Here is a 56,404-nt window from a genome sequence, read left to right on the forward strand (position 1 = left end):
CGGCAACGGCAACGGCAACGGCAACGGCAACGGCAACGGCAACGGCAACGGCAGGAGCAGGGGCATAGGCAGAGTCGGCGTCGCTGCTCTTGGGTAGGAGCGGCGTCCTACTGGATTTCCTACGGTCACAAGCCGCGACCGCGCCACGCTGGTCTCGCGGCGTGTCGGCCAAAAAAAGCGATCGCGCCATCGAAACAAAGGCCGCTCCCCGGTCAAGAAAAAACAGACCTCGAAACGAAGAAGGCCGCCCTGCGGCGGCCTCCCGATCGATTGCGACGACTCACGCCGTCGCTACGACCTCACCACTTATATCCGACCTTGGCATAAGCGAACGCGCCATTGAACCCGAACGGAGAGTTGCCGCTATAAGGCAACTGGCCGCTTTCGCTGTTGGCGTAGATCGATTCGTCCGGGTACTCGTTGAGCACGTTGTCGCCGCCGACGGTGAACTCCCAGCCGTCGATGGCATAGGTCGCGGCGAGGTCCAGCGTCCACTTCGCGCGGTAGGTCTGGTCGCGTACGCCGCTGGGGTCGTCGTTGAAGGTGTGGAACTCGCCGTAGCGGGTGGTGGTGGCGTCGAAGCGCCAGGGGCCGGTGGTCCAACTGCCGCCGAGGAAGAACTTGTCGCGCGGGGCGCCCTGGGTGATGCGGCCTTGTTCGACGCGGCCGATGCGCTGCAGGTTGAGGCCGCCGGCGGTGAGCTCCGGCGGGTTCGCGGCGATGCGTTCCAGGGTGGTCTTGTTGCGGTTGTAGCCGGCGGTCAGGTCGATGGCGCCGGCGCCGAGCGACCAGCGGTAGCTGCCGACGATGTCGATGCCGCGGGTGCGGGTGTCGACGGCGTTGGTGAAGTAGCGGCCGCCGGTGATGCCGCGGTGGCCGCGCGCTTCGAGGAAGCTCGCCACCGCCGGGCCGCGCAGGTTCTCTGACAGGATGATGCGGTCGTCGATGTCGATCTGATAGGCGTCGACGGTGATGTACAGCGATTCGATCGGTTGCAGCACCAGGCCCAGGCCGATGTTGGTCGATTCTTCAGCCTTCAGCGGCTCGGCGCCGAGCGCGATCGCGGCCGGGTCGTCGACGGCGAAGGTGCGGACCTGGAACGGGGTCGGGTCGCCGAGCACGATCACGGTCTGGGTGGATTGGTAGAACTGCTGCTGCAACGACGGCGCGCGGAAGCCGGTCGACAGGGTGCCGCGCAGCGCGACTTTATCGGTGAAGGCGTAGCGCGCCGACAGCTTGCCCGAGGTGGTCTCGCCGAAATCGCTGTAGCGCTCGTAACGAGCGGCGGCGCCGAGCGACAGCTTGTCGGTCACGTCGGCTTCGAGGTCGGCGTAGAACGAGTGGCTGTTGCGGTTGCGACGGCTGGCATCGGACGGAGTGAAACCGGGGAACACCTGTGCACCGGGTGCGCCGGGTTCGGGGCCGGCGATATACGAGGCCAATTCGCCTGCGGACTGGTTGAATTTCTCGCCGCGCCACTCGCTGCCGAAGGCGACGGTGAGCGGGTACTTGAGCCAGCCGACGTCGAAGGACTTGTTGAAGTCGGCATTGAGCACGTTCTGGGTGACTTCGAGCGCGCCGATGTAGAAATCGTGCGGCGAGGCGGCGCCCAGGGTACGGTTGAGGCTGTTGCGCACGTCGAAGTCGAGCTGGTTCTGGCCGTAGTTGTAGCTCAGGTCGAGGTTCCAGCCGCCGGCGGTCTGGCCGCGCAGGCCGAGCACGAAGGCGCGGTCCTGGCTGACGTTGTCGATCTGCGGCAGGAAGCCGTCCGGATACACCGAGCGGATGTTGTTGGGGTTGCCCGGGGCGCGGAAGTAGCCGTTGGAGATGGCGCGGCGGCGGCTGGCGGTGCCGAAGGAATAGAACTCGACGCCTTCGCTCGGGCTCCACTTTGCGTTGTAGGCCAGCGCGGCCTGGTCGATCTCCGGGTCGCCGTAGCGGTGCACGACCTTGCCGGGCGGGTTGCTGGTCGGGGTGACCGTGCCGAGGTAGGGGCGGGCGCGGTCGGTGTTGTCGCTGTGGCCGCCCTGGGCCGACACATGCAGCGCGCCGTTTTCGCCGAGCTTGATGCCGGCGTCGCCGGACAACTGGTGCTGCTTGCCGTCGCCGGCGCTGTATTGGCCGTAGCGCGCGGCGAGGCTGCCGCCTTCGCCCGAGCCCTTCAGCACGACGTTGACCACGCCGGCGATGGCATCGGAGCCGTACTGCGCCGAGGCGCCGTCGCGCAGCACTTCGACGCGTTCGATCGCGGCGATCGGGATGGCGTTGAGGTCGACCGGCGAGGAGCCGCGGCCGATGCTGTCGTTGAGGTTGATCAGCGAGGTGGTGTGGCGGCGCTTGCCGTTGACCAGCACCAGCACCTGGTCGGGGGCGAGGCCGCGCAACTGCGCCGGACGCACCGCGTCGGTGGCGTCGGTGATCGCCGGACGCGGGAAGTTCAGCGAGGGCAGGGCGCGCGACAGGGCGGTGGCCAGCTCGACGGTGCCGGTGGCCTCCAGGGTCTGCGGGGTGATGATGTCGATCGGCGCGGTGGATTCGGCGACGGTGCGGTCGCTGACCCGGGTGCCGGTGACGATCAGGGTGTCGAGGTTGGTCGGGTTGGCGGTCGCGGCGTCCGGGGCGGCGGCGTCCTGGGCCCAGGCGGGGGCGGTGGCGAGAGCGATCGATACGGCGGTGCTGAGCAGGGACAGGCGGCGGGACATGGACACTCCGGGCGGTCGAACGGGGGACGTCAGGGCGAGCGCAGCCGCCACGGCCGGCGCGAGGGGCGCTTTGCCGCGGGAGGCGAGCTCGTTGACGCGTGGGGGCGGTCTGAGGCCGACGTCCCGATTATTCGATGCCCGCTGCCGGAGCGGCCGAACTTGTGTTCATGAGCAAATACCGATCAGTCATGCGACCATATCCGCATGATTTCTTTCCGTGATTTCGCCATGCGGCGTGGCGAACGCCTGCTGCTGTCCAACGTAGACCTGACCCTGCACGCCGGTTGGCGGGTGGGCGTGATCGGCCGCAACGGTACCGGCAAGTCCTCGCTGTTCGCGGCGATCCAGGGCGAGGTCGAGGCCGACCGCGGCGACATCGACGTGCCCAACCGCGTGCGCATCGCCAGCGTGGCCCAGGAAACCCCGGCCCTCGACGACCCGGCCCTGGACTTCGTCCTGTCCGGCGACGCCCAGGTCTACCAGGTGCTGGTCGCCGAACGCGAAGCGGTCGAGCGCGAGGACTGGGAAGCGGTCGCCGAGGCCCATCACCGGCTCGAAGAACTCGGCGGTTACGACGCCACCGCGCGCGCCGGCAAGCTGTTGCACGGCCTGGGCTTCTCGCCCGATACCCACGAACGCGCGGTCAAGGAATTCTCCGGCGGCTGGCGCGTGCGCCTGAACCTGGCGCGCGCGCTGATGACGCCGTCGGACCTGCTGCTGCTCGACGAACCGACCAACCACTTGGATCTGGACGCGGTGCTGTGGCTGGAGCAGTGGCTGCTGAAGTATCCGGGCACCTTGCTGCTGATCTCGCACGACCGCGAGTTCCTCGACGAGGTCACCACCCACACCCTGCATCTGCACGACGGCAAGGCCAAGCTGTACACCGGCGACTACACCTCGTTCGAGCGCCAACGCGCCGAGCACCTGCGCCTGCAGCAGATCACCCACGAAAAGCAGCAGGCCGAACGCGCCCACCTGCAGAGCTTCATCGACCGCTTCAGCGCCAGCGCGGCCAAGGCCAAGCAGGCACAGTCGCGGGTCAAGCGCCTGGCCAAGATGGTCGGCACCGAGGCGGTGCGGCTCGAGCGCGCGATGCGCATCGAATTCCCGGCACCGACCAAGCTGCCGCATGCGCTGCTGCGCCTGATCCATGCCGATTGCGGCTACGGCGATCACGTGGTGCTGGACGACGTCAGCTTCATCCTCGAAGCCGGCGACCGCATCGCCTTGCTCGGCCCCAACGGCGCGGGTAAGTCGACCCTGGTGAAATCGCTGGTCGGCGAGCTGGAACTGCTGACCGGCGAACGCGGCGGCCATCCGGACCTGCGCATCGGTTACTTCGCCCAGCACACGGTCGAATCGCTGCATGCCGGCGTCAGCCCGATCGATCACCTGGCCGAAATCGCCCCGGGCGTGCCGACCCAGCAGCTGCGCGATTTCCTCGGCAAGTGGAATTTCCCCGGCGACCGCGCCTTCGAATCGGTCGACGGGTTCTCCGGCGGCGAACGCGCGCGCCTGGCCCTGGCGATGATCGCCTGGCGCAAGCCGAACGTGCTGCTGCTCGACGAACCGACCAACCACTTGGACCTGGACGTGCGCGAGGCCCTGGCCGAAGCGCTGTCGGATTTCCCCGGCGCGATCGTGCTGGTCTCGCACGACCGCCACCTGATCGGCCTGGTCTGCGAAACCTTCTGGCGCGTGGCCGATGGCGTGGCGCAGCCGTTCGACGGCGACCTCGACGCCTACGCGGTGTGGTTGCGTACGCGCGACAACAGCAACGACGGCAAGGGTGCAGCGGTAGCCAAGGCCGCGGCTCAGGCCACGGCCGCCGCATCGGCCGCCAAGCAGGCCTCCGGCGGCGGCAAGGGCGGGCGCAAGGTCAACCCGGTCAAGCTGGCGGAAGCGGAAAAGCGCGTAGCCGAGCTGGAATCCAAGCTGCATACCCTGGACATGGATCTGGCCGATCCGACCAAGTACGCCGGCGGCGGCGACAACGCGGCCGAGTTGGCCAAGCAGCGCGAAAAGGTCGCGGCGGAACTGGCCAAGGCCGAGGCGGAGTGGATGGCGTTGTACGACGCGGCTTGAGGTCGTATGCCCCTTTGGGAGCGCTGTTTTTCTGTAGGAGCGGCGTGAGCCGCGACCACGGGACGCGCAGAGGTCGCAGCGCCTTCGTCAATGATCGCAGGCGTGAGCTGTCGCAAGGGTAGGAGCGGCGCAAGCCGCGACCACGGGACGCGCAGAGTTCGCAACGCCTTCGTCATTGATCGGAGGCGTGAGCTGTCGCGAGGGTAGGAGCGGCGCGAGCCGCGACCACGGGACGCGCAGAGTTCGCAACGCCTTCGTCATTGATCGGAGGCGTGAGCTGTCGCGATGGTAGGAGCGGCGTGAGCCGCGACCACGGGACGCGCAGAGGTCGCAGCGCCTTCGTCATTGATCGGAGGCGCGAGCCGTCGCGAGGGTAGGAGCGGCGCGAGCCGCGACCGCGTCGTTTCGGTCTTGCGGCGTATCGCTCGAACAAGATCAAGATCAAACGCCAAAAGCTTCCGCCACTAAAGCGGCGGGTTACTTTCTTTTGTCTAAAGCAACAAAAGAAAGGTAACCAAAGAAAAATGCTTTTCTTTGAATCACAGGCCCGCACGAGCGATGCCGACGCCGGGATTTTTCATACGGGACATCCCTGTCCCGATGAAAAACGGCCTGCATCCATGCAGGCCGCCCTCCGGGTCTTCTATTGCCTTCGCTAGTGCGAGGCGACGCACTGCAAAGGCAAAATCCTTACGGCAACGGCAACGGCAACGGCAACGGCAACGGCAACGGCAACGGCGCCTTGCGTCTTCAGCTGTGCGAATCCTTCTCCCGCGCGTGGGGGAAAGTGGCGCGTAGCGCCGGATTAGGGCGGGCGCGCTGCGACATCCGGTGCCTGACGTCCCGAGCAGACGACGCAGAACCCGGACTAGGCCTCGCTCGGGCCCGAACCGACCGCCTGCCGGCGGCCGTGGCTGTCGCTACGACCGTGCAGGCCGGGGCCGGAGCGAACCCGCCGGGGCCTGAAACGAGACCGATGCGGGTCCGATCAGAGGCCGCCGCGCCTTGCATCGCCGCGATCCGCCCCCACACTGCCCAGTCCGCCGTCCCGAACTACAGTCTCCGCCATGCCCATCTACGCCTTCCAGTGCAGCGCCTGCGGCCACGCCTTCGATCGTCTGCAGAAGCTGTCCGACGCCGACCCCACTGTCTGCCCCGAGTGCGGCGCCGAGAAAGTGGGGCGCCAGTTGACCGCGCCGCAGTTCCGCCTGGCCGGCGGCGGCTGGTACGAGACCGATTTCAAGAAGGACGGCGACAAGAAGCGCAATCTGGCCGGCGAGGGCAGCTCGGGCGGCTCGTCTTCGGGCTCCGCCGCATCCAGCGGCGACAGTAAGCCGGCCGAGAAGAAGGCCGAGGCCAAACCCGAGAAGACGGCCGATACCTCGGCGGCGAGCAAGCCGGCGAGCGGCGGCGGGGCGAGCTGAGCCCCGGTCCGGGTTTCGATTGGATTCCCCTGGGGCGCCGCGAGGCGCCCCAGTGCGTTTCCGGGACTGGTTCGTCCTTGCCGGATGCCGCTTCGCGCCGAACAACGAAGAAGCGCGGCGGATGGCTGCGTGACCCTGGGCCGGCCTTCTTCACTCTCGGTTTCCTGGACCGTCATCCCCGCGAAGGCGGGGGCAGGGTTCCAACGCGACATCGGGCCGGGTCTGTGGGCCGCCGTGGAGGCCTCATGCCGGACGCGCCCCGGAAAGAATGCGGACCGAGCTGGGGACGCTGCGACGGCCCGGCCGGGATCGAAGCCGGGCGTCAAAACCAATCGTGGCTGCGATACCAGGCGACGGTGTCGGCCACGGTTTGTTCGAGCGGCCTGAACTTCAGGGCCAGTTCGCGTTCGCTCTTGGCGTGATCGAAGTGGCTGCGCCCGGCTTCCTTGACCATCAACCGCACCGTGGCGAGGCTGAGCAGGATGGGCCGGCCGCTGATGCGCGCATAGATTTCCTGCACCGCCGCCAGTGTGTACAGCAGCGGCAGGGGCAAGTCGCGCGTCGGCGTTTTGACGTTGGCGATCCTGCCCAGCACGGGAACGAGTTCCCGCATCGTCATATGCCGGCCGGCGGCCAGATACCGTTCGGCGCGCCTGCCGCGCATCGCCGCTGCGATATGGGCCTGCGCCACGTCGCGCGCATCGACCACCGAAAAGCTGCCGGGCACCAGCCCGGGCAATTTGCCCAGCGCCACATCGTTGACGAACTGACCCGACGAGGTAGGGCCGATGTCGGCCGGCCCCCACATCCAGCCGGGCAGCACCAGGCTCGCATGCATGTCCAGGTGCAGCGCCAGAAAGCGCAGCACGGCCTGGTCGGCCAATATTTTGCTGCGGTAGTAGTCGTCGGCATCGTCCAACTCGCGCAGGCAGGTTTCGTCGATCGGCGTGCCCGGCGCGCCATTGAGCACGCCGATCGATGAGGTCTGGACGAACCGGCGCACGCCGGCGGCGTAAGCGCGTTCGATCAACGATTCGGTCCCCTCCACGTTGATGCGCTTGAGCTGCTTCCAGTGGCTGCCGCCCTTGTAGTTGTCGCGAAAGAAAGCCGCCGTATGGAACACGACATCGCAGCCGTGCAGTGCGGCGGCAAAGGCGGGTACATCGGCCATGTCGCCCAGGACGAGCTCGACCCCCGCCAACCCGGCGAATTGTTGCTCGCCCTTGGCCAGGGAGCGGACCAGCGCCTTGACCTGGACGCCCTGCCGGACCAGCTCGCGCACGAGGTTGTTGCCGAGCAGGCCGGTCGCGCCGGTGACGAACGCGGACTTCAGTGGGGGAGCATTTTGCATGGCAAGTGAAATTCAAAATTCAATTGAAATTTAATCTGCCTGGAGTGATTTTGGATGTCAAGCGATATCTGAGTTGCAGGTGATCGGCAGTTCGTGTGATCGTTGGCGCCATGAGCGAACCCACGCCCAAGAAGCGGCTGAGCCGCGAAGAAAGCCAGGCGCAGACCCGCGCGCGCCTGATCGAAACCGCGCAGCAGCTGTTCGTCGCGAACGGATACGCAGGCACCTCGATCCGCGACATCGCCGACCGGGCGGGTTATTCACAGGGCGCCTTCTACTCGAACTTCGCCAGCAAGGAGGAGGTCCTGCTGGAGTTGCTGCGAGGTCACATGGAGGCCGAAGCCGCGCAACTTTCCGAGCTCATGGACAGCGGCGGGCGCACGCCCGAGCGGATATTCGGCGAGCTCGAGTCCTGGGCCGCCACCCTCAACCGCGACGTCAGCTGGTGCGTGCTGTCGATCGAACTGCAGTTGCACGCCAAGCGCAGCCCGACCTTCGCCGATAAGTACCAGCGTGTCTGGGATGCGCACCGGGCCGGGCTCGGCGGCGTGATCGGCAAGTTGTTCGCCGCCCTAGGGCGCCGGCCGCCGGCCGAACCCGAGGAGCTGGCCGCGGCCTTCATGGCCTTGGCTCACGGCTTGGCGCTGCAAGGCGCGGAGGCCCGGCCCGATCCGTCGGGACGGTTGATCCTGCTGTTTCTGCGCGGGCTGATCGCGAACGCCGAACCGGTCGACAGCGCGTCGGCCGCCTAGCCCGAGCGCGATTGATCCGGCTGCGCCTGGCGTCGTGCGGCGTCGCATCCGCGGCCGTTGCCGGGCTCCCGGGCGAGCGCGAACCTGCGGCCCCGGCCTTTTCCGCCCCGCGCTCCGGCGAACGTATGCCGCTCCTCGCCGTGCACTAGAATGACCGGTTCCGGCCCCCGGCCGGCGAGGTGTTTCCGGCCCGGCGCCCGCGCCGCGGCCCGGCCCAGGCCCCTCCTGCGACAACCCCCCACGATCCAGCGTTCGACCAATCGGAGTTTTCATGCGTACCCATTTCTGCGGCCTCGTCGACGAGGCGCTGATCGGCCAGACCGTCACCCTGTGCGGCTGGGTCAACACCAATCGCGTCCAGAGCCACGTGGTGTTCACCGATCTGCGCGATCACGAGGGCGTGGTGCAGATCGTCGTCGACTCCGATACCGCCGAGCTGTTCAAGACCGCCGGCGATCTGAGCGTGGAGAGCTGCGTGCGGGTGACCGGCACGGTGCGCGCGCGCCAGGCCGCCAACGAAAAGATCCGCAGCGGCAAGGTCGAAGTGCTGGCCGCGACGATCGAAGTGCTGAACAAAGCCGAGCCGCTGCCGTTCCACGCGCACGAGAACGCCGGCGAGGAAACCCGCCTGACCTACCGCTATCTCGACCTGCGCCGTCCCGAGATGCAGAAGATGATGCGTACGCGCATCCGCCTGGTGCAGTCGCTGCGCCGCTGGCTCGACGCGCGCGGTTTCCAGGACATCGAGACCCCGATCCTGACCAAGGCCACGCCGGAAGGCGCGCGCGACTTCCTGGTGCCGGCGCGCATGCATCCGGGCGAGTTCTACGCCCTGCCGCAGTCGCCGCAGTTGTTCAAGCAGATCCTGATGGTGGCCGGCTTCGACCGTTACTACCAGATCGCGCGCTGCTTCCGCGACGAAGCGCTGCGCGCCGACCGCCAGCTCGAGTTCACCCAGCTCGACATGGAGTTCGCCTGGGTTTCCGAGCGCGACGTGCAGGACACCGTCGAGGACATGATCCGCGTGGTGTTCAAGGAAACCATCGAGGTCGAACTCGATGCGCAGTTCCCGCGCATGACCTATGCCGAAGCCATGCGCCGCTACGGTTCCGACAAGCCCGATCTGCGCATCGACCTGGAATTCGTCGACATCGCCGAACTGGTCAAGCAGTGCGAATTCAAGGTCTTCACCGACTGGGCCAACCACGCCGACGGCCGCGTCGTCGCCCTGCGCGCACCCGGCGCGGCCGGTTGGTCGCGCAAGCAGATCGACGAGTGCGGCGCGCACGCGGCCAAGTACGGCGCCAAGGGCCTGGCCTGGATGAAGATCGAAGACGCGTCGAAGGGCCGCGACGGCATCAACTCGCCGATCGCCAAGTTCCTCGACGACGCCACCCTGGCCAAGATCGTCGAAGTCAGCGGCGCCCAGAGCGGCGACGCGATCTTCTTCGGCGCGGCCGACTACAAGACCGCCAGCGATTTCATGGGCGCGCTGCGCCTCAAGCTCGGCAAGGACCTCGGCCTGGTCGCCGACGGCTGGAAGCCGCTGTGGGTCACCGACTTCCCGATGTTCGAGTGGGACGAGGAAGCGCAGCGCTACGTCGCCCTGCATCACCCCTTCACCGCGCCCGCGGTCGACGACATCGCCGACCTGCGCGCGAACGCGAAGACCGCGGTGTCGCGCGGCTACGACATGGTCCTCAACGGCAACGAGATCGGCGGCGGTTCGATCCGTATCCACCGCCCGCAGATGCAGTCGGCGGTGTTCGACCTGCTCGGCATCGGCGCGGAAGAGGCCGAAGCCAAGTTCGGCTTCCTGCTCGACGCGCTCAAGTACGGCGCGCCGCCGCACGGCGGCATCGCCTTCGGCATCGACCGCATCGCTGCGTTGATGGGCGGCACCGAATCCATCCGCGACGTCATCGCCTTCCCGAAGACCACCACCGCGCAATGCCTGATGACCGGCGCGCCGTCGCCGATCCCGGACGCGCAGCTGGCCGAAGTGCACGTAATGGTGCGTCCGAAGAAAGATCCGGCCTGACCGGGTCGCAGGGCCGGGCTCGTCGAGCCCGGCGGGTCGAGTCCAGCCCGGGCGGCGCGCGGAATCGCGCGTCGCCGTGGGCGGTGAGGCTGGGGGTCGTCCGCTCGCGGGAATATCGCCGCTGGGCGTAATTCAGTTCAGTTCGGCCCAGCCAGTACGCACGCGTTGCCGCTCCATCGTTACCGTCCGCTTACACCGCGAGGCCTTATGACGAACGCCGCACCGAAGTTTTCCATCCGCCGCGCTGGCGTCGACGATGCGCCCCTCGTCGCCGACATCGCCACCCGCACCTTCGTCGAGACCTTCGGCCATCTGTATCCGCCGGAGGATCTGCAGGGTTTCCTGCTCGACAGCTATTCGGTCGAGAAGCAGGCGGTGATCCTGTCGCACCCGGACTACGCGATCTTCCTGCTCGAACGCGACGGCGTCGCGGTCGGTCATGCCGCGGCCGGGCCCTGCGGCCTGCCGCATCCGGACGTGGCCCCGGGCGACGGCGAACTCAAGCGCCTGTACGTGCTGCGCGAAGCGCAGAACGGTGGCTGGGGCGCGCGCCTGTTCGACACCGTGCTCGAATGGCTGCAGCGCGAAGGCCCGCGGACCCTGTGGATCGGCGTGTGGTCGGAGAATCTGGGCGCGCAGCGTTTCTATGGCCGGTACGGTTTCGAGCATGTCGGCCATTACGATTTCATCGTCGGCAACACGCGCGATCACGAGTTCATTCTCAAGCGCGATGCGGTGGCGGTTTCGGGCTGATATGAGGCGGCATAGCCCGCTGCCGTTGCCGTTGCTGTTGCTGTTGCTGTTGCCTTTGCTGTGCGCGGCTTAGGCCTCGCGAAGGCCATCGAAGACCCGAAGGGCGGCGCGCAGGGATGCGCGCCGTTTTTCATCGGGACAAGGATGTCCCGTATGAAAAATCCCTGCGTATGCACCGAACGTGCGGGCCTGTGATTCAAAGAAAAGCATTTTTCTTTGGTTACCTTTCTTTTGTTGCTTTAGACAAAAGAAAGTAACCCGCCGCTTTAGTGGCGGAAGCTTTTGGCGTTTGATCTAGATATTGATCTTGCTTGAGCGAGGCGCCGCAAGATCGCCACAGCGTGGTCGCGGCTTGCGCCGCTCCTACCCTGACAGGCTGCGGCTCGTCTCGGCGTGAGATTGATGCATCGCAGTCGCGGCTCACGCCGCTCCTACAGGGAAGGATTCGCTGTGCTTCGTTCTTCAAGCAAGTGCAGAGCTTCCGTCCGCTGACGCGGCCGGGTTACTTTCTTTTGCTGGCCCAAAAGAAAGCTAACCAAAGAAAAGGCCTTCCTTGACGAAGCTCCCCTGCGAGTACGCAGCTCGCGCCGGGATTTTTCGATAGGACATCCTTGTCCTATCGAAAAACGCCGCACGTCCTGTGCGGCGCCCTCCGGGTCTCCAGGTGTTCTCGTGAATTCGGTGCTGCGCCAAGCTCATCACGGCCGGCAACGGCAACGGCAACGGCAAGCTGCGGCCTTTGCTTTGAGGGTAGGAGCGGCGCGAGCCGCGATCACGGGATGCGCAGAGACAGCAGCACCGACGTCATCCATCGAAGAAGCATGCCCTCACGAGGGGCTCTTGCCGCGCCAACGCCTTGTTCGAACCGGCATTCGCTCAGCGACGATCCCCACCAAAGAAAAACGGCCTCCCCCGCCATTGCGGGAAAGGCCGTATCGGTGCAGCGCAGGTTCTCAGCGCTGGTCGAGCAACACGTTCAACGTGGTCGCATCCAGCGCACCCTGTTTCTGGCCGAGCTTGAGCAGCATCGTTTCCAGGTCGCCGGCGGCGGCCGAATTGCGGGTGGTTGCGGTCGCGGCCTTCATCGCGGTGGCCGGGGCGGTGTCGATGCGTAGTTGCTGGCCCTTGATCAGCAGCGGCTGCGGTTTGGCCTTGGCCGACGAGCCGCCGACGTGTTCGAGCAGGATGCCGTTGTAGCCGAGCACCGGTTCGGCCGCGACGCCGGTTTTCGCCGGGGCGGCGAGGGCGTCGGCGAGACGGGTCTCGATCGCGCGCAAGGCGGCCGGGTCGGTGACCGTCACCACCGGGTTCGGCCGGCCCGAATACACCAGGTAGGTGATCTGCAGGCCCGGTGCTTCGGCGGCGAGAGCGAAGGCCGGCGCGGCCAGCAGGGTCAGGCCGGTCAGCAGGGATTTCAGCGAAAGCTTGGTCATGGCGGTTCCCCGGGTGGGCGCAGGCTTAGTTGACTTGTTCATGGCCGGTGCCCTCCACGCTGTCGGACCAGACCCGGAAGAAACCGCAGAAATCGGTGTAGGCGCCGCGGTTGGCGGTGCGCGGGTCGGTGATCTCGTTGCCGGAGTTGTCGCGGTTGGTGGCGGAGGTCTGGCCGGGCTTGTGGGTCCATTTGCCGTTGGCGTCGCGGCGGTACCAGTGATAGTCGTAATCGGTTCCGGCTACCAGGGCGACGATGTTCTTGTAGCTGGAGGCGTTGATGTCGGTGACCGGCTCCAGGCCGTCGCGCACGGCGGCCGCGTGCACGGCGGCGCAGCTGATCGAGCTGTACATCGAGCCGGCGGCGCGGCCGGGTTGGGCGAAGGTGTTGGTGGTCTTGTTGTTGGCGTAGTTGTAGCAGTTGTTGTATCGCTTGCGGGTGGCGTCGTCGTTCCAGTAGGTCGGCTGGAAGGTGGTCCGGCCCGGCGCCATCAGGTCGCCGAGGCCGCCGCTGGCGTCGGCCGGGATCGCGCGGTTGTAGACCAGCACTTCGTCGGCGCGGTCGCTGAAACGATAGGACGCGATGTCCTTGTGGCCGCCGATCAGGAACGGCCGGTCGCCGTTGTCGATGTTGGCCGCGATCGGGGTGGGCTGGGCGGTGGTGCGGCGGCCGTCGATGTAGAACGAAATCGTGTTCGGCGCGCTGCTGCGGTTGACGACCGCGGCGATGTGGTGCCAACGGTTCGCCGCCAACGCCAGGCTGCCGTCGGAAACGTAGTTCGCCCAGGTGCTGCCGTCGTTGAGTTGCAGCAGCACGTTGCGGCCCTGGTCGACGCCGAACGAATAGCCGCGGCCCACGCCGCTGGCGCGGTTCTCGATCAGGGTCTTGACGATCGACGAGCCCGGGTTGGCCATGCGCACCCAGGCGGCGAGGGTGAAGCTGCCGTTGCCGAAGTTGAGGTTCGACGAATTGGGCACTTCGACGTACTTGCCGGCGCTGAAGTCGGCGCCGGCGTTGAGCCAGCCGTAGCTCGACGCGGCGCCGCCCACGACCAGGCCGTTGCGGCCGAAACCGCTGCTGTCGTAGGCGGTGTTGCCGGACAACTCCAGATGCCATTCGCCGACCAGGCCTTGGGTGACCCGCGGCGGCGTCGCGTGCGCGGCGAGGCAGGGCGCGAGCGCGACGCTCAACGCCAGGAACCATGACGATCGTTTCATACCGACTCCCTGGTGATTGGCCCCGATGGGCGTCGGGGAATCTAGGGGCAGGCAGGGGCCGCGAACGTGACTGCGCCCGCGGATCGCGCGGGCGCAGGCGTATGGAGCGCGGGCGCTCGCGCGCTTATGTGAGCGGCGCCGGATCCGTTCCGGACTCCCGGCGTGAACGCCTTCGCGGCAGGTCGATGAAGGGCGGGCCGGCGCCCCGGGGAAGAACGCCGGCCCGCTCGTTCAAAGGTCGACCGCCGCCGCGGCGACGGTCACCGTCCCCAAGCTCAATCGGCCGGCGGCGTCGCGGCCGCTGTTCTGCGGCTTGATCGCCGGACGGCCGGGCCAGCTGTCGGCGATCGCCAGGCGCAGCGAATAGCTGCCCGGTGCGAGCGTGGCCGGCACCTGCGCGGTGGCGTCGACGAGCGCCGGTACGGCGTTCGGCATCAAGGCGTTCAAGGGATAGTCGAACGCGGCCTTGGCGCGGGTCGTGCCGCCGGCATCGACCCAGTGCAGTTCGGTCTGGTAGACCTGATACAGCGGTGCCGAGCCGGTGTTCTCGACGCTCAGCTTGAGCGGGATGGCGGCGCCGGCCTGCATGCTGTCGGGCCAGTTGACCTGGCGCACGGTGAACTCGTAGCCGAGCGCGCGCTTGACCTTGAGCATGTTGGCCTTGAACGTCGAGGGCTTGCCCGACGGATTGACCTCGTGCTGGCCGGCCGGGCCGAGCCAGGTGAAGTGATACTCGCGCAGCAGGGTCAGGATGTCGTTGGTGCGTCCGGTCCAGGTCGCCTTCTGGCCGCTGTTCGGGCTTTCGCCGCCGATCGGGTTTAACTTCCAGTTGCCGCGCGCGGCGGTGGCGTCGTTGCGGAAGCCCCATTCCAGGTTGTGCCAGCCGCTGTCGTCGCACTCGGGCAGCTTGGTCGCGAACTTGTTGCACATCGCGGTGAACGACGGGAAGTAGTCCTCGCTGAAACCGAAGTTCGTGCCGCCGACATCGGACTGGCGCGCGTAGCGGCTGTGCACCGGCGTTTGCTGGAACGCCGCGGCGTAGGCATCGCGCACCGCGCTGCGGGTGGTCGCATCGGGCTCCCAACTGTCGCAGCCGGCGGTGTGCCACTCGCCCCAGAAACCGAGCAGGCCGACGTGCACCGCGGTGATGCGCGGGTCGCCGTCGTAGCGGCGTCCGAACGCCTGCACGAACTGCACCAGTTGCTGGCGCATCGCCGGGGTGTTGTAGATCGGCGCGCGGCCGGGGCCGACGTCGTCGCACTGGGTCTGGCTGTAGTTGTGGAACTGGATGCTGACTGGCGCCAGTTCGAGGAACTTCGGGTACGCGCGCAACGGCTCGGCTTCGTTCCGATAGAAGTGGCCGATGTTGTTGGCCACGCTGTCGGGATAATCGGCGACCGGACGCAACACGAAGGTGGCGTTGGGGTTTTCGTCGAGGATCGGTTTCAGGTGGTTCGTTTCGAACTTGTCCCAGTCGAACTGTTCGTCGGCGCTTTCGATTTCGCGCCAGGGGACGTAGATCTGATAGATGGACGCGCCGTAGTGGTTGTCGGGCAGACCGCCGTCGGCGGCGACGGTGCTACCCCAAAGCAGGAAGCCGCGATGCGGGTTGGACAGATCGTTGTTGCTCTGGCTGGGGCGCAGCTCGCCTGCGGATGCGGGCGCTGCAGGAAACATCGCGACCGCGGCGAGCAACGCCGATGCCAAGACATTGACGACGGGCAAAGCGGGGTGCCGCAGGGTCATACCGGCTTCCGAGAGCGGGGGGGAGGTGCGGCGAATCCTGGGGGCTGTGAAGACGCACAGGATTAGCTCGCCGTCACACTCTGGCCGCGATCATGTTTTTATCTTCGACTTTGTTGAGATCGGTCGCGGTTTCGATATTGGATATGTTTGGATTTGTATTGACTGGTTTCAATTGCTAACAGTTCGTCGCACCTGCGGTCGACGCAGCGCACGGATCGGCTGGCGCCGGCATGCTCGAACTGTGATGCCCGGCGGCCTCCGGTGAACATTCGTGGTGGCGCTCTGGCTTAGCCTGCGAAGGCGGACATGCAGTCCGCGGCACACACAAGGAGAGGTCAGATGCTTCGTACCCGGAAAGCGATTTTCACGGCAGCGTTGTTGTTGGGACTGGTGGCGGTGGCGGGCTCGGCGTTCGCGCGCTACCCGATCCTCGGCGTTGAATGGGCCGAGTGGACCCGCTATGACAGCAGCGGCAATGCCATCGGCGGCGGCCGCATCGAATGCGACGGCTCGGTGCAGACCTGGGGCGCCTCGGGCGCACCGACCGGCCTGACCCTGCACCGCTGCTGATCGACCCGATGCCGTCGCGCAGCCCTCGCGGTTGCGCGGCGGCATCGCTGAACGACGTCCTGCCCCGATCTTCGCGGCGATCGCCCGACGCTTGGATTCGCCGCCGGCGACGGCCATATTCGCGGCATGGACAGCCGCACCGACACGGATCCCCGCAAGCCCGCCGCCAAGCCGCGCAGCCCGCGCCGGGTGTTGTTGTTGCACGGCATCTGGATGCCCGGGGCGTCGATGGGCTGGCTGGGCGCGCGCCTGGCCGCCGCCGGCTACGAACCCGAAGTGTTCGCTTATGCCGGTGCCGGCGCAGGTCCGGAAGCCTCGATCGCGCGCCTGGTCGAACGCCTCGACGAGCCCTGCCATGTCCTGGCCCACAGCCTCGGCGGCCTGATCGTGCTGGGGGCCTTGCGCGAGCACCCGCACCTGCCGGTGCGACGCGTGGTCTGCCTGGGCACGCCCTTGTGCGGCAGCGCCGCCGCCGGCGGCCTGGCCCGCAAGGCCTGGAGCGCGGCCGTGCTCGGTCGCGCCGCCGAGGTGTTGCAGCGCGGCTGTCCGCCCTGGCAGGGCACGGCCCAGGTCGGCCTGATCGCCGGCCGCACTCCGCACGGACTGGGGCGTTTCTTCGGCCGTTTCGAGGGCGAAAGCGACGGCACGGTGGCGGTCGCCGAGACCCGTCTGCCGGGCTTGAGCGACCATGTGGTCATCGATGCCAGCCACAGCGGCCTGCTGTTCTCGGCGCAGGCCGCGCGCCTGGCCGAGGCCTTCTTCCGTCGCGGCCGCTTCGGCGACTGAGCCGGGTACCGACCGAACCGACCCGGATCGGCGACGAATCTCCTGCAAACCGCCGGTGGGCGGGCACGATCGAGTAAAATCGCCGGCTTGTTCAGACAACACGTCCGGTTATCGCCATGGGTAGAGGTCCGTCGATTGAGGCTCGCAAGAACGCCGAGGATGCGCGGCGCGGCAAGATCTTCACCAAGATCATCCGCGAGATCAGCGTGGCGGCGCGTTCGGGCGGCGGCGATCCCAACAGCAATCCGCGCCTGCGCAGCGCCATCGACAAGGGCTTGTCGGCGAACATGACCAAGGACGTCATCGAGCGCGCGATCAAGAAGGCGACCGGTGCGCTGGAAGGCGTGGAATACGAGGAAATCCGCTACGAGGGCTATGCCCCGGGCGGCGTGGCGGTGATCGTCGACTGCCTCACCGACAACAAGGTTCGCACGGTTGCCGACGTGCGCCACGCCTTCGGCAAGTTCGGCGGCAACCTCGGCACCGACGGCTCGGTGTCCTTCATGTTCGCCAAGCGTGGCGTGCTGTGGTTCGAAGCCGGCTCCGACGAGGAGCGCATCACCGAGGTCGCCATCGACGCCGGCGCCGACGACGTGGTGGTCTACCCCGAAGACGGCTCGATCGACGTGCTGACCAGCGCCGAGGGTTTCGCCCTGGTCAAGGCCGCGATGGACGCCGCCGGCCTCGTGGCCGGCCAGGCCGAGGTCACCCTGCGCGCCGACAACCACATCGCCGTGACCGGCGAGACCGCCCAGCAGGTGGTCAAGCTGCTGAACTGGCTGGAAGACCTCGACGACGTCCAGAACGTCTACTCGAACGCCGATCTGGACGAGGACGCTTACGCATAACGCGTAAGCTGTCGCCGTGACCAGAATCCCGCCGTGACCAGAATCCTAGGAATCGACCCCGGTTCGCAGCGGACCGGCCTCGGCGTGATCGACGTCGCGGCCGACGGACGCTGCGTGTACGTGCATGCGCAGGCGCTCAAGCTGCTCGACGCCGAGGATTTCCCCTCGCGCCTGGGCCTGCTGTGCGAAGGCCTGGAGGCGGTGCTCGACGAGTACCGGCCCGATCAGGTCGCGATCGAGACCGTCTTCATGGACAAATCGGCGACCTCGGCGCTGAAGCTCGGCCATGCCCGCGGCGCCGCCCTGGCCACCGTGGTACGCCGGCGCATCGCCATCAGCGAGTACGCGCCGCGCTTGATCAAGCAGTCGCTGGTGGGCCGCGGCGCGGCCGACAAGCAGCAGGTCCAGCACATGGTGCGGCTGTTGCTGAATCTTCCCGAAGTGAAGCTGCAGGCCGACGCCGCCGACGCGCTTGCGGTGGCCCTGACCCATGCCCACATGAGTGCCACGGCGCGGCGAACCGGCATCGCCACCCACCAATTGCGCAGGCGCGGGGCGTGAACCCGGCCCGCGCCACAGGCCCGGCGGCGTGCGGGGTAGGGACCAGCGTGCGCCATCGCGTTCCGTCTGACGCGCCGTCTTCGTATCGTCACAGCCCGCTTCGCGCCCGACCGGTCCGCCGGTGCGCGTCGCCAGCCGTATCTGGAGTTCCACAGTGATCGGTCGTCTCAGAGGCACCCTGATCCACAAGCAGCCGCCGTGGCTGATCGTGGACGTCAACGGCGTCGGTTACGAGCTCGAAGCGCCCATGAGCACGTTCTATGACCTGCCCGAGCTCGGCCGCGAAGTGTCCTTGTTCACACACTATGCGCAGAAGGAAGACAGCGTCTCGCTGTACGGCTTCCTGCGCGAGGCCGAACGGCGCTTGTTCCGCGACGTGCAGCGGGTCAGCGGCATCGGCGCCAAGATCGCCCTGGCGGTGCTGTCGGGCGTGCCGGTCGAGGAATTCGCGCGCCTGGTCCAGACCGGCGACGTCACCGCGCTGACCCGCATCCCCGGCATCGGCAAGAAGACCGCCGAGCGCATGGTCGTCGAGCTGCGCGACCGCGCCGCCGACCTCGCCGGCCTCGGCGCGCCCACCCTCGGCTCCAGCGGGATTCCCGCCGATCCGCAGAGCGAAGCCACCATCGCCCTGCAGCAACTGGGTTACAAACCGGCCGAGGCCGCGCGCATGGCGCGCGAGGCCACCGCCGCCGGCGACGATGCAGCCGCCATCATCCGCAAAGCGCTAAAGTCCGCGCTTCGTTGAGCCAAGGCGGGTTACCGCCACGGAAACACGCGATATGTCCTCCACTGTTCCCTCCATGCCAGGCAAGGACGCTCACGCCCACGGCTCGCACCCCCACGGCTCCAAGAAGGGGCTGCCCGGGTTGGTCGTCGGTGCGATCGGGGTGGTTTTCGGCGACATCGGCACCAGCCCGCTGTACACGCTGAAAGAGGCGTTTTCGCCGCATTTCGGCCTGACCGGCAACCACGACACGGTGCTCGGCATCCTGTCGCTGGTGTTCTGGGCGTTGATGATCGTGGTCACCCTGAAATACGTGACCATCATCATGCGCGCCGACAACGAAGGCGAAGGCGGGATCATGGCGCTCATGACCCTGGCCCAGCGGACCCTGGCCAAGGGCGGGCGCTCGGCCTATGTCGTGGGCATCCTGGGCATCTTCGGCGCTTCGCTGTTCTTCGGCGACAGCGTCATCACCCCGGCGATCTCGGTGCTCGGCGCGGTCGAGGGCCTGGAAGTCGCCGCGCCCGGCCTGCATCGCTTCATCGTGCCGATCACCGTGGTGATCCTGGTGATGGTGTTCCTGGCCCAGCGCTTCGGTACCGAGAAGGTCGGCAAGGTGTTCGGCCCGATCACCATGCTGTGGTTCGTCTCGCTCGCCGCCATCGGCATCTACAACATCGTCCAGGCGCCTGAGGTGTTCAAGGCGCTGGACCCGCGCTGGGGCGTGCGCTTCTTCGTCGAGCACGGTTCGCATTCGGTGCTGATCCTCGGCGCGGTGGTGCTGGCCGTCACCGGCGGCGAAGCGCTGTACGCCGACATGGGCCACTTCGGCGCGCGACCGATCCGCTACGCCTGGTACACCATGGTGTTGCCCTGCCTGATGCTGAACTACCTCGGCCAGGGCGCGTTCGTGCTGCAGCATCCCGAAGCGGTCAAGAACCCCTTCTTCGAGGCGGTGCCGTCGTGGGGCCTGTACCCGATGATCGTGCTGGCGACGATGGCGGCGGTGATCGCCTCGCAGGCCGTCATCACCGGCGCCTATTCGGTCGCGCGCCAGGCCATGCAGCTGGGCTACATCCCGCGCATGCAGATCAAGCACACCTCCAGCGACACCATCGGCCAGATCTACGTGCCGTACATCAACTGGATCCTCGCGATCACCGTCATCACCGTGGTGCTGGCCTTCCGCAGCTCGACCGCGCTGGCCACCGCGTACGGCATCTCGGTCTCGGCGACGATGCTGATCGATACCCTGCTGCTGGCCCTGGTCGCGCGCTCGCTGTGGCCGCGCTGGCGCAAGTGGGTGCTGCCGCTGTGCGTGGTGTTCTTCGTCGTCGACCTCGGCTTCGTCATCGCCAACGGCGCCAAGTTCTTCCAGGGCGCCTGGTTCCCGGTCGTGCTGGGCCTGGTCGTGTTCACCCTGCTGCGCACCTGGCGCCGCGGCCGCGAATTGCTGCACGAGGAAGTGCGCAAGGAAGGCATCCAGCTCGGCAGCTTCCTGCCCGGGCTGATGCTGGCGCCGCCGGTGCGCGTGCCCGGTACGGCGATCTTCATGACCGCCGACAAGGGCGTGGTGCCGCATGCCTTGCTGCACAACCTCAAGCACAACAAGGTGCTGCACGAGCGCAACGTGTTCCTGACCGTGGAGACGCTGGGCATTCCGTATGCGCCGCGCGAGAAGCGCCTGAAGATCGAGGCGATCGGCAACGACTTCTATCGCGTGCTGATCCGTTTCGGCTTCATGGAAGTGCCCGACGTGCCGCTGGCGCTGATGCGCTCCTGCGATGCCGGCGGCATCTATTTCGACCCGATGGACACGACCTACTTCGCCAGCCGCGAGACCGTGGTCGCCAGCCGTCACCGCGGCATGCCGATCTGGCGCGACCGCCTGTTCGCCTTCATGCACCGAAACGCGGCGCCGGCGACCGGCTTCTTCCGCATTCCCGGCAACCGCCTGGTCGAACTCGGCGCGCAGGTGGAGATCTAGTCGCCTCGCTGCGCGGCTGGGGTTCGCATTGGAACAGCCGCAGCGGTGCTGCGGCTTGGCGAATCCGAAGTCCGAGGCGAGGGCGCCGCCACCGTTCGGCCGGCTGCGAAGCCCGAGTTCCAGCCGGCGCAACAGCGCCGCTGCAACACACTGGTGCGCGCGGGAAATTCGGGAAAAATCGTTCCATCGGCGCTGGATTGCCGCTTCGTACCGGTCGCGCCTAGCCTCGTCGCACTTTCCGACGATGAGGTTCCGCGATGACCCGCTCCCGCGCTTTCGTGATCCGGCAGCAAGATGCCGAAACCCTGCAGGGCAACGGCACCCAGTTGTGGCTGCTGGCCGACGCCAGCGACTGCTGCGGCGCACTCGGCGCCAACCGGCTGCGCCTCGAAGTCGGCGCGGCCGGCGCCAAGCCGCATCACCACAAACGTTCGAGCGAAGCGTTTTACGTGCTCGACGGCGCGCTTGAGATGCTCATCGACGGCGAGACCGTAACCGTCGAAAAAGGCGGCTATGCAGTAATACCGCCCGGCGTCGTGCATTCCTTCGGCGCTGCCCCCGGCCAAGTCGCCGACGTATTCATCACCCTGACCCCCGGCATCGACCGGTTCGACTACTTCCGCATGCTGCCGAGCATCATGCGCGGCGAAGTCGACGCCGAAGCGCTGGCCGAAGTGCACGACCGCTACGACGTGCATTTCGCTTGAGGCGCGCGTTTCTACTTCTGAGCTTCTGAGCTTCTGAGCTTGCCGGTCTTCCAGCTTCTCTGCTTCCCGCGTCTGCCTCCCGCTTCCCGCCTCCCACATTCGCCGTGCTGTTCCCCCCTTTGGAAAAAAGGGGGGAGAGGGGATTTGCCTTTAGCGCCACCCACAGCAAATCCCCCGGCGCCCCGGCGTCTTCGTTTCGCCGCATAGCGCCGGCCGCCCGCCCCCTTCGCCAAAGGGGGCGAATTCTCTCCCATCTCCCGAACTTCAGCGGCCGCGCGGCAATTTGATCGCCCGTCGTTGTTGAGCATCAACGCGCCACTATCTCTCCGCCTCTTGCTTCCGCTTTTGCGGTTCCCCCTTTGGAAAGGGGGGTAGGGGGGATTTGCCTTTAGCGCCACCCACAGCAAATCCCCCGGCGCTCCGACGTCCTCGCTTCGCCCCACGGCGCTGGCCGCCCGCCCCCTTTGCCAAAGGGGGCGATCTGTCTCACAGCTCCCGACTGTCCGCATTCGCGCGGCAACCGGTTCCCGCGGCACGCTGACCAGCCCGCCTACATGCCCCAACGGCCCGCGATGGGTAAACCCCGGTACTTTCCGCCCTGCGCCCGCGCGCCGTCCCATGCGAACATAGCGGTATGACCGAAGACCGCATCATCGCTGCCTCCTCGACCCGTGAAGACGACGCCATCGAGGCCTCGATCCGGCCCAAGCGCCTGGACGAGTACCTCGGTCAGCAGCCGGTGCGCGAGCAGCTCAAGATCTACATCGAGGCCGCCAAGCACCGCGGCGAGGCCCTCGATCACGTGCTGATCTTCGGCCCGCCGGGCCTGGGCAAGACCACGCTCAGCCACGTCATCGCCAACGAGCTCGGGGTCAATCTGCGCCAGACCTCGGGCCCGGTGATCGAGAAGGCCGGCGACCTGGCCGCCCTGCTGACCAATCTGCAGCCGCACGACGTGCTGTTCGTCGACGAGATCCACCGCCTCTCGCCCGTGGTCGAGGAAGTGCTGTATCCGGCGATGGAGGACTACCAGATCGACATCATGATCGGCGAAGGCCCGGCCGCGCGCTCGATCAAGCTCGACCTGCCGCCGTTTACCCTGATCGGCGCGACCACGCGCGCCGGCCTGCTGACCGCGCCGCTGCGCGACCGCTTCGGCATCGTCCAGCGCCTGGAGTTCTACAACACCGAGGACCTGACCCGGATCGTGCGCCGCTCGGCGCAGATCCTCGGCATTTCCTGCGCCCCCGAGGGCGCGGCGGAAATCGCCCGCCGTTCGCGCGGCACCCCGCGCATCGCCAACCGCCTGCTGCGGCGGGTGCGCGACTTCGCCCAGGTGCGCGCCGGCGGCAACATCGATCTGCAGACCGCCGATGCCGCCATGGCCATGCTCAAGGTCGATCCGGAAGGCTTCGACGATCTCGACCGGCGCCTGCTGCGCACCATCATCGAATCCTTCGACGGCGGCCCGGTCGGGGTCGAGTCGCTGGCGGCCGCGCTCAGCGAGGAACGCGGCACGCTCGAGGACGTGATCGAGCCCTTCCTGATCCAGCAGGGCTATCTGATCCGCACCGCGCGCGGCCGCATGGCGACCCAGCGTGCCTACCGCCATATGGGCCTGAAACCCCGCGCCGACACGGCCGGGCTGTTCGAAGAGGCCTCCGAGCCATGAGCGCGGTTGAATCGGTGTTCAGTTGGCCGACACGCGTCTATTGGGAAGATACCGACGCTGGCGGTCTGGTCTATCACGCCCAGTACCTGGCGTTCCTGGAGCGCGCGCGGACCGAATGGGTGCGCGCCCTGGGCTACGGCCAGGACGGTTTGCGCCGCGATCACGGGCTGTTGTTCGTGGTCGCGGGCATGCAGATCGGTTTCCTCAAACCGGCGCGGCTCGACGATGCGCTGGAGGTCACGGTGGAACTGCGGCGTTGCCGCCGCGCCAGCCTGATCTTCGCGCAGACCGTGCGGCGCGGCGAGGAAACGCTGATCGGCGCCGAAGTCCGGGTCGCCGCGGTGGATGCCGAGCATCTGCGTCCCTGCGCGATTCCACCGGCCTTGTTCGCGCAGTTGCAGGCGCAGGAAGTCCAGGCCGGCCGCGACGACTGAGCCCAGGCATCGCGCCCAGGTCACCGTTGAACCCAAATCATCCGGCGGTTCGTTACTCCCCACGGACCACCCAGCCCCACCACAGGCCCGCGTACCGGGCTACGGAGAACCAAGCATGACGTCATCGCTGATCGCGCTTCTGGCCACGACCGTGGAAGCCCTGCCGGAGGAAGCCGTCCAGGCCGTGACCCAAGGCGCCGCCGCGGCCGGCGAAGCCGCCAGCTTCAATCTCTGGGACCTGGTGATCAAGGCCAGCCTCCCGGTCCAGTTCATCATGGCCCTGCTGGTGATCGCCTCGATCACCTCGTGGATCATCATCTTCCGCAAATGGAAGGTGATCCGCCGCGCACGCAGCGAAGCCGATCATTTCGAAGAGCGTTTCTGGTCGGGCGCCGAGCTGTCCAAGCTGTATGCCGGCACCACCGAGCGCAACCGCGCGATGGGCGGCCTGGAGGCGATCTTCGAGGCCGGTTTCCGCGAGTTCAACCGCATCCGCCAGCGCCGCGGCGTCGACGCCCGCGCCCAGCTCGAAGGCGCCCAGCGGGCGATGCGCGCGACCGGCTCGCGCGAACTCGACGGCCTGGAACACAACCTCGAATTGCTCGCCAACATCGGCTCCACCTCGCCCTACATCGGCCTGGTCGGCACCGTGTTCGGCATCATGGTGACCATGCATTCGCTGGTTTCGGCCTCCAAGCAGGTCGGCATCGCCGACGTCGCCCCCGGCATCTCCGAGGCGTTGTTGGCCACCGCGATGGGCCTGTTCGTGGCGATCCCGGCGGTGTGGGCCTACAACCGTTTCGCCACCGGCGTGGAGCGCCTGGCCGTGCGTTACGACGCGTTCTCCGAAGAGTTCTCCTCGATCCTGCAGCGCCAGGCCCACCTGGACGAGTGATGCGGCTCGCGCCCCATCGCTTGTACGGCCGCCCGCACCGCTGCCTGCACCGCCCGCGTCCGCTGCGCCACGGCCAGCGCGACCGCAACGCGTAACCGACGAGGAATTCCGCCATGTCCGGCACCGCCATCCGCCGCCCGCGCAAACGCAAACTCAAGGCCGAGATCAACGTCGTTCCCTACATCGACGTGATGCTCGTGCTGCTGATCATCTTCATGGTCACCGCGCCGCTGCTGACCCTCGGCATCGACGTCGACCTGCCCAATTCCAACCTCAAGTCGATCGAGACCAAGCAAGACCCGGTGGTGGTCCAGGTCGACGCCCAGGGCAATTACTTCCTTGCGGTCAAGGCCGGCAGCAATGAAGCGGTCAACCGCGAAACCCTGGCGACCAAGGTCGGCGCGCTGGTCAAGCAGAACGGCAAGGAAAAACTGCAGGTCTACATCGCCGCCGACGGACGCTCGAACTATCAGCCGGTGATGGACGTGATGAACATCCTCAAGGATGTCGGCGTCGAGAAGGTCGGCCTGATGAGCCAGCCCGAGAAGGGCGCGAAGAAATGAGGGAAACCCGCGCCGACACCGCGCAAGCCATCATGCTGGCCGTGCTTCTGCACGGCCTGCTGGTCGCCGCCATCTTCCTGAGCATGCTCTGGAACTGGAACAGCGCGCAGGTGTCTGCGGCGGGCTCGCCGCTGTCCTCGGAACTGACCGACGTCAGCGATCTCTCGGCGGCGATGCAGCGCACCCTGCGCAATCGCCCCGAGCCGGTCGATCCGCTGCCGCTGCCCGAGCCGGAGGACGCTTCGCCCTTGCCGCAGCCCATTCCCGAGCCCAAGCCGCAGGACGCGACCGCGCCGCAGCAGCAATCGCCGCAAGACTTCATCCCGGTGCCGGACACAACCACGCAGGAACAGGTCGTCGACACGCCGACGCCGAACCGCGCCGAGGAACAAAAGGTCCAGGAAGCCAAAGCGCGCCAGGAACAGGTCGACCTGACCGAGCAGAAGCGTCAGGAAGAAGCGCAGCAGCAAAAGCGCCTGGCCGCCGAGCAACTGGAACGCGACAAGCAGTTGGAGAAGATCCGTGCCGAGCGCGCCAAGCTGCAGCGCGAGCAGAGCCTGAGCGAGCAGAAGCTGCAGCAGATCGCCGACGCACGCGCCGCCAAGGCCAGCCAGAACGCCGCCGCCACGGCGCCGGCGACCACCGGCAATCAGGGCGTCGACGCCGGCCTGGCGGCCAAGTACGCCGCCGCGCTGCAGGCCGCGATCGTCGAGAAGTGGACGCGCCCCGACAGCGTGCCGCTCGGCGCGGGCTGCCGCTTGAACATCCGTCAGTCGCCCGGCGGCGCCGTGCTCGCGGTCGAGGTGGTCGAGCCGTGCTCTTACGACGAGCAGGGCCGGCGTTCGATCGAAGCCGCGGTGCTCAAGGCCCAGCCCTTGCCGTATGCGGGTTTCGAGTCGGTGTTCCAGCGCAACCTCAATCTCAACTTCAAAGCCCAGGACCGCTAAGTGGGCGGGGCGAGGGGAGCGTCGATGCGTCTGAGGCTGTTGGCCGGCTTCGCGTTGTCGACGCTGTCCGCGGCCGGCCTGGCCCAGTCGGACCGGGTCGCGCAGAACCAGCAGCGCTACGCCGAAGTCCTGCGCGCCACCATCGACGAGCAATGGGCGCCGCCGGCCACCACGCCGGCCGACGCCAGTTGCAGCGTGGACCTGCGCCAGGCGCCGGGCGGTCGGGTGTTGTCGGTGCAGGTCATCGAGCCCTGCAGCCTGGACGAGGCCGGGCGGCTGTCCCTGCTCGCCGCCGTGCGCCAGGCCTCGCCGCTGCCCTACCAGGGCTATCAACAGGTGTTCCGGCCGCAGATCCAGCTCAGCTTCCGGGTCCAGGACGAGGACCCGGTGGTGTCCAAGCCCCGGCGTTGGTGGAAGCGGCTGCGCGAGCGCTGATCCATCGGCGAGGGCAGGGCCGGCCCGCCGACCTGCCGGACTCCGATCCGGGGCTGCCGAAGCCCCATTCATGTCCCAAATGAGCCGGAATGGGCGCCGATCGCGACCGTTGGGCCGATTCGGCAAGGCCGGAATGTAAATTGACCGCCGCTTTTGAGCCCACGTTCACCCTCCAACGTTAACAATGCCGAACCTGAACAACCCGCGTCGACCGATCACGGAGTGCCGATGAAACGACCCCTGCGCTGGCTGGCCTCGCTGCTGGCTCTCCTGCTTCCCCTCGCCGCCGCAGCCCAACAGCAAGGGTTGGAAATCGACATCGTCGGCGGCAACGCCTCGGCCCTGCCGATCGCGGTCGTGCCGATGCCCTACCAGGGCAGCGGCGCCGCGCCGCAGACCGACGTCGCCGAGGTCGTGCGCAACGACCTCAACCGTTCCGGCCAGTTCCGCGGCCTGCCGGTCGAGCAGATGGCGGCCAAGCCCACCAAGGGCAGCGAGATCAGCTACCCGGATTGGCGCGCGCTCAACCAGGACTACATCGTGGTCGGCCGCGTGGTCGATGCCGGCGCCGGCAGCTACCGGGTCGAGTACGAATTGTTCGACGTGGCCAAGCAGCAGCGCCTGCTCGGTTTCGCCCTGACCGCACGTTCGAACGCGATGCGCGATGTGGCCCACCAGATCGCCGATGCCGTCTACGAGAAGATCACCGGCGTGCGCGGCGCGTTCTTCACCCGCATCGCCTACGTCACCGCCACCGGCGTCGGCCGCGGCAGCAACTACGCGCTGATGGTCGCCGACTCCGACGGCTACAACCCGCAGACCGTGGTGCGCTCGCCCGAGCCGCTGCTGTCGCCGTCGTGGAGCCCGGACGGCGCGCGCCTGGCCTACGTCAGCTTCGAGGGCGGTAATTCCTCGATCTACATCCAGAACATCGGCACTGGCAGCCGCGAGTTGATCGCCAAGTTCCGCGGCATCAACGGCGCCCCGGCGTTCTCGCCGGACGGCCGCCGCCTGGCCCTGACCCTGTCGCGCAGCGGCAACCCCGAGATCTACGTGATGGACCTCGGCAGCAAGGCGCTGACCCAGCTGACCAACCACTTCGGCATCGACACCGAGCCGACCTGGGCCGCCGACGCCAGCAAGATCTATTTCACCTCCGACCGCGGCGGCAAGCCGCAGATCTACCAGGTTTCGGCCAGCGGCGGCGGCGCCACCCGCGTCACCTTCCAGGGCAGCTACAACGCCAGCGCCAGTGTTTCGTTCGACGGCAAGAAGATCGCCACCGCGCAGGGCGCCGGCAATACCTATCGGATCGCGATGATGGACAGCAGCCTGGGCTCGCCGCGCTGGAGCACGCTGTCGCCGGGTTCGCTGGACGAGTCGCCGAGCTTTGCCCCGAATGCCTCCATGATCATTTATGCTGCGCGCGAAGGACGCCGTGGCGTGCTCTATGCCGTTTCAGCCGATGCCCGGGTGCGCCAGCGCCTGGTGCTCGCCGACGGCGACGTGCGCGAACCGGCCTGGGGACCCTACCGCCTGCCGCGATAAGCGGCCGGGCGTTTCCCTGCGCGCGGACGCGCCACACCCCCGAACGACTCCTGCCCCACGTTACAAACTGACGAGGAATACCAATGAACAACACCGCCCGCATCCTGCTCGCCGCCGTGCTGTGTACCGCGGCCGTCGCCTGCTCGAAGAAGGTCAAGGAAGCTCCGCCGACCGATTCCGGCACCGGCCCGTCCACCACCGTGCCGTCCGACACCGGTCCGGTCGCCTCGGGCGCTTACGGCCCGAACGACCTCGACACCGATGCCTGCCTGCGCCAGCGCGTGGTCTACTTCGATCTCGACCAGGATTCGCTGAAGCCGGAATTCCAGGCCATCGTCGGTTGCCACGCCAAGTACCTGCGCGACCGCCCGTCCTCGCGCATGACCCTCGAAGGCAACGCCGACGAGCGCGGCAGCCGCGAGTACAACCTCGGCCTCGGCGAGCGTCGCGGCAACGCGGTGTCCTCGGCGATCCAGGCCAACGGCGGTTCGGGCAGCCAGATCACCGTGACCTCCTACGGCGAAGAGCGCCCGGTCTGCACCGAGTCGAACGAAGACTGCTGGGCCAAGAACCGTCGCGTCGAAATCGTCTACACCGCCAAGTAATAGCGGTGTCGCGCAGGGCGGCGCCGGGGCATCGGCGCCGTCCACCGACCGAACGAAGAACGAAGGTTGATCTAAGCGATGCGTAAGTTCGCACTAGCCTTGGCGATCGCGGCGGCCTGCCTGGCCGCCACGCCCGCGTTCGCCCAGCGCGCCAGCCTCGCCGACCGCGTCGCGGTCCTCGAGCAGCGCGCCTCGGACAACCAGGCCAACCTCGACTTGCTCAACCAGGTCACCCAGCTCAAGACCGAGCTGCAGGCCCTGCGCGCCCAGGTCGAGGAACTGCAGCAGACGACCAAGCAGCTGCAGGACACGAACAAGGCGCAGTACCTGGACACCGACAACCGCCTCAACCGCCTCGAAGGCGGGGTGGCGCCGTCGGCTCCGGCCGCTGCACCGCAGGCACCCCCTGCACCGTCGCCCTCGGCGGCGGTGAGGGACAGCGCACCGGTGGTGCACGGCGATGCCGGTCTGCTCGCCCAGAGCGGCGACGAGCGCGGCGCCTACGACACCGCCTTCAATGCGCTCAAGGCCGGCCAGTACGTCGAGTCGGCCCGGCTGTTCCAGGCGTTCCTGGCCAACTACCCGAGCGGTGCCTACGCGCCCAACGCGCTGTACTGGCTCGGCGAAAGCTATTACGTCACCCAGAATTACCAGCTCGCGCAGGAAGAATTCCAGACCCTGCTCGATCGCTACCCGACCCACGACAAGGCCGCCGGCGCGCTGCTCAAGGTCGGTCTGGCCCAGTTCGGCCTCAAACAGGTCGATGCCGCCGAGCGCACGCTCGCCGACGTCGCTACCCGCTATCCCGGCACCGACGCCGCCCGCACGGCTTCCGATCGCCTCAATGCGATCCAGCTGAGCCGGCTGCGCAACTGACCGATACCCGATGAACGCCGTTGCCACCGAGACGGCCGCAGCGTCGTCCGAACGCCTGCGGCTGACCGAAATCTTCCTGTCGCTGCAAGGCGAGTCGAACAGCATCGGCTGGCCGACCGTCTTCGTGCGCCTGACCGGCTGCCCCCTGCGCTGTCAGTACTGCGATACCGCCTATGCCTTCCACGGCGGCGAATGGTGGGAATTCGACGCCATCCTGGCCGAGGTCGCCAAGCACGGCGCCCGCCATGTCTGCGTCACCGGCGGCGAGCCGCTCGCGCAAAAGCGCTGCATCGCCCTGCTGCAGAAACTCTGCGATGCCGGCTATGAGGTCTCGCTGGAAACCTCCGGCGCGATCGACATCGGCCCGGTCGACCCGCGCGTCTCGCGCGTGCTCGACATCAAGACCCCCGATTCCAAGGAAGCCCACCGCAACCTGTGGAGCAACCTGCCGCTGCTGACCGCCCGCGACCAGATCAAGTTCGTGATCTGCAGCCGCGAGGACTACGAGTGGTCCAAGGGCATCGTCGCCGAGCACCGCCTGACCGGGATCTGCGACGTCCTGTTCTCGCCGAGCTTCACCCAGGTCAAGCCGAGCGATCTGGCCGACTGGATCGTCGCCGACCGCCTGCAGGTACGATTCCAGCTGCAACTGCACAAGATTCTCTGGAACGACGAACCGGGGCGGTGAGAGGCCGGGTTTCGGGACTCGGGGCTCGGGACTCGAGTGCGTGACCGAGACTCGTCCCGAGCTGGAAGCGCCGATAAGGACTTCGGCTCTCGTTGCTGGCTCTGCTCGTGCTCGTCATTCCCGCGAAGGCGGGAGTCCAGAGACTTCAGAGTCATGCCGCGGTGAAGCCCTCGATCCCCGCCTTCGCGGGGATGACGAACCCGGCATCAGCTTCATCGTTTAGCCTTTACCGATTCCCGATTCCCGATTCCCGATTCCCGATTCCCGACCCGACCTCATGAAAAAAGCCGTCGTCCTCGTTTCCGGTGGCATGGACTCCGCCGTCGTCATCGCCATCGCGCGCGAACAGGGCTATGCCGTGCACGCGCTCAGCGTGCGCTACGGCCAGCGCCATACCTCCGAACTCGACGCCGCCGCCCGCATCGCCGGCTCGCTCGGCGCGGTCGCGCACAAGACCGTCAGCGTCGACCTGCGCAGCATCGGCGGCTCGGCCCTGACCGACGAGGCCATCTCGGTGCCGCTCGACAACGACGGCCACGCCATCGGCGCGGCCGCGGCCAAGGACGACATCCCGGTCACCTACGTGCCGGCGCGCAACACCATCATGCTGTCGATCGCCCTGGGCTGGGCCGAAGTGCTCGGCGCCAACGACATCTTCTGCGGCGTCAACGCCGTCGACTACTCCGGCTACCCCGACTGCCGCCCCGAGTTCGTCGAGGCCTTCGAGCGCCTGGCCAACCTGGCGACCAAGGCCGGCGTCGAGGGCGCGGGCCTGCGGGTGCAGGCCCCGCTGCAGTTCATGAGCAAGGCCGATATCGTCCGCGAGGGCCTGCGCCTGGGCGTGGACTTCGCCGAGACCGTCTCGTGCTACCAGGCCGATGCCGACGGCCGCGCCTGCGGCCATTGCGACGCCTGCCGCCTGCGCGCCGAAGGCTTCAGCGCGGCCGGCGTGGCCGACCCGACCCGCTACGTCTGAGGCCGGCCGTCTGAACAGCTTTGGCCTGGGGGGCCTGACTGCGCCCCACAGGTTTTGTTAGAATCACCGGCCCGGCGCAGCGCCGGGACCGCAGCAACCGCTTCGGGTCGTTAGCTCAGTCGGTAGAGCAGAAGACTTTTAATCTTTTGGTCGAAGGTTCGAATCCTTCACGACCCACCAAACAAGAAAAGCACCTGGACTCGCGTCCAGGTGCTTTTTTCTTTGCGGGCGCCGTCGGCGCCGATCAGTGCCCAGCTTGCTTGAGCTGGATGGGCCGATACAGCGAACGAGATAACCGTTGCTTCGGCCAGGAGTCGTACAGACGACCAGCTACCCCCGTTGCTTCGAGCGCAGCGCGTTACGCGTGAGCGCACAAGCGCAGCGATTCGATCGGTCCCGTCTGACAGGCGAGGGCTTGCGCGTGAGCGCGTTCCCATGCCGCCCAAGCCACCCGGCGCGCTTCGGGCCAAGCGAGCGGCGAGTTTCCCTTCAGCGCTTCATAGCGACCGCGCAAGTCCGAACGCGGATCGTCGAAGAAACGCTCCGGATGCTCTTCGAAGGTCATCATGCCCAGATACAGCGCAGGGCCGTAATCGCGAAAGGTGAGCCCCGGTCGGTGGAACGGCGCCGACGGATAGTTCAGGACCCAATAACTCAGGTTCGCGTCCGCAACCCGGCGGACGTACTTCGGAATCGGCTTCATGACCATGACGACGCACTCGGCTTGATCGCCCCCGGACCGCAACGATGGCGCAGTCCGGGCGGCGATGCGTAAAGGGCGCGTGAGGGTGTTGCTAATCCGAGCGGTCCGTCGCGAATTCATACGATTTGTACTTTCGGTCAGATAACGGCAAAGCGAGCTAGCAGTGGCTAGCTGTATGTGCCTAGACATGAGCAGTCCCGGGGCTCTTGGCGCGAGTCAGGTGTGATTGGTTGCCCCAATCTCGGCTCAAATTTTCTGTTCAGCAGAAAGTTGTTTGCCTGTCGAAAGGTCAAGTGCGTAAGTCTCCCCGCCCTCCATGAGGAAGGTAATTCGATCGGAGTCTGTCGAGATCAATTCATCATCCCAAGGCTTCTATTTATGCCATGCCATTTTTCCGTCGACGGAGACTGCAAAAACGCCTCCTTCATAGACGCAAAGTAAGAATTGTCCACACTGTTTGAATTCGATCTTGTAGAAACCGGTGTCGTCGTTTTCGCCTCGAAATAGTTCGATATTTTCAATGGTATGGGCTGGGCTCATTTTGAATAATAGACAGCGTCTGAGGCCAGTAACGATGAGTAAGCGATCCCATTGGACTGATTCTACGTTAGGCATTATTTGCCGGGTTTCTGTTGAAAATTGAAGCTCGGCAAAGTCTTTTTCAATCCATTGCTGGTCATTGAATGTAAATGCAATGTCAGCAGGCCGCTCGCCTTTATTCATGTGCGCAATGGCAAGCAGCGAATTCCCAAGGGTGACGAGCTTGTCCGTGGTGATTGTGACTTCTTTTAGTTCGATCATCGTGTTGTTCCGCCCATTTCGTTTATGGCTCTTTTTAGGGCTTTGTCATTCGTGATTAGTGGGGCCCTGTTTTCCAGGGCTGCTTGGCCACGGCTGCGGAAGATGGGCTCTGAACCGGTTGCTGGCCGCCAATATCCGGCTGATTTTCAAGCGCAGCAACGGCCGCAGATGCGGCCCTTGTTGTTTGCAACCTCTCCGGCGCTATCTACCGGTACGGGCACTTTGACTTGGCTATTTGAATCGGCTCAGTTGTTCGTGGCGATTTCAATTGGCCGGTGGCCCCATTGCCGCATCAGTCTTTCATCAATTGTGCGGTTTCGTTCGAGTAATCGCCAAGGCGATCGAACATGTCCGCAAACCAGCGCACCGCTTCGGCTGAAAAATCATCAGATTCGGGTTCTGCGTAAAGAACACATATAACAGCTCGCATCGCTGCATCCTCGCGGTCTTGGATCTCGGTGCTTCGATGCTTGGAGTCCAGATAGTTCCAGCAATCAATGCGGGCAGTTAGCAAGTCCTCCGCTTGCCCTTCTCCGCTCAGCCAGAATGCCGTAGCCAAGTTCAACGCATTCCGTCCGGTTTCTGGAAGGAATTCCTGGGCGAGAGGCAAGCAGCGACAAATAAAACGCATAAGGATTACGTGCGCTTCTGTGGCGCTAAATTTCTGCGTCACTTTGGCTAAATAGATTTCCAATTCATTCCTGGCAATCATATTTGACTCCGAGCCGATCTAAGGCGTCTTTGCTGCTCGAACAGGTAGGCTTTGGGGGCGTGTCTTTTTGCTGCAGTCCCCATATTCATTGCCCAGCGAGTTGGCCCCAGGCCGACACGATGCCTCAGTAATCCGGAAACTGTTACGAGCGTACTGGATTCGCGCCCCTGCTTCGTCATGACTAGCGGATACACGATCCGCAACCGGAACTCAGAGACACCATGTCCAACTACCGCAACAAGATCCTGTCTTTCGCCGCCTTGGCCGTGGCACTGGCGCCGATGCTGGCTTCGGCGCAGGACGCCACCGCCAAGCGGGTGGCCGATTTCGTCGAGTGCAAGCTCAGCATGGAACAGGTCAACGCGTTCGGCGAGGAGCTCAACGCCGAACAGATCGAGGGCCTGGCCCAGACCGACGATGGCGGCGACGCCGCGTTGATGCTGTGGAAGAGCGCGCAGCCGCTGTCGGCGTGGGGCGAGAAGTCGAGCTACGTCAACTTCCCGAGCCGGCAGGAAATGCACCTGGCCTATAAGGTGCCGGCCGGGCAGGAGTTGAAGGTCGGCGAGGCGCTGGCCAAGCGCATCGGCGGCATGAGTCCGCGCCCCGATCTGGCGGCGATGATCGAGACTTACGACTGGAAGGGGCTGGACTATCGCAAGGTGTTGCCGGGCGAGAAGACGGTGCGCGTGTTGGTCGATGTCTCGTATGCGCCGGGCTGGGTGACGGTGGGTTGCGGGTACGGCGACGCGATCCAGTAAGCGTCGGAGTTTGCGTTGGGCCCAGCGGCTCGACGCCTCTCGGTTCGGCGCAAGAGACCGTAAGGTCGACGATGCTGCCGCGGTCTGGACCGCTCGTGGCCCGGTGCATCGAACCGGCGCCATGGAAGCGAGCACTAAGCGACAGGCACTCGGCTGCCGAGTGCCTCGGAGCCGTAAGCCGCAAAGGATCACTGCTCGACGCCATGTAGCACGACGGACGGACGCGAAGTTACGCCGTCATCGACGCGCTTCGCAGGCCGGATTTGCACGAATCCGAGACTGGCAACTGGTCCGGTCGGATTCGCGGGGACTGGCTCACTCAAGGAACCAGTCGGGCCGTAGCGTGAGGCCTCGAAGTGGCGATGCATGCGAGGGCGGCCTCGGGCCGTCCGTGCCCGGTGGGCCGATTGCGCGCATCGCCTTGCTGTCTCTTATCGAGGAATCCGTATGACTGTGTACTCCTCGCGCCTATGGGCGCGAACGTCGGTGGCTGCCTGTGTTTTACTCGCGCTGTGGTGGTCGGGCGGCGTTCGGCCAGCACGGGCCGAAACCGGCAAGGACTACGCGCAACAGGTCGGCGCGCGCCTGGTCGGGCAAGCGGTGCCGGCGCTCGTTCTGACTACCGTCGATGGTCAGCGCTTGGACTTGGGCGCCTTGCGCGGCCGCAAGGCGGTGTATTTGAAGTTCTGGGCCACCTGGTGCGTGCCCTGCCGGGAGCAGATGCCGCATTTCGAGAAGGCACAGCGCAGTGCCGGCGACGATCTGCAGGTGGTCGCGGTCAATATCGGTTTCGACGACACGGCCGAGCAGATCAAGGCGTATCGGCGCGAGCTCGGCTTGAGCATGCCGATCGTGCGCGACGACGACGGTTCGCTCGGCGAACGCTTCGGCTTGCGGGTCACGCCGCAGCACGTAGTGATCGGCAAAGACGGCACCGTCCGTTATGTCGGGCATCTGGCCGATGCGCGGCTCGATGCCGCGGTCGCGCAGGCGCGGAGCATGCCGGGGTTCGATGCGCGCGCGCTCGTCGGGGAAACGCCTGCCGCACCTGCACGGAATATTCTCCGAATCGGCGAGCCGGTGCCGACATCGAAGATCCTCACCCTCGAAGCGCGCAAGCTCGCCTTGACCGATCCGCTGGGCCTGCGACCGAGCGTGTTGGCTTTCCTCTCGCCTTGGTGCGAAAGCTATTTGCAGAAGACGCGGCCGCAATCGTCGAAGCAATGCCGCGTGCTGCGCGAGCAATTGGTATCTCTGGGGCGCGACCGTCGCGTGCGTTGGGTCGGCATCGCCTCGGGCTTGTGGGCGTCGGAGCAGGACCTGCGCGATTACCGCAACGAGCACCGGGTGCCGGTGCCGTTGAGTCTGGATCGCGACGGCGTGCTGTTTCGTCGTTTCGGCATCCGGCGCGTGCCGGCCGTGCTGGTCGTCGGCGCCGATGGACGGCTGCTGCGGCGCATCGAGGTCGACGATGCGTTGCCGTCGCGTCTGCAGTCCCTGCTCGGTGGGGCGGGCGGCATGGCGCGCGGCGACGCGGCAGGGGCTCGTTGAATGACCGATCTGCTGCGCAATGCCCGAGCCCTGCGATGGGCCGGTTCGACGGCACGCGGTCTGGTATTGGCGGCGGCGGTGCTGCTGTCGCCTTCGATTGGGTTCGCCGAGGAGGCGACTACCAGTGCCGCTTCCGATAGCGGCGCTTCCGATCCGGGCCGCTCGGTCGTCGATGCCGAGCCGCTGCCGGTCGAACAAGCTTTCGCATTGACCTCGAAACTGCTGGAAGACGGCAGCGTGGCCTTGGAATGGCGGATGCCGCCGGGCTATTACCTGTACCGCGACCGGTTTTCCCTGCGGGCCGCCGATGCGCCGCAAGCGCTCGGCGGGCTGCAATGGTCCGAAGGCCGGCAACACAAGGACCCGCAGTTCGGCGAGGTCACGGTGTTCTACGAACATGCGCGGCTGCGCGTCCCACTGCGGTCGGATGCGCCGCTGCCGCAGCGGCTGGAACTCACGTTGAGCTTCCAGGGCTGCCTGGAGAACAGCGTTTGTTATCCGCCCACGCTGCGGCGGCTGTCGTTCGATGTTCCGCCGTCGCTGCGTGCGCAAGAACAGGCCTCATCGCCCTGGTGGGGCATGTTGCTGATGGCGTTCGCCGGCGGCCTGTTGTTGAACCTGATGCCTTGCGTGTTGCCGGTGTTGTCGCTGAAAGCCTTCTCGATCCTGCACGCGGCGGACGACTCGGTCGGGGCCAAGCGGCGTGCGCTGGCCTACACCGCCGGCGTGGTGTCGTCGTTCGCTGCATTGGGCGGGGTGGTGTTGGCCTTGCGGGCCGCCGGCGGCGGCGCGGACTGGGGTTTCCACATGCAGCAACCGTGGGTGATCGGCCTGTTGGTGCTGGTGATGTTGGCGGTCGGCCTGGGCTTGTCCGGCGTGATCAATTTCGGCGCCGGCCTGGCCGGTGTCGGTCAACGACATGCCCAGGGCCGTGGGTTACTCGGCGACTTCGTCACCGGCGTGTTGGCCTGCGTCGTCGCCAGCCCGTGTACCGCGCCGTTCATGGGCGCGTCGGTGGCCTATGCCTTGGCTTCGCCGCAGCCGTGGCTGGCGTTGGCGGTATTCGTCGTGCTGGGGCTCGGGCTGGCGGCGCCGTTCCTGCTGATCGCATTCGTGCCGCGCGCCGCGCGCTGGCTGCCCAGGCCGGGGGCCTGGATGGACGGCTTGAAGCAATGGCTGGCCTTCCCGATGTACGCCACCGCGGTGTGGCTGCTGTGGGTACTCGGCAAGCAACGCGGCGTGGACGCGATGGCGATCGTATTGTTGGCCGCGCTGGTGCTGATCCTCGGGCTGTGGTGGTTCGAGAAGCATCGCTTCGGCGGGGCCCGGCATCGCCTGCTCGCGGTCCTCATCGTTGCCTTGTCGCTCTCGCCGCTGGCGATGTTGGGGGCGCGCACAGGCGATGCGGGGCCGTCCGTCGCGTCGAAAGCCGGACTGCCGCCCGGCGCGGAGCGTTTCACCCCCGCACGGCTCGCAGAATTGCGCGGCCAGGGCCGTGCGGTGTTCGTCAACGTCACCGCCGACTGGTGCCTGACTTGCAAGGTCAACCAGACCGCCGTGCTCGAACGCGACGGCTTTCGCGCTCTGCTGAAAGACGCCGATGCGGTGTACTTGGTCGCGGACTACACCCAGCCCGATGCGGTCATCGCCGCCTGGCTCAAGCAGCAGGGTGCGGTCGGCGTGCCCTTGTACGTTGGTTACGACCGCGAGGGGCGGCGGACGAAACTGCCCGCGGTGCTGTCCTTGCAGGGCATCGCCGATGCCCTGGAGCACGGCGGTTCGCCGGCCTCGCCGATGCTGGGCGGTTAGCGCGGTCAGCGCGGCCGGCCGTCGCGGCCGGCCAGTCATACAGGTGTGAGAGCTCTTCACGGCGGCCGGATTAGAGTCCGGCTTCGACGCCAGCCATTCGCCACGTCAGCCGCTTCGCGCTCCGTCGTGGTCCGCTCGCATCGCCGTTGGCCGCCGTCGACTGGCGGCGGCCCGATACCACGGTGGTTTGACGCCACGGTGGCCCGACCCTGAGGAGAGCGTCATGTCTGCGAATCGCCCACACCAAGACCTTCCGTATCCGAGCGTCGACGAGATGCTGGGCGAAGCGCTGTATCCGCACGAGTCCGATCTGGCGCTGCAGATCGCCGATGCGATCGAGAAATCGATCCGCGAGCAGTACCGGCCCGGGCAGGCGCGGCGCGACGCGCATCCCAAGGCGACCGGCTTCGTCGAGGCCGAGTTCCGCGTCAACGATTCGCTGCCGCCGGAGCTGGCCCAGGGCGTGTTCGTGCCCGGCAAGGTCTATCAGGCGTGGATCCGTTTCTCCAACGGGGCCGGCGACCCGACGCGTTCGGACGACAACGACGACGGCCGCGGCATGGCGATCAAGCTGCTCGGGGTGCCGGGCGAGAAATTGCTCGAGAACGATCGCGAAGCCACCACCCAGGACTTCGTCATGATCAATCACCCGGTGTTCCTGGCCAACGATCCGCATCGTTATCTGTCCCTGGTCGAGAAAGCCAGCAGCGGCCGCTTGCTCGACAAGGTCACGATCCCGTTCGCGCTCGGCCTGAAGGGCACTTTGCGCGCCAAGGAAATCAGCAGCGGCAAGATTTCCAACCCGCTGCAGATCCGGTATTTCTCCGCGGTGCCGTATCAGCTCGGGGTGGGCGCCGAGCGCCGGGCGATCAAGTTTTCGGTGATGCCCGCCACGGCCGAGGTCGACCCGATGCCGGCGCAGCGCGGCCCCGATTATCTGCGCGAGGCGATGAAGCGCACGCTCGCCGAACACGATGTGGTCCTGAAATTCCTGGTCCAGCCCAGGACCTCCGACAGCATGAGCGTCGAAGATTCGATGACCGCCTGGGACGAGGCGCAGGCGCCGTTCCATGAAGTCGCGACGATCCACATCCCGCGCCAGGAATTCGACACCCCCGAGCGCAACCGTCTCGGCGAGGACATCGCCTACAGCCCCTGGCATTCGTTGCCCGAGCACCGCCCGCTGGGCTCGACCAACCGCTTGCGCAAGCTGATCTACGACCGCATCAGCCGGGTCCGGCATGAGATGAATTCGGTCAAGCAGCGGGGGCCGTAACGCCGCGGCAGCGTGCGATCGCCGATCCGATCGGCATACGGCACCGGATTGCAGCGGCGGTGCTTGTGCAATGGCAAATCCGGGCGATTTTTTCCAATCGCGCCTGCGGATGGAATGTGCTCGCGCGCAGCGGGTTCGACCGTCGCCGAAGCTGTGCTAGTTTGGCCGACAGTCAAGAGAGCCCGCCATGTCCTCAAGCCCGCGACGCACCAAGATTCTCGCCACCCTCGGCCCGGCCACCGATCCGCCGGGCGTGCTCGACGCCTTGCTCAATGCCGGTGTCGACGTCGTCCGCCTGAATTTCTCGCACGGCGATCCGTCCTCGCAGGTCGCGCGCGCGCAGGCCGTGCGCGAGGCCGCGCTGCGGGTCGGTGTGGAGGTCGGCATCCTCGCCGATCTGCCCGGGCCGAAAATCCGCATCGAGCGTTTCGCCGAAGGCCGGGTCCTGCTCAAGGCCGGCGACCGCTTCGACCTGATCGCCAGTGCGAGCGCCCCTCCGGGCAATCTGCGTGAGGTCGGGGTGAGCTATCTCGGCCTGCCCAACGACGTCGCCCCCGGCGACGTGCTGCTGCTCGACGACGGCCTGCTGCAACTGCGCGTCGGCGCGGTCGACGGCGAGCGCATCATCACCACCGTGCTCAACGACGGCGCCCTGTCGGACCGCAAGGGCCTGAACAAGCTCGGCGGCGGCCTGTCCCTGGGCGCGCTGACCGAGCGCGACAAGGAACTGATCCTGGTCGCCGCCGAACTCGGCGCCGACTTCATCGCGGTGTCGTTCTGCCGCAATGCCGAGGACATGCACGAGGCCCGCCGCATCGCCCGCGCCGCCGGCAGCGATGCCGCGCTGGTGTCGAAGATCGAGCGCGCCGAGGCCATCGAGAACCTGGCCGAGATCGTCGATGCCAGCGACGTGGTGATGGTCGCGCGCGGCGATCTGGGCGTGGAGATCGGCGACGCCGAGCTGCCGGGCCTGCAGAAGAAGATCATCCGCGAATCGCTGGCGCGCAATCGCGTGGTCATCACCGCCACCCAGATGATGCAGTCGATGGTCGACAACCCGATCCCGACCCGCGCCGAAGTGCTGGACGTCGCCAACGCGGTGATCGACGGCACCGACGCGGTGATGCTGTCGCAGGAATCCGCGGCCGGCCGTTACCCGGTCAAGGCGGTCGAGGCGATGTCGCGCATCTGCCTCGGCGCCGAGCGCCAGTTCGACCACGACACCGATTTCGAGGCCGCGCCGCGCAACCTCGAGCGCGCCGACCAGGCCATCGCGATGGCGGCGATGTTCCTGTCCGAGCACATTGGCGTGCGCGCCATCGTCGCCATGACCGAATCCGGCGGCACCGTGCGTTTCCTCTCGCGCTTCCGCTCGAATGCGCCGATCTACGCGTTCTCGCGCCACGGCGGCGCGCGCCGGCGCATGTCGATGATGCGCGACGTCTACCCGATCGATTTCGACAGCCGCGGCCTGGCCTCGCGCGACGCCGCGCGCAACGTCGTCAAGCAGTTGTTCGATGCCGGCAAGCTGGGCCAGGGCGAGCGGGTGATCTTCACCAGCGGCGACACCATGGAACAGCACGGTGCGACCAATACCCTGCGCCTGCTGCAAGTGGGCGAGGGCGGTTGCGCCGAGGGGCTCGGCGAGCTCTGAGGCGATATGGCGGCTCGGATAAGGAGCCGCCGAACCGTCCCGGGTAGGAGCGGCGCAAGCCGCGACCGCGATACCGCGCTTACGTCGCTGCGGTGAGGTCCAGGTCGCGACTCGTAACCGAAGGAAATCCAGCCGGACGCGGCTCCTGCCCTAGGAGCGGCGCCGACACTCGTCATACGCCGACGTAGCCGCCCGCATATACCGGTTTCCACTGGCCGGATTGCTGGCTCCAGATCTGATATTCGCTGCCTTCGTACTGGTGGAGGCGGAAGATCAGTTCGGCCACACCGTCGCCGTCCAGGTCCAGGGCGTCGTGGAAGGAATGCGACTCGACCCCGTCGCCGCCGGTCTCACGTGCGACTTCCCCGACCTTGCGGTATTGCTTGCCCGAGGCCTCCAACAACAACACTGAGTCCAGGGTGGTATCGGCCTGGTCAGCGTTGCGCGGCGGCACCGCCGCCACCGCGGTGGCGACCAACAGGCGCTTGCCGCCCGCCAGGTCGAGCGCATGCACGCGCAGGCCGCTGCGCTCTTCCTCGTCATAAGGACGCAGCGCCTTTTCGACCGCGGCGCGGTCCAGGCGCTGCCGGCCCAGCACGGAACGCAGCTCGCGTTCGATCGCACGACGCTCGTCCGTGCTTACTTTCGCCGCGATGACGGCGGCACCGGCGCCGAGCGTGTCGTTGCTGGCCAGGCCGCTCAGGCGTTCGTCGCGTTCGGTCGCGGGCGGGCGGCGCACCTGCGCTTCCATGCCGAGGCCGACGGCGTCGCCGCGGTCGATGATCTGCACCAGTCCGTCGGCGGCGCCGTTGCGGTACAGGTGGAAACCGCGCCAGACCGTGTAGGTGCTGTCCGGCGCCGCGGCATCGGCATAGCGGCCGCGGCCGTCGATGCGCGCGATCGCGGTCAGGTAGCCGCCATCCACACCGAACAACAGGCGCGGCTCGCCGGCCAAGCGCTCGACCTTGGGCGCGGTCATGCGCTCGCGGCGCAGGATCGCGGCTTGTGCCGCGGCGCTGTCGCCGTCGGCCTGCAACGCGTCGATCAAGAGCTGATGGCTGTCGCGCGCGAACGGGCGCAGCGCGATCGCGCGCTCGGCGATGGTGCGCCGCTCGGCGCCGGCGGCGCGGCGGTAGTCCTGCTCCAGCGAAGCCGCGGTCGGCGCGCGCGGCCCGAGCAGGTCGGCGCGGATCCAGCCGACCGAGGGGTTCGGGCGTTCCGAGGTCGCGCGCACCCATTCGCCGAGCACGCACTGCACCTTGACCTCGGCGCCGATCGGTACCGAGGTGACCGCGCCGCCCTCGGCGCGCGGCAACGAACGCATCCGCGCGGCATCGACGACGACGTAGCGGACCGATGGCTGCGGATGCGATTCGCAATGGGCGACGGCTTCGCGGTAATCGCGGTCGGCGTCGCTGGACTGGGCGAGGGCGGTGGCGGGGAGGGCCGAAAAGGCGCTCAGCATCAGGGCCGCCTGGAGCGGCCAGGGAGTAAGGCGAAACGGGTGGTTCCGGGTCATGCGCGCGATCCTTGTGCGGCTGCGATTCGGCCGTAGAGCTTAGGTCGGTCGCCACGGCGGTGTATAGCCCGGTCGGCCAGCCCCCGCCTGTTGGGATGGCACATCTCGCTTGTTGCGATGAGCTCGGGTTACAACGGCGATCGCAACGGTCGAGTGCGGCCGCGGCGACTGGATCATCAAGGCAGGGGTTGGAATGAACAAGCGATTCAAATGGATGTGGCGGGCGGCGCTGGCCGCGTCGATGGCGGCTTCGGCGTCAGCCTGGGCCGCGGACGAGGATGCATACGACTTCGGCGGCATGTACGGTCTCTACCCGGAGGGCGGGGTAGTCAAGTACTACAACAATCCCGCGACCGGGGCGGCCAGCTGTCCGACGGGTTACGACGCCAGGCAGGTATTCGGCACCGGCAACGTGGATTGGTCTATGTTCCTGTGCACGCGCCCGCACCTCGCCGGCCGCGCGCCGTTGTACGACTTCGGTGGCATGGTCGGCCTGGCCAATGGCTCGGGCAACGGCGCCTTGCCATGGCGGGGTTACTACTACTTCGTCAACCCGTTCACGCATACCCACGAGTGCCCGACCGGCTATCAAAGCCAGCAGGTGCTGGGCACGCCGAGCGTCGATCACAATCTCTATTACTGCTATCGCCCGCATACCGAGGGCGGTCTGCGCATGGATTTCGCCGGCATGACCGGCGATGGCGCGACGCCTTATCCGAATCCGGCGACCGGCGTCGCGCACACCTGTCCGGGCGGCTACGGCAGGTACACCGCATTCGGCACGCCGAGCGTCGACTACACCTTCTATTACTGCGGGAAACCGCGTAACGCGAACCTGCAGCCGGCGGGAAAGGGCAGCCTGGGACTGGGCGAACCCATCGTGCCCAACGCGGTCGCGCGTTTCCCTGGTAATCCGGCCCAGCAGCAGGCCGAGGTCGACAGAGAGGTGTTGTTGGCAAAGGGGCTGCGCCCGCGCGTGTTCCGCATGTGGATGCTCAATACGCATATCCTGACCGACGAAAACACGCTCGGTCCCTACGCTTACCTGCATCAGCGCGCGATCCAGGCATTGGCGGACGCCAACATCACCTTGGTCGGCATGGACAACTCGTTCCCGGCTTGGTTGACCGGCGTGCCGGAGCGTTCGGGGCAATCCTGGGTCTTGCCGTGTCCGGACCAGCGTTCGGCGAATACGCCCTATGCCGAATTCCTGGCGCGCTACGAGCGAAGCTGGACCACGATCGCGAGCGCCTATCCGCAAATCAAACTGTGGCAGATCGCGAATGAGACCAACGGCGTGAGGATGGACGAAAAAGGTTTCGATGTGTTCGCCCCACCATTGGAGGGGCAACGTGGTGCCTGTCAGAACAGGCGGCTGAGGTTCACCGACCAGGACCGGGTCGACATCACCATGGACCTGATGTTTCATGCACGGCGCGGCATCAAGGCCGGCAATCCGGACGCATTGACGTTCATGCCGCCGCCTTCGCCGATGGACGATAAGACACTGGCTCCGATCGCCAATTTCATCGGATCGCTGTACGCGAATATCGCTGCCGGCAATCGCCCCAGTACCAATGCGCGCGACTACTTCGACGGTGTGTCCTGGCACCCCTATATCTTTCAGGACGCGAACCAGCAAACTTGGGTGGACCGCAACAATGCGATTCACGATGTGCTTGAACAGTACGGCGACGGCAGTGTGCCGGTGATCCTTTCCGAGGCAGGTAACTCTTCGGCGATTTCCTGTAACGCCAATTCATGCGTGGATCGTTCGCCCACGGAGTTGCGCGATTGGATGCAGCACACCTTGTCGTTGAGTCAATCTCCCGATCCTGCGGCCATGCCCTGGCTGACATATCTGATCTGGTTCCGGATGAGCGATGTCCACAGTTCGCTGTCCACAGCGCATAGCCCGCCCAGTCCGCCCATCCCTGAGTTCTATTACGGAATTCTGAAGGGCGACAGCAATCAGCCGTCCCCGTCGTCGACTCTGTTCTGTCAGTACACCGGGTGCCATGCCCTCGAGGCGATCCCGTTCTGAGCGTGGACACCGGCTTGGCGTAAATGAGCTCTGTGGACCGGCCTCATGCCTCCGGTATGAGGCCGGTCCCAAAGTCACCATCGGCTTCCTCCAGCGGCGGCTGTGACATCGATGACGGCCATGCGCTGAAAACGGTTTCCGTCGAAACTGAGCGCAAGTGCCTGATTCGACAGGCCCAAGGAGGGGGCAAGGTTCACCGTCAGCGGCTATAATCGCGGGCTTCCCACCGCTGCCGCAGGATCTCCATGAGCATCGAACAGCTTGCCGAAACCGCCCAGGCCATGGTCGCCGCGGGCAAGGGCATCATCGCGATCGACGAGTCGAACGCCACCATCGCCAAGCGTTTCGCCGGCGTCGGCATCGACAACACCGAAGAAAATCGCCGCGCCTACCGCGAGCTGCTGCTCACCACGCCGAAGATCGGCGACTACATTTCCGGCGCGATCCTGTACGACGAAACCATCCGTCAGTCGACCAAGGCCGGCGTGCCGTTCACCAAGGTCATGATGGACAACGGCGTGATCCCGGGCATCAAGGTCGACAAGGGCCCGCAGCCGCTGGCCGGCTTCCCCGGCGAAGTCGTGACCGAAGGCCTCGACGGCCTGCGTGCGCGCCTGGAGGAGTACTACAAGCTCGGCGCCCGCTTTGCCAAGTGGCGCGCGGTCATCAACATCGGCGACGACATCCCGTCGGGCACCTGCATCGAGGCCAACAGCCACGCGCTGGCGCGCTACGCCGCGCTGTGCCAGGAGCAGGGCCTGGTGCCGATGGTCGAGCCGGAAGTCATCATGGACGGCAGCCACGACATCGACACCTGCTTCGAAGTCACCGAAGTGACCCTGCGCTCGCTGTTCGGCGCGCTGTATGAGCAGAGCGTGGTGCTCGAAGGCACCATCCTGAAGGCGTCGATGGTCCTGCCGGGCACCCTGGCCAGCGACCGCGCCAGCATCGACGACGTCGCCGCGGCGACCCTGCAGTGCCTGAAGTCGACCGTGCCGGCGACCCTGCCGGGCATCGTGTTCCTGTCGGGCGGCCAGTCCGACGAGGACGCCACCGCGCACCTCAATGCGATGAACCAGATGGGCCCGAACCCGTGGCCGCTGTCGTTCTCCTACGGCCGCGCCATGCAGTCGGCGGCGCTGAAGCTGTGGTCGCAGGACCTGGTCGGCAACATCGCCAAGGCCCAGCAGACCGTGTACGAGCGCGCCAAGGCCAACGGCCTGGCAGCGCTGGGCCAGTGGAAGTCGGCGGCGTAAGCTTCGGCTACGACGCATCGGAAAAACGCCGGCCTCGCGCCGGCGTTTTTCGTTGGCGCCTACCGTTCCTTTCAACCTGCACGGACCCGGACGCATGGAAACCCAGTGGCTCGCTTTCTCCGTTGCAGCGCTGATGCTGACGCTGATGCCCGGCCCCGACACGTTCCTGGTGATCGGCAACGCGCTCGGCGGCGCGCGCCGCGGGCTTGCGGCGGTCGCCGGCATCACCTTCGGCGGGCTGTTCCATGTCGCGCTGTTCGCCTTGGGCGTGACCCAGTTGTTGATGTATTCCGAGCGCGCGTTCTGGACAGTGAAAATGCTCGGCGCTGCGTATCTGGCGTATCTGGGCGCGAAGGCGCTGCGCGCGGCGCTGCGGCCGCGCGCCGACGCGCCGCTGCCGGAGCTGGCCGCGCCCGCGACCGGGCTGTGGCGCGCGTTCGCGCAGGGCGCGCTGACCAATGCGCTCAATCCGAAGATCGCGATGTTCTATCTCGCGTTTCTGCCGCAATTCCTCGCCCCGGGCGTGCACATGGCGCGCGATTCGATGCTGATGATCGGCCTGCATTACAGCATCGGCGCCGTGTGGCTGTGCGTGGTCGCGGTGGCCGCCTCGCGCATGGCCGGGACCTTGCGCAGCGCGCGGACAGCGCGCGCGCTGGACGGCCTGATCGGCACCATGATGCTGGGCTTCGGCGCCAGGCTGGCGTGGTCGTCGCGCTGAGGCGAGGCGTGCGGGCGTGACGGATCCGGCCCCGGCCCGTTAGGCTGGCGGGATCCGCAGCCGGCAAGGAGCCCCGCGATGAGCGACCACCGCACGCCCTTCATACCGCCGCAGGCCGCCACGCTGTTGCGCGCGGGCCGCAAGATCGAGGCGATCAAGCTGGTGCTGGATGCGAATCCGGGACTGGGCCTGCGCGACGCGAAGAACGCGGTCGAGCATAACCAGCGCCAGCCTGCCGAAGGCGGGCAACTCCACGCCGCGCCCGACGAGGCACCGTCGCCGCCCGAGGGTTTCCCGGCGCAGGCCGAGCTGGCGCTGCGCAGCGGCAACAAGATCGAGGCGGTCAAGATCGTGCGCGCGGTCCACCGGCTCGACCTGCGCGATGCGCTCGCGGTGGTCGATGCGCATCTGCGCGGGCAACACGCGGACGCGTCCACCACCGGGGTGGGCGCCGGTCGCGCCGATTTGCCCGCCGATGTAACCATGGCGCTGCTGCGCGGCGACCGGGTCGGTGCGCTGGAACTGCTGGAAAAGACCCACGGGCTCGCGAACGCGGAGGCGATCAGGCGCGTGCTCGACCACGAACGTCAGCGCAGTAAGCGCGGCCTGAGCGGCCGCGCCGACGGTACCGTCCGGCGCGACGAAAGCAACGCCGGGATGCTGTGGTGGGCGTTGCTGATCGCCGTGGCGGCAGTGACGCTGTGGTATCTCGTGTTCCGCAACTGAGCGCGCGCGCCGCCAGAGCCTCAGCCCAGCGAGGCCAGCCAGTCGTCGTCGCTGCCTTCGTTGATGCCTTCGAACAGGAAGGTGCTCAGGTAGCGCTCGCCGGTGTCGGGCAGCATCGCCAGGATCACCGCGCCGTGTTCGGCCGTGCGCGCGACTTCGAGCGCCGCGGCCGCGGTGGCGCCGGCCGAGATGCCGACGAAGATGCCTTCCTCCAGAGCCAAGCGGCGCGCGGTGTCGCGCGCAAGCACCTCGTCGACCGTCAGCACGTTGTGGGCGGCGTCGCGGTTGAGCACGGCCGGGACGAAATCCGGGGTCCAACCCTGGATCTTGTGCGGTTGCCAGGCGTTGCCGCTGAGCAGGGCCGCGCCGGCCGGTTCGCAGGCGGTGATGCGCACTTCCGGGCGCGCCACTCGCAGCACTTCGCCGACACCGGTCAGGGTGCCGCCGGTGCCCCAGCCGGTGACGAAATGATCGAGCCGACGGCCGGCGAAGTCCTGCAGGATCTCGGCCGCGGTGGTGTTGCGGTGATAGGCCGGGTTGGCCGGGTTCTCGAACTGGCGGGCGAGGAACCAGCCGTGTTTCGCCGCGAGCTCTTCGGCGCGCCGGACCATGCCGCTGCCGCGTTCGGCGGCCGGGGTCAGGATCACCTTGGCGCCGTAAGCGCGCATGAGCTTGCGGCGCTCCATAGAGAAGGTTTCGCTCATGGTGGCGACGAACTTGTAACCGAGTGCGGCGCAGACCATCGCCAGCGCCACGCCGGTGTTGCCCGAAGTCGCCTCGACCACGGTGTCGCCGGGCTTGATCAGCCCTTTGGCTTCGGCGTCGAGGATGATCGCCAGGGCCAGGCGGTCCTTGACCGAGCCGCCGGGGTTGAAGGCTTCGACCTTGGCGTACAGGCTGACGTGCGCCGGGGCGAGGCGGTGCAGGCGGATCACCGGGGTGCGGCCGATGGTGTCGAGGATGCTGTCGTGGATCATGACCAGGCTCCAACTGGGGGACTCGCGGAGTATGAACTCCGTCCGTGCCGCCCGCGCCACCACGTTGATTACGGCGATGAAACATCGGCGCGGCAGTCGTCCAGGCCGACCTTCGTCGGCTGCACGCCGGCCCGAACACATCGCCGGGACGACTTTGCCTATACGGTGGTCAACCAATGGCCCACGCGAGCGTTAATGCTGCACCGCTAGAATCGCGCGGCTTCATCGCCGCGCCGGTTCTCCCTTCCGCGCGGATCGCCTGGCCGGGCCGCACCAGCGCCCGCCAGACCCGCGCCGCCGCCCTCACGGGTACCCGTTCAGAGATCCGCATGCGACCACGTTCCGGCCTTCGCACCTGCTGCACCCTTGTCTTCGCCCTCGCCCTGACCGCCTGCGGCAGCAAGGGCGGGGCGCCCCAGGGGGGCCAGGGCGGCGATCGCCCGATTCCGGTCACCACCGAGCCGGTCCGCTTGCGGCCCTGGAACGACACCGTGCAGGCGCTCGGCAACGTCAAGGCGCGCGAGTCGATCACGGTTACCGCCAAGGTCAGCGAGATCGTCCAGGGCGTGCACTTCGACAGCGGCGACCAGGTCGCCGCCGGCGCGTCGCTGATCACCCTCAGCGGCAAGGCCCAGCAGGCCGCCCTGGCCCAGGCCGAGGCCACCGCCAAGGAAGCCGATGCCTTGTACAAGCGGCAAAGCGAATTGGCCGCGCAGCAGTTGATCGCGCGTTCGGCGCTCGACACCCAGCGCGCCACCCGCGACGCCACCCGCGCCCGGGTCGAGCAGATGAAGGCCGACATCGGCGACCGGGTGATCCGCGCGCCGTTCTCCGGCGTGCTCGGCATTCGTCAGGTCAGCCCCGGCTCACTGGTCACCCCGGGCACGCCGATCGCGACCCTCGACGACACCGGCCGGGTCTATGTCGATTTCCCGGTGCCGGAAACGCTGTTGGCGCGCGTCGCCAAGGGCCAGACCGTCGACGGCACCAGCGCCGCGTATCCGGGCCAGCCGTTCCAGGGCGAGGTCAGCACGATCGACGCGCGGGTCGACCCGGCCACGCGCGCGATCACGGTGCGCGCCGATTTCCCCAATCCCGACCATCGCCTGCGGCCGGGCATGTTGATGCAGGTGACCTTGCTGCAACCCGAGCGCCAGGCCCTGTTGATACCGGAGATCGCGGTGGTGCAGGTCGGCACCGATTCCTACGTGTTCCGGGTCAAGCCCGACACCACCGTCGAGCGCGCCGACGTCGAAGTCGGCACGCGTCGCGAAGGGCTGGCCGAGATCGTCAAGGGCCTGCAGGTCGGCGATGTCATCGTCGTCGACGGCACCGGCAAGCTGCGCGTCGGCAACAAGGTCCAGGCCGCCGGTGCGAATGCGCCCGCGAAGCGCCAGGGCGAGCCGGCCGCAGCCAAGGGCCGCGCGAATGGCTGACTGGATGCGGTCCCTGCTGTCTTCGTTTCCGCGCAAGCCCGATGCCGGCGACCTGCGCGCCGCGGTCAAGCGCGCCCTGGACTTCCGCCTGCGCGGCATGTCCGGGGCTCCGCCTGAAGACCTGGCCTACGAGCCCGAGCAGGCCCCGGGCGACCGGCCCAAAGTCGTGCCGATCTACATAGCGCCGAAGCGCAGCGCGCCCAAGCGCCGCGACGGCGGCGACGCGCGATGAATATTTCCGACCTGTCGATCCGCCGTCCGGTGTTCGCCACCGTGATGAGCCTGCTGCTGATCACCCTGGGCGTGATGGCGTTCTCACGCCTGACCTTGCGCGAATTGCCGGCGATCGACCCGCCGGTGGTCTCGGTCGACGTGACCTATCCCGGCGCCTCGGCGGCGGTGGTCGAGACCCGCATCACCCAGGTGCTCGAGGATGCCTTGGCCGGCATCGAAGGCATCGAGAGCATCGAATCGCGCAGCGTCAACGGACGCGCCTCGATCAGCATCGAATTCACCTTGCAGCGCGAGATCGAGGCCGCGGCCAACGACGTGCGCGATGCGGTCAGCCGCGTCTCCAACCGCATGCCGGAAGAGGCCGACCCGCCGCAGATCGAAAAGGTCGAGAGCGACGCCGACCCGATCATGTGGCTGAACATGAGCTCCAAGCAGATGGACACGCTGCAGTTGTCCGACTACGCGGAGCGTTACGTGGTCGACCGTCTGTCCTCGGTCGACGGCGTCGCCCAGGTCCGCATCGGCGGCCAGCAGCGTTATGCCATGCGCATCTGGCTCGACCAGGACGCGTTGGCGGCGCGCGACATTACCGTCAACGAGGTCGAGGCCGCGCTGCGCGCCGAGAACGTCGAACTGCCGGCCGGGCGCATCGAATCGCAGACGCGCGATTTCACTCTGCGGGTCGCGCGCAGCTATCAAAAGCCCGAGGACTTCGCCCAGATTCCGCTGAAGAAGGGCGCCGACGGCTATGTCGTGCGGCTCGGCGACGTCGCCAAGATCCAGCTCGATTCGGCCGAACGCCGCGCCTACTACCGCAGCAACGGCGAGCCGAACATCGGCCTGGGCATCGTCAAGACCTCCACCGCGAACAGCCTCGACGTGGCCCGCGCGATCCGCGCCGAGGCCGACAAAATCCGCCCGGGCCTGCCGGACGGTACCAACATCTTCGTCGCCTTCGACACCACCATCTTCATCGAATCGGCAGTCGAGCGCGTGTATCACACGCTGGCCGAAGCGGTGGTCCTGGTGTTGATCGTGATCTGGCTGTTCCTCGGCAGTTTCCGTGCCGCGCTGATCCCCGCGGTGACCGTGCCGGTGTGCCTGATCGCCGCCTTCATCCCGCTGTACGCCTTCGATTTCTCGATCAACCTGCTGACCCTGCTGGCGCTGGTGCTGTGCATCGGCCTGGTGGTCGACGATGCGATCGTGGTGCTGGAGAACATCCAGCGCCGCGCCGACCTGGGCGAACCGAAGCTGGTCGCCGCCGCGCGCGGCACCAAGCAGGTCGCGTTCGCGGTCATCGCCACCACCGCGGTGCTGGTCGCGGTGTTCCTGCCGATCGGCTTCATGGAAGGCAACACCGGGCGCCTGTTCCGCGAGTTGTCGGTGGCGCTGGCCGGCGCGGTGGCCTTGTCGGCCTTCGTCGCGCTGACCCTCACGCCGATGATGTCGTCGAAGTTCGTGCGCCCGCACAGCGAAGAGAAATCCAACCCGGTCAACCGCTGGATCAATGCGCGCCTGGAAAGCGTGAGCCGGCGCTACAAGGGCCTGCTCGACCACACCGTCGAGCGGCCGTGGCTGTTCGGCGTGCTGATGGTGATCGCGCTGGCCTTGAGCTTCGGCCTGTTCAAGCTGGTGCCTTCGGAGCTCGCACCGCAGGAAGACCGCGGCTCGTTCCAGGTCTCGATCATCGGGCCGGAAGGCGCCGGCTACGACTACACGGTCAAGCAGGTGCAGCAGGTCGAGAAGATCATCGCCTCGCACACCGGCCCGGACCAGACCATCCAGCGCTATAACCCGCGCGTGCCCGGCGGTTTCGGCGCCAGCGAGGAAATGCACACCGGCCGCATCGCGGTGTTTCTGCAGGACTGGGACAAGCGCGACGTCAGCACCGCCGATGTCGCCGACGGTCTGCGCGGCGAGCTCGGTCAGCTGACCGGCGTGCGCGCGCTGCCGCAGGTCGGCGGCGGCCTGGTGCGTACCCGCGGGCAGCCGATCCAGATCGTGCTCGGCGGCCCCGAGTACGTCGAACTGGCGAAGTGGCGCGACCGCCTGTTGGCGCGCATCGAGCAGAACAAGGGCCTGTTCTCGGTCGACTCGGACTACAAGGAAACCCGACCGCAGATGCGCGTGGAGATCGACCGCCAGCGCGCCGCCGACCTCGGCGTCAGCGTCACCGACATCGGCCATTCGCTGGAAACCATGATGGGCTCGCGGCGCGCCACCACGTTCGTGCAGAACGGCGAGGAGTACGACGTGATCGTGCAGGCCGGCCGCGAAGTGCGCGCCTCGCCGTCCGACCTGGCGGCGATCCAGGTGCGCGGCCGCGACGGCGGCCTGGTGCCGCTGTCGAACCTGGTCACCTTGAAGGAACTCGCCGAGCCCGGCAGCCTCAACCGCTTCAACCGCCTGCGCGCGATCACCGTCAGCGCCGGCCTCGCGCCGGGCTACACCATGGGCGAGGCGATCACCTGGCTCAACCAGGTGGTCGAGGAAGAACTGCCGGAACAGGCGCAGATCGACTGGAAGGGCGAGTCGCGCGAGTACCAGAAAGCCGGCGGCGCGGTGCTGATGACCTTCACTCTCGCGTTGCTGGTCGTGTACCTGGTGCTCGCCGCGCAATTCGAGAGCTTCATCCATCCGTTCGTGATCATGCTGACCGTGCCGCTGGGCGTGCTCGGCGCCTTGCTCGGCCTGTGGATGACCGGCGGCACCCTCAACCTGTTCAGTCAGATCGGCATCGTCATGCTGGTCGGCCTGGCGGCGAAGAACGGCATCCTGATCGTCGAGTTCGCCAATCAGTTGCGCGACGAGGGCCGCAGCATCCACGAGGCCATCGTCGAGTCCTCGGCGGTGCGCCTGCGCCCGATCCTGATGACCTCGATCGCGACCGTGGTCGGCGCCGTGCCCCTGGTCCTGGCCGGCGGCCCGGGCTCGGCGAGCCGGGCGACGATCGGCATCGTGGTGATCTTCGGCGTGTCGTTCTCGACCCTGTTGTCGCTGTTCATCGTGCCGGCGTTCTACGTCCTGCTGGCGCGCTACACCAAATCGCCCGAGGCGGTCGCGCACGAGCTGGAGAAGCTGGAAAAGGACACCCCGCAGGCCGGCGGCCACGCGTGATCGCGTGAATACAGGCCGGCGCACCGCTTCCGGGTAGGAGCGGCGCAAGCCGCGACCGCGGGGCCTCGGCTACGACGCGTGTCGCGGCTCGCGACCGAAGGAAATCCAGGAGGACGCCGCTCCTGCCCGGACGCCGTCCCGAGGCCCCCGGTTTCCGTCGGCCAACAGTGATGCAGTACGCTATCGCCATGAACGCCGCTCCCTTATCCGACCCGGGCGATATCCGCCTGCTTGGCGAAGGCTTCGTCCTGCGCCCCTGGCGGCCCGACGACCTCGACAGCCTGGTCGAACACGCCAACGACGAACACGTCTCGCGTTCCACCAGCGATCGTTTTCCCTATCCCTATACCCGCGAAGACGGCGAGCGCTTCCTGTCCGGCCAGGTCGTCAATCTCAACGACCCGGTCATGGCGATCGAAGTCGACGGCCGCGCCTGCGGCGGCATCGGCGTGCGCGCCGGCCAGGGCGAGCGCGGCCACAGCGCCGAGCTGGGCTATTGGCTCGGGCGCGCGCTGTGGAATGCCGGCCTGATGACGCGCGCGGTCGCCGTGTTCGCGCCGTGGGTCATGCGCGAGCTGTCCTTGTACCGCTTGTGCGCGACGGTGCTCGACCACAACCCGGCCTCGGCGCGGGTGTTGCTGAAGAACGGTTTCGAAGAAGAAGGCGCGCAACGCTGCGCCGTGTTCAAGCGCGGGCAGCTGCACGACCTGCGTGTATTCGCCAAGGTAAGAAGGAGTCTCGACGATGCGACGTGATCCCCCGCGCGGTCCGCGCCCCCCCATCGCTCCGGGACAGAGCCCCTGGCGCACCGGTCCGCGCCGCGACGACGAACAGCGCCCGCGGCGCGAGCCCGACACTCAGGGCGGCGCGGGGCCGGTCGAACCGCCGCCGTCGCCTTATCGCGGCGGACACGATCGCAGCGGGCATGCGCACGCGCATCCGCATTCGCGCTCGGAACGACGCGAGCAGCGCAACCAGCACCCCGCCGATGCGCGCATGCCGCGCGAGCGGGCGCGGCCGGAACGCCACGAGCGCGACGAGCGGCCCTATCGCCAACGCGACGAGGCCGATCTGCGTCAGCCCCTCGGCGAGGAAATGTTCGAGGCGCCGCATCCGCAACGCGCGCGCCGCGACGTCGAGCTGCGCCTGTACGGCCTCAATGCGATCCGCGCCGTGTTCGCGCGCCGGCCGCAGGCGATCCGCAAGCTGTATCTGAGCGGCAACCGCATTCCCGCGCTGCAGCCCTTGCTGGCGTGGTGCGTGGCCAATCGCGTCGGCTATCGCGTGGTCGAGGAAGCCGACCTCGACAAACTCGCCGCCAGCGGGCATCACGAAGGCGTGGTCGCCGACGTGTTGCGCGAGGAGCCGGCTTCGTTGTCGGAATGGCTGCGCGAATTGCCGGAAGGTCCGCAACTGGCGATCTGGCTCGACGGCGTCGGCAATCCGCACAACCTCGGCGCGATCCTGCGTTCGGCCGCGCATTTCGGCGTCGCCGCGGTGCTGATGCCGAAGGATTCGACCCTGGCCCTGTCGGGCGCTGCCGCGCGCGTCGCCGAGGGCGGCGCCGAAGCGGTGCCGATGGTGCGCATGGGCCGCAGCGACAACGCGTTGACCCAGTTGCGCGGCGCCGGGTTCGCCTTGGCGGCGACGGTGGTGTCCGGCGGCGACAACGCCTTCGCGACCCCGTTGCCGCAGCGTTTGGTTTACGTATTGGGCGCAGAAAGCGAAGGCATGGACCGCGACCTCGTCGCCGCCTGCGACCTGCGTCTGTCGATTCCCGGCAGCGGCAAGGTCGAAAGCCTCAACGTCGCCGCGGCGACCGCGGTGTTGCTGGCGGCGTGGACTGCGCGTAGCGCATGACCCATCGCGCTAAAGCCCCTCTCCCGCAAGCGGGAGAGGGAGCTGAGACGCGTCGGCGAACACGGCACGCAATGAGTGTCGTGCCGCCTCACTCCTCCGGCGGCGTAACCTGCTTGGCTTCGCTGCCGAAATCGCCGTCGGCCGAAGCGGCCAGATAGGCGAACACCGCATACGCCGCGACGTTCTGCGCCAATGCCTTCGGGTCGATCTTGTCGAGGGTGTCGTCGGGCGTGTGGTGGTAGTCGAAATAATCGCTGCCGTCCTGGGCCAGACGCGCCCAGGCCAGGCCGCGCGCGGCGAACGGCGAGATGTCCGGCCCCGGGCCGCCCTTGCCGGGCGTGTGCTCGATGCCGAGCGGCGCCAGGGCCTCGGCGATCTGCTTGTCGGCGACCTGCGCGTGCGCCGGGGCCGAACTCGAATAGGCGTAGATGCGGCCCGCGCCGAAATCGCTTTCGGCGCCGATCTGGTGCTGCTTGACCTGCGCTGCATGCTTGAGCGCATAGGCCTTGCCGCCGTACAGGCCCTGTTCTTCGTTGGCGAAGGCGATCACCCGGATGCTGCGTGCCGGGCGCAGCTTGCTCTGGCCGATCAGCTTGCCCGCGGCCATGGTCAGGCCGACGCCGGCGCCGTCGTCGATCGCGCCGGTACCGAGATCCCACGAATCCAGATGGCCGCCGATCACCACGACTTCTTCGGGCTTGCTCTTGCCGCGGATCTCGCCGATGACGTTGTGCGAAGTCGCTTCGCCGTCCCAGCCGCAATCCAGGGCGACGCGCACGCGCACCGGGCCGCGCGCGGTCAGGCGCGCGAGTTGGTCGGCGTCCGGCGCGGCCAGCGCGGCCGACGGAATCGGGGTCAGGCCGTCGTCGAAACGGGTGATGCCGGTGTGCGGGTTGCGGTGCGAGTCGGTGCCGGCCGAACGCATCAGATAGGCGCTGGCGCCGGCACGGATCGCCGCCGACGGGCCGCGGCTGCGCACGCGTCCGCCGGGGCCGTAGCCGGCGCCGTCTTTGGCGCGCTCCATGCGGTAATCGATGAAGGCGATCTTGCCCTTGAGCGAACCGGCCGGCGCGGCTTCCAGCGCGGCGAGGTCGGCGAAGCGCACGATCTCGCCTTCGACCTTGCCGGCGGGGCTGCCGCCCAGGGCGGTCAGGTTCAGCGGCTGGCGATGTTCGCCGAGCACTTCGGCCTGTTCGCTGCGGCGCTCCCACTTCGGAAACGTCACCGGCTCCAGCCAGACCTTGTCGAAGCCGAGCTCGCGGAATTTGGCTTCGGCCCACTTCACCGCGCGCGCATCCGCCTCGCTGCCGGCCAGGCGCGGGCCGACCTCGGTGGTCAAGGATTCGGTGATGCGATAGCCCAGGTCGCTGGCGAGCGCGCTTTCGCGCAATTCGCCGGCGGCGGCGATGGCGGCCTCGGGAATGCGCGTTTCGCGCGGGGCGGCCACGGCGGAGCCGACGAACAACACAGCAGCGATCGCTGCCCACAACGGTGCGCGCATCCCCAACTCCCTCATCTGGAAAGACCGGAGGCCGCCTGCAACCAGGCGGCCGGAAAAGACGAAGCCGCGAGCTTAGCAACCCGCGGCCCCGTCTCTACCTGTCGCAAGTCACGCCGGACTTGAGGGTTTTTTGTCGCTGCCTATCGCCACGTTTGAGGCACTTTGCCGCAACGGGCGAGGCGTTCTCACTTCTTCAGCGAATCGCGGATCTCGCGCAGCAGCACGATGTCCTCGGGCGTCGCCGCCGGCGCCACGTCGGCGGGCTTGCGGACCTTGTTGTAGGCCTTGAGGAACAGGAAGATCACGAACGCGATCAGGACGAAGTCGATCGCGGTCTGCAGGAAGGCGCCGTACTTGATCGCGACTTCGGCCGCGACTTCCTTGCCGGCGGCATCCATCTGCGCCGCGGTCAGCA

49 protein-coding genes and 1 tRNA gene (1 of these 50 only partly in view) are annotated in these 56,404 nt (G+C 67.1%); 38 read left to right on the forward strand and 12 right to left on the reverse strand.

What is annotated here, in order from left to right:
* Nucleotides 1–299 precede the first annotated feature (299 nt).
* A complete protein-coding gene (locus ACKN61_RS05910; RefSeq protein ID WP_408952708.1) occupies nt 300–2,702 on the reverse strand; it encodes a TonB-dependent receptor plug domain-containing protein in 2,403 nt (800 codons plus the stop codon).
* A gap of 204 nt (nt 2,703–2,906) precedes the next feature.
* On the opposite strand from ACKN61_RS05910, the gene ACKN61_RS05915 reads away from it, so the two are divergent.
* The gene (locus ACKN61_RS05915; RefSeq protein ID WP_408952709.1) at nt 2,907–4,790 is read left to right on the forward strand and encodes an ABC-F family ATP-binding cassette domain-containing protein; all 1,884 of its coding nucleotides are present in this window, start codon (nt 2,907–2,909) and stop codon (nt 4,788–4,790) included.
* Nucleotides 4,791–5,857: 1,067 nt separating this feature from the next.
* Complete coding sequence (locus tag ACKN61_RS05920; protein ID WP_408952710.1) at nt 5,858–6,214, forward strand: FmdB family zinc ribbon protein; 357 nt, start codon at nt 5,858–5,860, stop codon at nt 6,212–6,214.
* A gap of 322 nt (nt 6,215–6,536) precedes the next feature.
* On the opposite strand, the gene ACKN61_RS05925 is transcribed toward ACKN61_RS05920, so the two are convergent.
* Nucleotides 6,537–7,565, reverse strand: a complete 1,029-nt coding sequence (locus tag ACKN61_RS05925) for an SDR family oxidoreductase (protein ID WP_408952711.1) — start codon at nt 7,563–7,565, stop codon at nt 6,537–6,539.
* A 110-nt stretch (nt 7,566–7,675) separates the two neighbouring features.
* On the opposite strand from ACKN61_RS05925, the gene ACKN61_RS05930 reads away from it, so the two are divergent.
* The 3 genes from ACKN61_RS05930 (at nt 7,676) to ACKN61_RS05940 (ending at nt 11,111) form a co-directional block, all read left to right on the forward strand.
* The gene (locus tag ACKN61_RS05930; protein WP_408952712.1) at nt 7,676–8,317 is read left to right on the forward strand and encodes a TetR/AcrR family transcriptional regulator; all 642 of its coding nucleotides are present in this window, start codon (nt 7,676–7,678) and stop codon (nt 8,315–8,317) included.
* 271 nt (nt 8,318–8,588) lie between these two features.
* Nucleotides 8,589–10,358, forward strand: a complete 1,770-nt coding sequence (gene aspS, locus ACKN61_RS05935; RefSeq protein ID WP_031374235.1) for an aspartate--tRNA ligase — start codon at nt 8,589–8,591, stop codon at nt 10,356–10,358.
* Between the two features lie 207 nt (nt 10,359–10,565).
* Nucleotides 10,566–11,111: an N-acetyltransferase family protein gene (locus ACKN61_RS05940; protein WP_408952713.1), complete on the forward strand. Its 546-nt coding sequence runs from the start codon at nt 10,566–10,568 to the stop codon at nt 11,109–11,111.
* Between the two features lie 953 nt (nt 11,112–12,064).
* Here the strand turns inward: ACKN61_RS05940 and ACKN61_RS05945 are convergent.
* The 3 genes from ACKN61_RS05945 to ACKN61_RS05955 all read right to left on the reverse strand — a co-directional run bounded on the left by ACKN61_RS05945 (nt 12,065) and on the right by ACKN61_RS05955 (nt 15,506).
* A complete protein-coding gene (locus ACKN61_RS05945) occupies nt 12,065–12,544 on the reverse strand; it encodes a hypothetical protein (RefSeq protein ID WP_408952714.1) in 480 nt (159 codons plus the stop codon).
* A gap of 25 nt (nt 12,545–12,569) precedes the next feature.
* Nucleotides 12,570–13,760, reverse strand: a complete 1,191-nt coding sequence (locus ACKN61_RS05950) for a LamG domain-containing protein (protein ID WP_408952715.1) — start codon at nt 13,758–13,760, stop codon at nt 12,570–12,572.
* 231 nt (nt 13,761–13,991) lie between these two features.
* Nucleotides 13,992–15,506, reverse strand: coding sequence for a DUF4832 domain-containing protein (locus tag ACKN61_RS05955; RefSeq protein WP_408952716.1), 1,515 nt, complete (start codon nt 15,504–15,506; stop codon nt 13,992–13,994).
* 339 nt (nt 15,507–15,845) lie between these two features.
* On the opposite strand from ACKN61_RS05955, the gene ACKN61_RS05960 reads away from it, so the two are divergent.
* The 19 genes from ACKN61_RS05960 to ACKN61_RS06050 all read left to right on the forward strand — a co-directional run bounded on the left by ACKN61_RS05960 (nt 15,846) and on the right by ACKN61_RS06050 (nt 31,511).
* Nucleotides 15,846–16,076 carry a hypothetical protein gene (locus ACKN61_RS05960; protein WP_408952717.1) on the forward strand — a complete coding sequence of 77 codons (231 nt, stop codon included), beginning with the start codon at nt 15,846–15,848 and terminating at the stop codon, nt 16,074–16,076.
* Between the two features lie 126 nt (nt 16,077–16,202).
* Nucleotides 16,203–16,862, forward strand: a complete 660-nt coding sequence (locus tag ACKN61_RS05965) for an esterase/lipase family protein (protein ID WP_408952718.1) — start codon at nt 16,203–16,205, stop codon at nt 16,860–16,862.
* 116 nt (nt 16,863–16,978) lie between these two features.
* Nucleotides 16,979–17,710 (forward strand): YebC/PmpR family DNA-binding transcriptional regulator, encoded by a 732-nt coding sequence (locus ACKN61_RS05970; protein ID WP_408952719.1) that lies wholly within the window; start codon nt 16,979–16,981, stop codon nt 17,708–17,710.
* 33 nt (nt 17,711–17,743) lie between these two features.
* Nucleotides 17,744–18,271, forward strand: coding sequence for a crossover junction endodeoxyribonuclease RuvC (ruvC, locus tag ACKN61_RS05975; RefSeq protein ID WP_031373493.1), 528 nt, complete (start codon nt 17,744–17,746; stop codon nt 18,269–18,271).
* 154 nt (nt 18,272–18,425) lie between these two features.
* Complete coding sequence (gene ruvA, locus ACKN61_RS05980) at nt 18,426–19,019, forward strand: Holliday junction branch migration protein RuvA (protein ID WP_031373494.1); 594 nt, start codon at nt 18,426–18,428, stop codon at nt 19,017–19,019.
* Between the two features lie 55 nt (nt 19,020–19,074).
* On the forward strand, nt 19,075–20,985 hold the full coding sequence (locus ACKN61_RS05985; protein WP_408952720.1) for a potassium transporter Kup: 1,911 nt from the start codon (nt 19,075–19,077) through the stop codon (nt 20,983–20,985).
* Nucleotides 20,986–21,242: 257 nt separating this feature from the next.
* On the forward strand, nt 21,243–21,692 hold the full coding sequence (locus ACKN61_RS05990) for a cupin domain-containing protein (RefSeq protein WP_223619773.1): 450 nt from the start codon (nt 21,243–21,245) through the stop codon (nt 21,690–21,692).
* A gap of 634 nt (nt 21,693–22,326) precedes the next feature.
* Entirely contained in the window at nt 22,327–23,364 is a 1,038-nt protein-coding gene (gene ruvB, locus ACKN61_RS05995; protein WP_057916999.1) for a Holliday junction branch migration DNA helicase RuvB, read from the forward strand.
* Complete coding sequence (ybgC, locus tag ACKN61_RS06000; RefSeq protein ID WP_408952721.1) at nt 23,361–23,798, forward strand: tol-pal system-associated acyl-CoA thioesterase; 438 nt, start codon at nt 23,361–23,363, stop codon at nt 23,796–23,798. The genes ruvB and ybgC overlap by 4 nt, the downstream gene beginning before the upstream one ends.
* 115 nt (nt 23,799–23,913) lie before the next feature.
* Nucleotides 23,914–24,693, forward strand: a complete 780-nt coding sequence (tolQ, locus tag ACKN61_RS06005; RefSeq protein ID WP_057917001.1) for a protein TolQ — start codon at nt 23,914–23,916, stop codon at nt 24,691–24,693.
* 113 nt (nt 24,694–24,806) lie between these two features.
* Nucleotides 24,807–25,256: a protein TolR gene (gene tolR / locus ACKN61_RS06010; RefSeq protein WP_031373500.1), complete on the forward strand. Its 450-nt coding sequence runs from the start codon at nt 24,807–24,809 to the stop codon at nt 25,254–25,256.
* Nucleotides 25,253–26,203, forward strand: coding sequence for a cell envelope integrity protein TolA (locus ACKN61_RS06015; protein WP_408952722.1), 951 nt, complete (start codon nt 25,253–25,255; stop codon nt 26,201–26,203). Before tolR ends, ACKN61_RS06015 begins: the two co-directional genes overlap by 4 nt.
* A gap of 24 nt (nt 26,204–26,227) precedes the next feature.
* The gene (locus ACKN61_RS06020) at nt 26,228–26,638 is read left to right on the forward strand and encodes a TonB C-terminal domain-containing protein (RefSeq protein ID WP_408952723.1); all 411 of its coding nucleotides are present in this window, start codon (nt 26,228–26,230) and stop codon (nt 26,636–26,638) included.
* Nucleotides 26,639–26,866: 228 nt separating this feature from the next.
* Nucleotides 26,867–28,186: a Tol-Pal system beta propeller repeat protein TolB gene (tolB, locus tag ACKN61_RS06025; RefSeq protein WP_031373503.1), complete on the forward strand. Its 1,320-nt coding sequence runs from the start codon at nt 26,867–26,869 to the stop codon at nt 28,184–28,186.
* Between the two features lie 83 nt (nt 28,187–28,269).
* Complete coding sequence (gene pal, locus ACKN61_RS06030) at nt 28,270–28,791, forward strand: peptidoglycan-associated lipoprotein Pal (protein WP_031373504.1); 522 nt, start codon at nt 28,270–28,272, stop codon at nt 28,789–28,791.
* 78 nt (nt 28,792–28,869) lie between these two features.
* The gene (gene ybgF, locus ACKN61_RS06035; protein WP_408952724.1) at nt 28,870–29,667 is read left to right on the forward strand and encodes a tol-pal system protein YbgF; all 798 of its coding nucleotides are present in this window, start codon (nt 28,870–28,872) and stop codon (nt 29,665–29,667) included.
* Nucleotides 29,668–29,677: 10 nt separating this feature from the next.
* A complete protein-coding gene (queE, locus tag ACKN61_RS06040; RefSeq protein ID WP_223619777.1) occupies nt 29,678–30,355 on the forward strand; it encodes a 7-carboxy-7-deazaguanine synthase QueE in 678 nt (225 codons plus the stop codon).
* 277 nt (nt 30,356–30,632) lie between these two features.
* Nucleotides 30,633–31,331, forward strand: a complete 699-nt coding sequence (gene queC, locus ACKN61_RS06045) for a 7-cyano-7-deazaguanine synthase QueC (RefSeq protein ID WP_223619778.1) — start codon at nt 30,633–30,635, stop codon at nt 31,329–31,331.
* A gap of 104 nt (nt 31,332–31,435) precedes the next feature.
* Nucleotides 31,436–31,511, forward strand: a tRNA-Lys gene (locus ACKN61_RS06050).
* Between the two features lie 178 nt (nt 31,512–31,689).
* Here ACKN61_RS06050 and ACKN61_RS06055 read toward each other — a convergent pair.
* The 3 genes from ACKN61_RS06055 to ACKN61_RS06065 form a co-directional block, all read right to left on the reverse strand.
* Nucleotides 31,690–32,040: a hypothetical protein gene (locus ACKN61_RS06055; protein WP_408952725.1), complete on the reverse strand. Its 351-nt coding sequence runs from the start codon at nt 32,038–32,040 to the stop codon at nt 31,690–31,692.
* A gap of 366 nt (nt 32,041–32,406) precedes the next feature.
* Nucleotides 32,407–32,835: a hypothetical protein gene (locus ACKN61_RS06060; protein ID WP_408952726.1), complete on the reverse strand. Its 429-nt coding sequence runs from the start codon at nt 32,833–32,835 to the stop codon at nt 32,407–32,409.
* A gap of 292 nt (nt 32,836–33,127) precedes the next feature.
* Nucleotides 33,128–33,547, reverse strand: coding sequence for a hypothetical protein (locus ACKN61_RS06065; RefSeq protein WP_408952727.1), 420 nt, complete (start codon nt 33,545–33,547; stop codon nt 33,128–33,130).
* Between the two features lie 221 nt (nt 33,548–33,768).
* Here ACKN61_RS06065 and ACKN61_RS06070 point away from each other — a divergent pair, with 221 nt between their 5' ends.
* From ACKN61_RS06070 to pyk, 5 genes are all read left to right on the forward strand, one after another.
* The gene (locus tag ACKN61_RS06070; protein ID WP_408952728.1) at nt 33,769–34,305 is read left to right on the forward strand and encodes a hypothetical protein; all 537 of its coding nucleotides are present in this window, start codon (nt 33,769–33,771) and stop codon (nt 34,303–34,305) included.
* 447 nt (nt 34,306–34,752) lie between these two features.
* Complete coding sequence (locus ACKN61_RS06075) at nt 34,753–35,856, forward strand: TlpA family protein disulfide reductase (RefSeq protein ID WP_408952729.1); 1,104 nt, start codon at nt 34,753–34,755, stop codon at nt 35,854–35,856.
* Entirely contained in the window at nt 35,857–37,665 is a 1,809-nt protein-coding gene (locus ACKN61_RS06080) for a protein-disulfide reductase DsbD family protein (RefSeq protein WP_408952730.1), read from the forward strand. It begins immediately after the preceding gene.
* Between the two features lie 223 nt (nt 37,666–37,888).
* On the forward strand, nt 37,889–38,941 hold the full coding sequence (locus ACKN61_RS06085) for a catalase family protein (protein ID WP_408952731.1): 1,053 nt from the start codon (nt 37,889–37,891) through the stop codon (nt 38,939–38,941).
* Nucleotides 38,942–39,128: 187 nt separating this feature from the next.
* Nucleotides 39,129–40,595 (forward strand): pyruvate kinase, encoded by a 1,467-nt coding sequence (gene pyk, locus ACKN61_RS06090; RefSeq protein ID WP_057917106.1) that lies wholly within the window; start codon nt 39,129–39,131, stop codon nt 40,593–40,595.
* Between the two features lie 172 nt (nt 40,596–40,767).
* Here the strand turns inward: pyk and ACKN61_RS06095 are convergent, their stop codons facing one another.
* Nucleotides 40,768–42,114: a hypothetical protein gene (locus tag ACKN61_RS06095; RefSeq protein ID WP_408952732.1), complete on the reverse strand. Its 1,347-nt coding sequence runs from the start codon at nt 42,112–42,114 to the stop codon at nt 40,768–40,770.
* A 193-nt stretch (nt 42,115–42,307) separates the two neighbouring features.
* Here ACKN61_RS06095 and ACKN61_RS06100 point away from each other — a divergent pair, with 193 nt between their 5' ends.
* The 4 genes from ACKN61_RS06100 to ACKN61_RS06115 all read left to right on the forward strand — a co-directional run bounded on the left by ACKN61_RS06100 (nt 42,308) and on the right by ACKN61_RS06115 (nt 46,861).
* A complete protein-coding gene (locus ACKN61_RS06100) occupies nt 42,308–44,158 on the forward strand; it encodes a hypothetical protein (protein WP_408952733.1) in 1,851 nt (616 codons plus the stop codon).
* Between the two features lie 245 nt (nt 44,159–44,403).
* Complete coding sequence (locus ACKN61_RS06105) at nt 44,404–45,414, forward strand: class I fructose-bisphosphate aldolase (RefSeq protein WP_408952734.1); 1,011 nt, start codon at nt 44,404–44,406, stop codon at nt 45,412–45,414.
* 94 nt (nt 45,415–45,508) lie between these two features.
* Entirely contained in the window at nt 45,509–46,135 is a 627-nt protein-coding gene (locus tag ACKN61_RS06110; protein ID WP_408952735.1) for a LysE family translocator, read from the forward strand.
* Between the two features lie 78 nt (nt 46,136–46,213).
* Entirely contained in the window at nt 46,214–46,861 is a 648-nt protein-coding gene (locus ACKN61_RS06115) for a hypothetical protein (RefSeq protein WP_408952736.1), read from the forward strand.
* A 20-nt stretch (nt 46,862–46,881) separates the two neighbouring features.
* On the opposite strand, the gene cysK is transcribed toward ACKN61_RS06115, so the two are convergent.
* On the reverse strand, nt 46,882–47,838 hold the full coding sequence (gene cysK / locus ACKN61_RS06120; RefSeq protein ID WP_408952737.1) for a cysteine synthase A: 957 nt from the start codon (nt 47,836–47,838) through the stop codon (nt 46,882–46,884).
* 329 nt (nt 47,839–48,167) lie between these two features.
* On the opposite strand from cysK, the gene ACKN61_RS06125 reads away from it, so the two are divergent.
* The 5 genes from ACKN61_RS06125 (at nt 48,168) to ACKN61_RS06145 (ending at nt 54,488) form a co-directional block, all read left to right on the forward strand.
* Nucleotides 48,168–49,274 carry an efflux RND transporter periplasmic adaptor subunit gene (locus ACKN61_RS06125; protein ID WP_408952738.1) on the forward strand — a complete coding sequence of 369 codons (1,107 nt, stop codon included), beginning with the start codon at nt 48,168–48,170 and terminating at the stop codon, nt 49,272–49,274.
* On the forward strand, nt 49,267–49,506 hold the full coding sequence (locus ACKN61_RS06130) for a hypothetical protein (RefSeq protein ID WP_408952739.1): 240 nt from the start codon (nt 49,267–49,269) through the stop codon (nt 49,504–49,506). Before ACKN61_RS06125 ends, ACKN61_RS06130 begins: the two co-directional genes overlap by 8 nt.
* Entirely contained in the window at nt 49,503–52,628 is a 3,126-nt protein-coding gene (locus ACKN61_RS06135; RefSeq protein ID WP_408952740.1) for an efflux RND transporter permease subunit, read from the forward strand. Before ACKN61_RS06130 ends, ACKN61_RS06135 begins: the two co-directional genes overlap by 4 nt.
* Before the next feature lie 188 nt (nt 52,629–52,816).
* Complete coding sequence (locus ACKN61_RS06140) at nt 52,817–53,383, forward strand: GNAT family N-acetyltransferase (RefSeq protein WP_031371382.1); 567 nt, start codon at nt 52,817–52,819, stop codon at nt 53,381–53,383.
* Nucleotides 53,384–53,624: 241 nt separating this feature from the next.
* Nucleotides 53,625–54,488 carry a TrmH family RNA methyltransferase gene (locus ACKN61_RS06145; protein WP_408953771.1) on the forward strand — a complete coding sequence of 288 codons (864 nt, stop codon included), beginning with the start codon at nt 53,625–53,627 and terminating at the stop codon, nt 54,486–54,488.
* 88 nt (nt 54,489–54,576) lie between these two features.
* On the opposite strand, the gene ACKN61_RS06150 is transcribed toward ACKN61_RS06145, so the two are convergent.
* Together ACKN61_RS06150 and mscL are read right to left on the reverse strand one after the other, a co-directional pair.
* On the reverse strand, nt 54,577–55,989 hold the full coding sequence (locus tag ACKN61_RS06150; protein WP_408952741.1) for a M28 family peptidase: 1,413 nt from the start codon (nt 55,987–55,989) through the stop codon (nt 54,577–54,579).
* A gap of 185 nt (nt 55,990–56,174) precedes the next feature.
* Nucleotides 56,175–56,404 carry the 3' portion of a large-conductance mechanosensitive channel protein MscL gene (gene mscL / locus ACKN61_RS06155; protein WP_408952742.1) on the reverse strand. The gene runs 178 nt beyond the window's last position, so only the last 230 of its 408 coding nucleotides appear in the window; its start codon lies off the right edge, out of view — the gene reads right to left on this strand; it ends in the stop codon at nt 56,175–56,177.

Source organism: Lysobacter sp. Hz25, assembly GCF_046097045.1.
Classification (GTDB): Bacteria; Pseudomonadota; Gammaproteobacteria; order Xanthomonadales; family Xanthomonadaceae; genus Lysobacter; species Lysobacter antibioticus_B.

Excerpts from the sequence above, each read along its gene's own strand:
- ACKN61_RS06115 (WP_408952736.1), top strand. The coding sequence starts at position 46,214 with ATGAGCGACCACCGCACGCCCTTCATACCGCCGCAGGCCGCCACGCTG.
- aspS (WP_031374235.1), top strand. The coding sequence starts at position 8,589 with ATGCGTACCCATTTCTGCGGCCTCGTCGACGAGGCGCTGATCGGCCAG.
- ACKN61_RS05970 (WP_408952719.1), top strand. The coding sequence starts at position 16,979 with ATGGGTAGAGGTCCGTCGATTGAGGCTCGCAAGAACGCCGAGGATGCG.
- ACKN61_RS06075 (WP_408952729.1), top strand. The coding sequence starts at position 34,753 with ATGACTGTGTACTCCTCGCGCCTATGGGCGCGAACGTCGGTGGCTGCC.
- ACKN61_RS05955 (WP_408952716.1), bottom strand. The coding sequence starts at position 15,506 with ATGACCCTGCGGCACCCCGCTTTGCCCGTCGTCAATGTCTTGGCATCG.
- ACKN61_RS05960 (WP_408952717.1), top strand. The coding sequence starts at position 15,846 with ATGCTTCGTACCCGGAAAGCGATTTTCACGGCAGCGTTGTTGTTGGGA.
- ACKN61_RS05930 (WP_408952712.1), top strand. The coding sequence starts at position 7,676 with ATGAGCGAACCCACGCCCAAGAAGCGGCTGAGCCGCGAAGAAAGCCAG.
- queC (WP_223619778.1), top strand. The coding sequence starts at position 30,633 with ATGAAAAAAGCCGTCGTCCTCGTTTCCGGTGGCATGGACTCCGCCGTC.
- ACKN61_RS06015 (WP_408952722.1), top strand. The coding sequence starts at position 25,253 with ATGAGGGAAACCCGCGCCGACACCGCGCAAGCCATCATGCTGGCCGTG.
- ACKN61_RS06110 (WP_408952735.1), top strand. The coding sequence starts at position 45,509 with ATGGAAACCCAGTGGCTCGCTTTCTCCGTTGCAGCGCTGATGCTGACG.
- cysK (WP_408952737.1), bottom strand. The coding sequence starts at position 47,838 with ATGATCCACGACAGCATCCTCGACACCATCGGCCGCACCCCGGTGATC.
- ACKN61_RS06020 (WP_408952723.1), top strand. The coding sequence starts at position 26,228 with ATGCGTCTGAGGCTGTTGGCCGGCTTCGCGTTGTCGACGCTGTCCGCG.
- ACKN61_RS06105 (WP_408952734.1), top strand. The coding sequence starts at position 44,404 with ATGAGCATCGAACAGCTTGCCGAAACCGCCCAGGCCATGGTCGCCGCG.
- ybgF (WP_408952724.1), top strand. The coding sequence starts at position 28,870 with ATGCGTAAGTTCGCACTAGCCTTGGCGATCGCGGCGGCCTGCCTGGCC.
- ACKN61_RS06150 (WP_408952741.1), bottom strand. The coding sequence starts at position 55,989 with ATGCGCGCACCGTTGTGGGCAGCGATCGCTGCTGTGTTGTTCGTCGGC.
- ACKN61_RS05925 (WP_408952711.1), bottom strand. The coding sequence starts at position 7,565 with ATGCAAAATGCTCCCCCACTGAAGTCCGCGTTCGTCACCGGCGCGACC.
- ACKN61_RS05915 (WP_408952709.1), top strand. The coding sequence starts at position 2,907 with ATGATTTCTTTCCGTGATTTCGCCATGCGGCGTGGCGAACGCCTGCTG.
- pyk (WP_057917106.1), top strand. The coding sequence starts at position 39,129 with ATGTCCTCAAGCCCGCGACGCACCAAGATTCTCGCCACCCTCGGCCCG.
- ACKN61_RS05920 (WP_408952710.1), top strand. The coding sequence starts at position 5,858 with ATGCCCATCTACGCCTTCCAGTGCAGCGCCTGCGGCCACGCCTTCGAT.
- ACKN61_RS05990 (WP_223619773.1), top strand. The coding sequence starts at position 21,243 with ATGACCCGCTCCCGCGCTTTCGTGATCCGGCAGCAAGATGCCGAAACC.
- ruvB (WP_057916999.1), top strand. The coding sequence starts at position 22,327 with ATGACCGAAGACCGCATCATCGCTGCCTCCTCGACCCGTGAAGACGAC.
- ACKN61_RS06055 (WP_408952725.1), bottom strand. The coding sequence starts at position 32,040 with ATGGTCATGAAGCCGATTCCGAAGTACGTCCGCCGGGTTGCGGACGCG.
- tolR (WP_031373500.1), top strand. The coding sequence starts at position 24,807 with ATGTCCGGCACCGCCATCCGCCGCCCGCGCAAACGCAAACTCAAGGCC.
- ybgC (WP_408952721.1), top strand. The coding sequence starts at position 23,361 with ATGAGCGCGGTTGAATCGGTGTTCAGTTGGCCGACACGCGTCTATTGG.
- ACKN61_RS06100 (WP_408952733.1), top strand. The coding sequence starts at position 42,308 with ATGAACAAGCGATTCAAATGGATGTGGCGGGCGGCGCTGGCCGCGTCG.
- ACKN61_RS06070 (WP_408952728.1), top strand. The coding sequence starts at position 33,769 with ATGTCCAACTACCGCAACAAGATCCTGTCTTTCGCCGCCTTGGCCGTG.
- ACKN61_RS05940 (WP_408952713.1), top strand. The coding sequence starts at position 10,566 with ATGACGAACGCCGCACCGAAGTTTTCCATCCGCCGCGCTGGCGTCGAC.
- ACKN61_RS05985 (WP_408952720.1), top strand. The coding sequence starts at position 19,075 with ATGCCAGGCAAGGACGCTCACGCCCACGGCTCGCACCCCCACGGCTCC.
- pal (WP_031373504.1), top strand. The coding sequence starts at position 28,270 with ATGAACAACACCGCCCGCATCCTGCTCGCCGCCGTGCTGTGTACCGCG.
- ACKN61_RS05910 (WP_408952708.1), bottom strand. The coding sequence starts at position 2,702 with ATGTCCCGCCGCCTGTCCCTGCTCAGCACCGCCGTATCGATCGCTCTC.
- ACKN61_RS06095 (WP_408952732.1), bottom strand. The coding sequence starts at position 42,114 with ATGACCCGGAACCACCCGTTTCGCCTTACTCCCTGGCCGCTCCAGGCG.
- ACKN61_RS06085 (WP_408952731.1), top strand. The coding sequence starts at position 37,889 with ATGTCTGCGAATCGCCCACACCAAGACCTTCCGTATCCGAGCGTCGAC.
- ACKN61_RS06080 (WP_408952730.1), top strand. The coding sequence starts at position 35,857 with ATGACCGATCTGCTGCGCAATGCCCGAGCCCTGCGATGGGCCGGTTCG.
- ACKN61_RS06130 (WP_408952739.1), top strand. The coding sequence starts at position 49,267 with ATGGCTGACTGGATGCGGTCCCTGCTGTCTTCGTTTCCGCGCAAGCCC.
- ACKN61_RS05950 (WP_408952715.1), bottom strand. The coding sequence starts at position 13,760 with ATGAAACGATCGTCATGGTTCCTGGCGTTGAGCGTCGCGCTCGCGCCC.
- queE (WP_223619777.1), top strand. The coding sequence starts at position 29,678 with ATGAACGCCGTTGCCACCGAGACGGCCGCAGCGTCGTCCGAACGCCTG.
- ACKN61_RS06125 (WP_408952738.1), top strand. The coding sequence starts at position 48,168 with ATGCGACCACGTTCCGGCCTTCGCACCTGCTGCACCCTTGTCTTCGCC.
- ACKN61_RS06145 (WP_408953771.1), top strand. The coding sequence starts at position 53,625 with ATGCCGCGCGAGCGGGCGCGGCCGGAACGCCACGAGCGCGACGAGCGG.
- ACKN61_RS06135 (WP_408952740.1), top strand. The coding sequence starts at position 49,503 with ATGAATATTTCCGACCTGTCGATCCGCCGTCCGGTGTTCGCCACCGTG.
- ACKN61_RS05965 (WP_408952718.1), top strand. The coding sequence starts at position 16,203 with ATGGACAGCCGCACCGACACGGATCCCCGCAAGCCCGCCGCCAAGCCG.
- ACKN61_RS05945 (WP_408952714.1), bottom strand. The coding sequence starts at position 12,544 with ATGACCAAGCTTTCGCTGAAATCCCTGCTGACCGGCCTGACCCTGCTG.
- tolB (WP_031373503.1), top strand. The coding sequence starts at position 26,867 with ATGAAACGACCCCTGCGCTGGCTGGCCTCGCTGCTGGCTCTCCTGCTT.
- ACKN61_RS06140 (WP_031371382.1), top strand. The coding sequence starts at position 52,817 with ATGAACGCCGCTCCCTTATCCGACCCGGGCGATATCCGCCTGCTTGGC.
- ACKN61_RS06060 (WP_408952726.1), bottom strand. The coding sequence starts at position 32,835 with ATGATCGAACTAAAAGAAGTCACAATCACCACGGACAAGCTCGTCACC.
- ACKN61_RS06065 (WP_408952727.1), bottom strand. The coding sequence starts at position 33,547 with ATGATTGCCAGGAATGAATTGGAAATCTATTTAGCCAAAGTGACGCAG.
- tolQ (WP_057917001.1), top strand. The coding sequence starts at position 23,914 with ATGACGTCATCGCTGATCGCGCTTCTGGCCACGACCGTGGAAGCCCTG.